Annotated in this window: 52 protein-coding genes, 1 tRNA gene and 1 pseudogene (2 of these 54 running past the window's edge); 31 read left to right on the top strand and 23 right to left on the bottom strand. The window is 60.2% G+C overall.

The window, feature by feature from the left end; all coding sequences use genetic code 11:
• The 8 genes from tolA to nadA all read left to right on the top strand — a co-directional run.
• On the top strand, nt 1–426 hold the final stretch of the coding sequence (tolA, locus tag BLV61_RS10085; protein ID WP_047532505.1) for a cell envelope integrity protein TolA. Its footprint begins 654 nt before the window's first position; the window shows 426 of its 1,080 coding nt (coding positions 655–1,080); its start codon lies beyond the left edge, outside the window; the stop codon is at nt 424–426.
• Nucleotides 427–443: 17 nt separating this feature from the next.
• Nucleotides 444–1,724, top strand: coding sequence for a Tol-Pal system beta propeller repeat protein TolB (gene tolB / locus BLV61_RS10080; RefSeq protein ID WP_167361835.1), 1,281 nt, complete (start codon nt 444–446; stop codon nt 1,722–1,724).
• A 52-nt stretch (nt 1,725–1,776) separates the two neighbouring features.
• Nucleotides 1,777–2,274: a peptidoglycan-associated lipoprotein Pal gene (gene pal / locus BLV61_RS10075; protein ID WP_003178634.1), complete on the top strand. Its 498-nt coding sequence runs from the start codon at nt 1,777–1,779 to the stop codon at nt 2,272–2,274.
• Between the two features lie 6 nt (nt 2,275–2,280).
• Nucleotides 2,281–3,120: a tol-pal system protein YbgF gene (gene ybgF, locus BLV61_RS10070; RefSeq protein WP_090464623.1), complete on the top strand. Its 840-nt coding sequence runs from the start codon at nt 2,281–2,283 to the stop codon at nt 3,118–3,120.
• Nucleotides 3,121–3,286: 166 nt separating this feature from the next.
• Complete coding sequence (gene queE, locus BLV61_RS10065) at nt 3,287–3,934, top strand: 7-carboxy-7-deazaguanine synthase QueE (RefSeq protein ID WP_047532495.1); 648 nt, start codon at nt 3,287–3,289, stop codon at nt 3,932–3,934.
• Between the two features lies 1 nt (nt 3,935).
• Complete coding sequence (gene queC / locus BLV61_RS10060) at nt 3,936–4,628, top strand: 7-cyano-7-deazaguanine synthase QueC (protein ID WP_047532493.1); 693 nt, start codon at nt 3,936–3,938, stop codon at nt 4,626–4,628.
• A 63-nt stretch (nt 4,629–4,691) separates the two neighbouring features.
• A tRNA-Lys gene (locus BLV61_RS10055) sits at nt 4,692–4,767 on the top strand.
• Nucleotides 4,768–5,041: 274 nt separating this feature from the next.
• A complete protein-coding gene (gene nadA / locus BLV61_RS10050) occupies nt 5,042–6,100 on the top strand; it encodes a quinolinate synthase NadA (protein WP_047532491.1) in 1,059 nt (352 codons plus the stop codon).
• A gap of 62 nt (nt 6,101–6,162) precedes the next feature.
• Here the strand turns inward: nadA and BLV61_RS10045 are convergent, their stop codons facing one another.
• The 17 genes and pseudogenes from BLV61_RS10045 to gap form a co-directional block, all read right to left on the bottom strand.
• Nucleotides 6,163–6,651: an RDD family protein gene (locus tag BLV61_RS10045; protein ID WP_047532490.1), complete on the bottom strand. Its 489-nt coding sequence runs from the start codon at nt 6,649–6,651 to the stop codon at nt 6,163–6,165.
• A gap of 95 nt (nt 6,652–6,746) precedes the next feature.
• On the bottom strand, nt 6,747–6,959 hold the full coding sequence (locus BLV61_RS10040) for a cold-shock protein (protein WP_010220199.1): 213 nt from the start codon (nt 6,957–6,959) through the stop codon (nt 6,747–6,749).
• A 404-nt stretch (nt 6,960–7,363) separates the two neighbouring features.
• The gene (gene gcvT, locus BLV61_RS10035; protein WP_047532487.1) at nt 7,364–8,488 is read right to left on the bottom strand and encodes a glycine cleavage system aminomethyltransferase GcvT; all 1,125 of its coding nucleotides are present in this window, start codon (nt 8,486–8,488) and stop codon (nt 7,364–7,366) included.
• A 36-nt stretch (nt 8,489–8,524) separates the two neighbouring features.
• Complete coding sequence (locus BLV61_RS10030) at nt 8,525–9,901, bottom strand: L-serine ammonia-lyase (RefSeq protein WP_047532485.1); 1,377 nt, start codon at nt 9,899–9,901, stop codon at nt 8,525–8,527.
• 130 nt (nt 9,902–10,031) lie between these two features.
• Complete coding sequence (gcvP, locus tag BLV61_RS10025; RefSeq protein ID WP_090464620.1) at nt 10,032–12,884, bottom strand: aminomethyl-transferring glycine dehydrogenase; 2,853 nt, start codon at nt 12,882–12,884, stop codon at nt 10,032–10,034.
• An 11-nt stretch (nt 12,885–12,895) separates the two neighbouring features.
• Entirely contained in the window at nt 12,896–13,279 is a 384-nt protein-coding gene (gcvH, locus tag BLV61_RS10020) for a glycine cleavage system protein GcvH (protein WP_047532481.1), read from the bottom strand.
• Nucleotides 13,280–13,657: 378 nt separating this feature from the next.
• Nucleotides 13,658–15,166, bottom strand: coding sequence for a sigma-54-dependent transcriptional regulator (locus BLV61_RS10015; RefSeq protein ID WP_090464617.1), 1,509 nt, complete (start codon nt 15,164–15,166; stop codon nt 13,658–13,660).
• 132 nt (nt 15,167–15,298) lie between these two features.
• Nucleotides 15,299–16,648 (bottom strand): CoA transferase, encoded by a 1,350-nt coding sequence (locus tag BLV61_RS10010; protein WP_090464615.1) that lies wholly within the window; start codon nt 16,646–16,648, stop codon nt 15,299–15,301.
• Between the two features lie 99 nt (nt 16,649–16,747).
• On the bottom strand, nt 16,748–17,503 hold the full coding sequence (locus BLV61_RS32025) for a methyl-accepting chemotaxis protein (RefSeq protein ID WP_371919943.1): 756 nt from the start codon (nt 17,501–17,503) through the stop codon (nt 16,748–16,750).
• 102 nt (nt 17,504–17,605) lie between these two features.
• Nucleotides 17,606–18,622 (bottom strand): annotated as a pseudogene (locus BLV61_RS32020) (methyl-accepting chemotaxis protein); the annotation flags it as partial.
• A 465-nt stretch (nt 18,623–19,087) separates the two neighbouring features.
• Nucleotides 19,088–19,477, bottom strand: a complete 390-nt coding sequence (locus tag BLV61_RS10000) for a YbaN family protein (RefSeq protein WP_090464609.1) — start codon at nt 19,475–19,477, stop codon at nt 19,088–19,090.
• Nucleotides 19,478–19,637: 160 nt separating this feature from the next.
• Nucleotides 19,638–20,240: a biliverdin-producing heme oxygenase gene (locus BLV61_RS09995; RefSeq protein ID WP_090464607.1), complete on the bottom strand. Its 603-nt coding sequence runs from the start codon at nt 20,238–20,240 to the stop codon at nt 19,638–19,640.
• Nucleotides 20,241–20,355: 115 nt separating this feature from the next.
• On the bottom strand, nt 20,356–22,944 hold the full coding sequence (locus BLV61_RS09990) for a TonB-dependent receptor (protein ID WP_090464604.1): 2,589 nt from the start codon (nt 22,942–22,944) through the stop codon (nt 20,356–20,358).
• A gap of 121 nt (nt 22,945–23,065) precedes the next feature.
• Nucleotides 23,066–24,031, bottom strand: coding sequence for a FecR family protein (locus tag BLV61_RS09985; RefSeq protein WP_090469844.1), 966 nt, complete (start codon nt 24,029–24,031; stop codon nt 23,066–23,068).
• Nucleotides 24,032–24,069: 38 nt separating this feature from the next.
• On the bottom strand, nt 24,070–24,588 hold the full coding sequence (locus BLV61_RS09980) for an RNA polymerase sigma factor (RefSeq protein ID WP_047532469.1): 519 nt from the start codon (nt 24,586–24,588) through the stop codon (nt 24,070–24,072).
• Nucleotides 24,589–24,665: 77 nt separating this feature from the next.
• The gene (locus BLV61_RS09975) at nt 24,666–25,130 is read right to left on the bottom strand and encodes a methylglyoxal synthase (RefSeq protein ID WP_047532468.1); all 465 of its coding nucleotides are present in this window, start codon (nt 25,128–25,130) and stop codon (nt 24,666–24,668) included.
• A gap of 497 nt (nt 25,131–25,627) precedes the next feature.
• On the bottom strand, nt 25,628–26,629 hold the full coding sequence (gene gap / locus BLV61_RS09965; RefSeq protein ID WP_090464598.1) for a type I glyceraldehyde-3-phosphate dehydrogenase: 1,002 nt from the start codon (nt 26,627–26,629) through the stop codon (nt 25,628–25,630).
• A 220-nt stretch (nt 26,630–26,849) separates the two neighbouring features.
• Between gap and edd the strand changes: the two genes are divergently transcribed.
• From edd to BLV61_RS09910, 11 genes are all read left to right on the top strand, one after another.
• Entirely contained in the window at nt 26,850–28,676 is a 1,827-nt protein-coding gene (edd, locus tag BLV61_RS09960) for a phosphogluconate dehydratase (protein ID WP_090464594.1), read from the top strand.
• Nucleotides 28,673–29,623, top strand: a complete 951-nt coding sequence (locus BLV61_RS09955) for a glucokinase (protein WP_090464591.1) — start codon at nt 28,673–28,675, stop codon at nt 29,621–29,623. Before edd ends, BLV61_RS09955 begins: the two co-directional genes overlap by 4 nt.
• Before the next feature lie 186 nt (nt 29,624–29,809).
• Nucleotides 29,810–30,541: a response regulator gene (locus BLV61_RS09950; protein WP_047532461.1), complete on the top strand. Its 732-nt coding sequence runs from the start codon at nt 29,810–29,812 to the stop codon at nt 30,539–30,541.
• Nucleotides 30,531–32,000, top strand: coding sequence for an ATP-binding protein (locus BLV61_RS09945; RefSeq protein WP_047532460.1), 1,470 nt, complete (start codon nt 30,531–30,533; stop codon nt 31,998–32,000). Before BLV61_RS09950 ends, BLV61_RS09945 begins: the two co-directional genes overlap by 11 nt.
• 233 nt (nt 32,001–32,233) lie before the next feature.
• Nucleotides 32,234–33,493: a D-mannose isomerase gene (locus tag BLV61_RS09940; protein WP_090464588.1), complete on the top strand. Its 1,260-nt coding sequence runs from the start codon at nt 32,234–32,236 to the stop codon at nt 33,491–33,493.
• A 117-nt stretch (nt 33,494–33,610) separates the two neighbouring features.
• Nucleotides 33,611–34,912 (top strand): ABC transporter substrate-binding protein, encoded by a 1,302-nt coding sequence (locus tag BLV61_RS09935; RefSeq protein ID WP_090464585.1) that lies wholly within the window; start codon nt 33,611–33,613, stop codon nt 34,910–34,912.
• 144 nt (nt 34,913–35,056) lie between these two features.
• Nucleotides 35,057–35,965, top strand: a complete 909-nt coding sequence (locus BLV61_RS09930; RefSeq protein ID WP_090464582.1) for a carbohydrate ABC transporter permease — start codon at nt 35,057–35,059, stop codon at nt 35,963–35,965.
• Nucleotides 35,958–36,803, top strand: coding sequence for a carbohydrate ABC transporter permease (locus BLV61_RS09925; RefSeq protein ID WP_047532453.1), 846 nt, complete (start codon nt 35,958–35,960; stop codon nt 36,801–36,803). Before BLV61_RS09930 ends, BLV61_RS09925 begins: the two co-directional genes overlap by 8 nt.
• 2 nt (nt 36,804–36,805) lie before the next feature.
• Entirely contained in the window at nt 36,806–37,966 is a 1,161-nt protein-coding gene (locus BLV61_RS09920; protein ID WP_047532452.1) for an ABC transporter ATP-binding protein, read from the top strand.
• A 206-nt stretch (nt 37,967–38,172) separates the two neighbouring features.
• Nucleotides 38,173–39,519 (top strand): carbohydrate porin, encoded by a 1,347-nt coding sequence (locus BLV61_RS09915; protein ID WP_090464579.1) that lies wholly within the window; start codon nt 38,173–38,175, stop codon nt 39,517–39,519.
• Nucleotides 39,520–39,706: 187 nt separating this feature from the next.
• On the top strand, nt 39,707–40,561 hold the full coding sequence (locus BLV61_RS09910; protein WP_047532450.1) for a D-hexose-6-phosphate mutarotase: 855 nt from the start codon (nt 39,707–39,709) through the stop codon (nt 40,559–40,561).
• 144 nt (nt 40,562–40,705) lie between these two features.
• Here BLV61_RS09910 and BLV61_RS09905 read toward each other — a convergent pair whose 3' ends face one another.
• Complete coding sequence (locus BLV61_RS09905; protein ID WP_170948639.1) at nt 40,706–41,566, bottom strand: MurR/RpiR family transcriptional regulator; 861 nt, start codon at nt 41,564–41,566, stop codon at nt 40,706–40,708.
• 228 nt (nt 41,567–41,794) lie between these two features.
• Here BLV61_RS09905 and zwf point away from each other — a divergent pair, with 228 nt between their 5' ends.
• The 4 genes from zwf to BLV61_RS09885 all read left to right on the top strand — a co-directional run bounded on the left by zwf (nt 41,795) and on the right by BLV61_RS09885 (nt 45,560).
• The gene (gene zwf, locus BLV61_RS09900; RefSeq protein ID WP_090464576.1) at nt 41,795–43,264 is read left to right on the top strand and encodes a glucose-6-phosphate dehydrogenase; all 1,470 of its coding nucleotides are present in this window, start codon (nt 41,795–41,797) and stop codon (nt 43,262–43,264) included.
• Nucleotides 43,251–43,964, top strand: coding sequence for a 6-phosphogluconolactonase (gene pgl / locus BLV61_RS09895; RefSeq protein WP_090464573.1), 714 nt, complete (start codon nt 43,251–43,253; stop codon nt 43,962–43,964). Before zwf ends, pgl begins: the two co-directional genes overlap by 14 nt.
• A gap of 17 nt (nt 43,965–43,981) precedes the next feature.
• Nucleotides 43,982–44,647, top strand: a complete 666-nt coding sequence (locus tag BLV61_RS09890; RefSeq protein ID WP_090464570.1) for a bifunctional 4-hydroxy-2-oxoglutarate aldolase/2-dehydro-3-deoxy-phosphogluconate aldolase — start codon at nt 43,982–43,984, stop codon at nt 44,645–44,647.
• A 196-nt stretch (nt 44,648–44,843) separates the two neighbouring features.
• Entirely contained in the window at nt 44,844–45,560 is a 717-nt protein-coding gene (locus tag BLV61_RS09885; protein WP_090464566.1) for an intradiol ring-cleavage dioxygenase, read from the top strand.
• 1 nt (nt 45,561) lies between these two features.
• Here the strand turns inward: BLV61_RS09885 and BLV61_RS09880 are convergent, their stop codons facing one another.
• Together BLV61_RS09880 and BLV61_RS09875 are read right to left on the bottom strand one after the other, a co-directional pair.
• Nucleotides 45,562–46,743 (bottom strand): aminotransferase class V-fold PLP-dependent enzyme, encoded by a 1,182-nt coding sequence (locus BLV61_RS09880; RefSeq protein WP_090464563.1) that lies wholly within the window; start codon nt 46,741–46,743, stop codon nt 45,562–45,564.
• A gap of 23 nt (nt 46,744–46,766) precedes the next feature.
• Entirely contained in the window at nt 46,767–47,003 is a 237-nt protein-coding gene (locus BLV61_RS09875; RefSeq protein WP_008056784.1) for a DUF3820 family protein, read from the bottom strand.
• Between the two features lie 204 nt (nt 47,004–47,207).
• On the opposite strand from BLV61_RS09875, the gene BLV61_RS09870 reads away from it, so the two are divergent.
• The 4 genes from BLV61_RS09870 (at nt 47,208) to BLV61_RS09855 (ending at nt 50,886) form a co-directional block, all read left to right on the top strand.
• The gene (locus BLV61_RS09870; protein ID WP_090464560.1) at nt 47,208–47,675 is read left to right on the top strand and encodes a ferritin-like domain-containing protein; all 468 of its coding nucleotides are present in this window, start codon (nt 47,208–47,210) and stop codon (nt 47,673–47,675) included.
• Between the two features lie 155 nt (nt 47,676–47,830).
• On the top strand, nt 47,831–49,819 hold the full coding sequence (locus BLV61_RS09865) for an FUSC family protein (protein WP_090464556.1): 1,989 nt from the start codon (nt 47,831–47,833) through the stop codon (nt 49,817–49,819).
• The gene (locus tag BLV61_RS09860; RefSeq protein ID WP_047532442.1) at nt 49,806–50,012 is read left to right on the top strand and encodes a DUF1656 domain-containing protein; all 207 of its coding nucleotides are present in this window, start codon (nt 49,806–49,808) and stop codon (nt 50,010–50,012) included. Before BLV61_RS09865 ends, BLV61_RS09860 begins: the two co-directional genes overlap by 14 nt.
• Nucleotides 50,013–50,022: 10 nt before the next feature.
• A complete protein-coding gene (locus BLV61_RS09855) occupies nt 50,023–50,886 on the top strand; it encodes an efflux RND transporter periplasmic adaptor subunit (RefSeq protein ID WP_047532441.1) in 864 nt (287 codons plus the stop codon).
• A gap of 51 nt (nt 50,887–50,937) precedes the next feature.
• On the opposite strand, the gene BLV61_RS09850 is transcribed toward BLV61_RS09855, so the two are convergent.
• A complete protein-coding gene (locus BLV61_RS09850) occupies nt 50,938–51,408 on the bottom strand; it encodes a MaoC family dehydratase (RefSeq protein ID WP_007974451.1) in 471 nt (156 codons plus the stop codon).
• A 41-nt stretch (nt 51,409–51,449) separates the two neighbouring features.
• A complete protein-coding gene (locus BLV61_RS09845; RefSeq protein ID WP_047532440.1) occupies nt 51,450–52,394 on the bottom strand; it encodes an alpha/beta hydrolase in 945 nt (314 codons plus the stop codon).
• A gap of 250 nt (nt 52,395–52,644) precedes the next feature.
• Between BLV61_RS09845 and fadD2 the strand changes: the two genes are divergently transcribed.
• On the top strand, nt 52,645–54,333 hold the full coding sequence (gene fadD2 / locus BLV61_RS09840) for a long-chain-fatty-acid--CoA ligase FadD2 (protein WP_047532439.1): 1,689 nt from the start codon (nt 52,645–52,647) through the stop codon (nt 54,331–54,333).
• A gap of 387 nt (nt 54,334–54,720) precedes the next feature.
• Nucleotides 54,721–56,418: a long-chain-fatty-acid--CoA ligase FadD1 gene (fadD1, locus tag BLV61_RS09835; RefSeq protein ID WP_047532438.1), complete on the top strand. Its 1,698-nt coding sequence runs from the start codon at nt 54,721–54,723 to the stop codon at nt 56,416–56,418.
• A gap of 52 nt (nt 56,419–56,470) precedes the next feature.
• On the opposite strand, the gene BLV61_RS09830 is transcribed toward fadD1, so the two are convergent.
• Entirely contained in the window at nt 56,471–56,848 is a 378-nt protein-coding gene (locus BLV61_RS09830; RefSeq protein WP_047532437.1) for a hypothetical protein, read from the bottom strand.
• 200 nt (nt 56,849–57,048) lie between these two features.
• Here BLV61_RS09830 and BLV61_RS09825 point away from each other — a divergent pair, with 200 nt between their 5' ends.
• The gene (locus BLV61_RS09825; RefSeq protein WP_047532436.1) at nt 57,049–57,240 is read left to right on the top strand and encodes a CsbD family protein; all 192 of its coding nucleotides are present in this window, start codon (nt 57,049–57,051) and stop codon (nt 57,238–57,240) included.
• Nucleotides 57,241–57,417: 177 nt separating this feature from the next.
• Nucleotides 57,418–57,671, top strand: partial view of a YihY/virulence factor BrkB family protein gene (locus BLV61_RS09820; protein WP_047532435.1) — the start only. Its footprint extends 703 nt past the window's final position; the window shows 254 of its 957 coding nt (coding positions 1–254); its start codon is at nt 57,418–57,420; its stop codon lies off the right edge, out of view.

The raw sequence follows: 57,671 nt of genomic DNA, 5'->3' as shown, positions 1-57,671 counted from the left end.
GATGCTGCGAAGAAGAAAGCGCAGGACGCGGCACGTAAATCCGCCGAGGATAAAAAGGCTCAGGCCCTGGCAGATTTGCTTTCCGACACGCCGCAGCGTCAGCAGGCCTTGGCCGATGAGCAGGGCGACGAAGTCGCCGGCAGTTTCGATGACCTGATTCGGGCTCGTGCAGCGGAAGGCTGGGCTCGTCCACCTTCGGCCCGCAAAGGCATGACGGTCGTGTTGCAAATCGGCATGTTGCCGGACGGTACGGTGACTTCGGTCAGCGTGGCCAAGTCCAGCGGTGACGGTCCATTTGACGCATCGGCTGTGGCGGCGGTGAAGAATATTGGACGTTTGACAGAAATGCAGGGAATGAAGCCGAGCGATTTCGCTCCGTATCGTTCATTCAAGATGACATTCACACCTGAGGATCTAGCCTTGTGAGAAACCTTCTTCGAGGAATGCTGGTCGTTATCTGCTGCATGGCAGGGATGGCGATGGCAGATGAGAAAAACATTCTGGTCACCAGCGGCAGCGATCGGGCTACTCCGATCGCCGTTGTGCCGTTCGGCAACCAGGGCGGCAGCGTGCTGCCGGACGACATGGCCGAAATCATCGGTAACGACCTGCGTAACTCGGGTTACTACTCGCCGATTCCCAAGCAGAACATGATCAGCCAGCCAAGCCAGGCCAGCGAAATCATCTACCGTGACTTCAAGGCGCTGGGCGCCCAGTACGTCATGGTCGGTAGCATCGTTCCTGCCGGCGGTCGCCTGCAGGTTCAATACGCACTGTTCAACGTCGCCACCGAGCAGCAAGTGCTGACCGGTAGCGTGTCGGGGGGTGTCGATCAACTGCGCGACATGGCGCACTTCATCTCCGACCAGTCGTTCGAAAAACTCACCGGTATCAAAGGTGCGTTCTCGACTCGTCTGCTGTACGTGACCGCCGAGCGTTTCTCCGAGAAGAACACTCGCTACACGCTGCAGCGTTCGGACTACGACGGTGCTCGCGCCGTGACGCTGCTGCAATCGCGTGAACCGATCCTGTCGCCGCGTTTCGCACCGGATGGCAAGCGCATCGCCTATGTATCGTTCGAGCAGAAGCGTCCACGGATCTTCATGCAGAACATCGACACCGGCCGCCGTGAGCAGATCACCAACTTCGAAGGCCTGAACGGTGCGCCAGCCTGGTCGCCAGATGGCAATCGCCTGGCATTCGTACTGTCGAAGGACGGTAACCCAGACATTTACGTGATGAACCTGGGTTCGCGTCAGATCACCCGTGTCACCAATGGTCCCGGCATCAACACCGAACCGTTCTGGGGCAAGGATGGTTCGACCATCTACTTCACTTCCGACCGGGGCGGCAAGCCGCAGATCTACAAAACCAGCGTAGGCGGTGGTGGTGCCGAGCGTGTGACCTTCATCGGTAACTACAACGCCAACCCTAAACTGTCGGCTGATGAAAAGACCCTGGTGATGATTCACCGCCAGGACGGTTTCACCAATTTCAAAGTGGCGGCTCAGGATTTGCAGCGCGGTAGCGTAAAAATCCTCACTGATAGCACTCTGGACGAGTCGCCCACTGTCGCGCCCAACGGCACCATGGTAATCTACGCCACCCGCCAGCAGGGCCGGGGAGTCTTGATGCTCGTGTCCATCAATGGACGCGTAAGGCTCCCGCTTCCTACCGCTCAAGGCGAAGTCAGAGAACCTTCCTGGTCCCCTTACCTGAACTGACGCGGCGCTATACGTTTTACTTAACACACTGGGGTTCATTAGGAGTTTCACGATGGAAATGCTGAAGTTTGGTAAATTTGCTGCGCTGGCTCTGGCCATGGCTGTAGCTGTAGGTTGCTCGTCCAAAGGCGGCGACAATGCCGGTGAAGGCGCTGTAGATCCAAACGCTGGTTACGGCGCAAACACTGGTGCAGTTGACGGCTCCCTGAGCGAAGAAGCTGCTCTGCGCGCAATCACCACTTTCTACTTCGAATACGACAGCTCGGACCTGAAGCCAGAAGCCATGCGCGCTCTGGACGTTCACGCCAAAGACCTGAAAGCAAACGGCGCTCGCGTTGTTCTGGAAGGCAACACCGACGAACGTGGTACTCGTGAGTACAACATGGCACTGGGCGAGCGTCGTGCGAAAGCCGTTCAGCGCTACCTGGTACTGCAAGGTGTTTCCCCAGCTCAGCTGGAACTGGTTTCCTACGGCGAAGAGCGTCCAGTTGCTACCGGCAACGACGAGCAGTCCTGGGCTCAAAACCGTCGCGTCGAACTGCGTAAGTAATTCGTCATGCGAACGTGCCGTCGTGCTGTAACTGTTCTGGCTCTCAGTCTCGCACCGCTTTCGGTGTGGGCTGCGGTTCCTGTGGTCGATAACAACTCCGGTTATAACAATAGCGGGAGCAGTTATCCGCCTGCAGGTTACGGTACGAACGGCGCCTATGCCGGGGGAGGGGTTTCGGCCCCTGTCTCGGCACAGGGCGAGCTGTTCAACCAACTGCAATCGATGCAGCAACAAATCGAGCGTCAGCAAGGCGCGATCGAGGTTCTGCAGAATGATGTAGCGCGCATGAAGCAGGAAAACCTGGAGCGATACCAGGACCTGGATCGGCGCATAGGAACCGGCGCTGCACCGGCCGCGACTCCTGAGAATTCTTCTACCGGTGGCAATTTGAATGCCCCCGTTGCTGCAGCTGGCGCAGGTGCGGGAGCGGCTGCCGCTCAAGCACCCGCCGCGGGTAGTGAACCGGCGGACCCGGCGAAGGAAAAGCTCTATTACGACGCAGCCTTCGACCTGATCAAGGCCAAGGATTTCGACAAGGCCAGTCAGGCTTTCGCCGCGTTCTTGCGCAAATACCCGAACAGCCAATACGCGGGTAATGCCCAGTACTGGTTGGGCGAAGTCAACCTGGCCAAAGGCGATCTGCAAGGCGCAGGTCAGGCGTTTGCCAAGGTTTCGCAGCTGTACCCGAAGCACGCCAAGGTGCCTGATTCGCTGTACAAGCTCGCTGACGTAGAGCGCCGTCTCGGTCACACCGACCGCGTCAAAGGCATTCTGCAGCAGGTGGTTTCCCAGTATCCGGGCACTTCCGCCGCTCAGCTGGCTCAACGCGATCTGCAGCGCATGTAAGCCTGCTTGACCCGTTTCGAAGAAACCCGCGCTTGTCGCGGGTTTTTTCGTTAGAATTCACCCCCTTTTTCTGAAACACGCTTTTTGGGATCTGCGCATTGCCGGGGTTCCTTGAAGTGCCTGACGGAGGCGGACAGCCTGTTTAGCTGTTACGCCCGTGGCGACTATGCAAGACACATTGAGAATTACCGAAGTTTTCTACTCGTTGCAGGGTGAAACTCGGACCGCCGGCCTGCCCACTGTTTTTGTGCGTCTGACCGGTTGCCCGTTGCGTTGCCAATACTGTGACAGTGCCTACGCCTTCACCGGCGGAACCATCCGCACGCTTGACGATATTCTTGAGCAAGTGGCTGGTTTCCGTCCGCGTTATGTTTGTGTCACTGGCGGCGAGCCTCTGGCACAACCCAATGCCATTCCATTGCTCAAGCGGTTGTGCGATGCCGGTTACGAAGTGTCACTGGAAACCAGTGGTTCTCTCGATATATCGGCGGTAGATTCCCGCGTCAGTCGCGTCGTCGACCTGAAAACGCCAGGTTCGAACGAGGCGCATCGCAACCGTTACGAGAACATTGAGCTGCTCACGCCCAACGATCAGGTGAAGTTCGTCATCTGCTCGCGGGAAGACTATGACTGGTCCGTGTCCAAATTGATCCAGTACGGTCTTGATCGGCGCGCCGGCGAAGTCCTGTTCTCGCCTAGTCACCATGACCTTAATGCTCGGGACCTGGCTGACTGGGTGGTGGCGGACAACCTGCCAGTGCGTCTGCAATTGCAGCTGCATAAATATCTTTGGAACGACGAACCGGGGCGCTGATATGACAGAACAACTGAACACTGCTGAAAAACGTGCGGTCATCCTGCTTTCCGGAGGTTTGGACTCGGCGACTGTCGTGGCCATGGCCCGCGCCGATGGCTACAGCTGCTACACCATGAGCTTCGACTATGGTCAGCGGCACCGTGCCGAATTGCACGCTGCCGAACGTGTTGCTCGTGATTTGGGTGTGGTCGAGCACAAGGTGATCGGACTGAACCTGAATGGCATTGGCGGATCGGCGCTGACCGACAGCAGCATCGACGTGCCGGAAGCGCCGAGCGAAGGCATTCCGGTGACTTACGTCCCGGCACGCAACACGGTGTTTCTCTCGCTGGCGCTGGGTTGGGCGGAAGTGCTGGGCGCGCGTGACATCTTTATCGGCGTGAACGCAGTCGACTACTCCGGTTACCCTGATTGCCGTCCCGAGTTCGTCGAAGCGTTCGAGCGCATGGCCAATCTGGCTACCAAGGCCGGCGTAGAAGGGCAGGGCTTCCGCATCCAGGCGCCACTGCAAAACCTGAGCAAGGCGCAGATCGTCCAGGCTGGCGTGAAGCTCGGTGTGGACTACAGCCTGACCGTTTCCTGCTATCAGGCCGACGATAATGGCCATGCCTGCGGTAAGTGCGACAGCTGCCGACTGCGTGCGGAAGGCTTTGCAGCGGCCGGAATCAGCGACCCGACACCTTATTTTTGAATTATTTTAAAAAAGGTGTTGAATAGTCCTTAAAAATCAGTATTATACGCGCCACCACACAGCGGGTCGTTAGCTCAGTTGGTAGAGCAGTTGGCTTTTAACCAATTGGTCGTAGGTTCGAATCCCACACGACCCACCATTTTCAAGCTGTTTTAAAAGTCTGGAAGGCCCACGAAAGTGAGGATTTCCGGATTTTTTTTTGCCCGCGATTTAGGTCCGTCCCATTCTTGGGCTGCACTGCGTGACGCAGGTCAGAATCATCTTTTGCATCCCCGGGATATTCTGTAGCCTTGCCCAGCTTCAAAACTGTCCGTGCCTGATGAATACCCACTTTCCCGGCGGTACCCCCTGAAGGGTCCGGAGCCGGGTGTATACTCGACTTTCGCGCGAATGCGCCTGCAGGTCTTGCGAACATGACGCAGATTTCCGAACGCCTTCTGGTTCAAGCCCACCTCGACGCCAAGCAGCCCAAGCCGCTGACCGCCGATGAGGAAGCCTATTACCGTGCCGCCATCGCTGCCGAGCTCAAGGCTCAGGATGCAGTGCTGGTGGCTCACTTCTATTGTGATCCGATCATTCAGGCCCTGGCTGAAGAAACCGGGGGCTGTGTCTCCGATTCGCTGGAGATGGCCCGGTTCGGCAATGCCCATCCGGCCAAGACCGTCGTGGTCGCCGGTGTGAAGTTCATGGGCGAAACCGCCAAAATCCTCAACCCGGAAAAGCGCATCCTGATGCCGACCCTGGAAGCGACTTGTTCGCTGGACCTGGGTTGCCCCGTCGACGAGTTTTCCGCGTTCTGCGATCAGCACCCCGAGCGTACGGTGGTGGTTTATGCCAACACGTCGGCAGCGGTCAAAGCCCGGGCGGATTGGGTGGTGACGTCCAGCTGCGCGCTGGAGATCGTCGAGAGCCTCATGGATAACGGCGAAACGATCATCTGGGGCCCGGACAAGCACCTGGGCACCTACATTCAGCGCCAGACCGGCGCCGACATGCTGCTTTGGGATGGTGCCTGCATCGTTCACGAGGAATTCAAATCCAAGCAGCTCGAAGACATGAAGGCGCTGTATCCCGATGCGGCGATTCTGGTGCACCCGGAATCGCCGACGTCGGTGATCGAGCTGGCGGATGCCGTTGGCTCCACCAGTCAGCTGATCGCGGCGGCGCAGAGCCTGCCGAACAAGACTCTGATTGTCGCCACTGACCGTGGCATCTTCTACAAGATGCAGCAGCTGTGTCCGGACAAGGTCTTTATCGAGGCGCCAACGGCCGGTAACGGCGCGGCGTGCCGCAGTTGTGCGCATTGCCCGTGGATGGCGATGAATACCCTTGAGCGCACGCTCAAGAGCTTGAAGGAGGGGGCGAATGAGATCTTTGTTGATCCTGCGCTGATTCCACAGGCGATCCGACCGCTGAAACGCATGCTCGATTTCACCCATGCGGCGCGAATGAAACTGGCGGGCAACGCCTGATTTTGCGACCTGGAGTCAAAAAAACGCCCCGATCCGATCGGGGCGTTTTTGCATCCGGTGGATTACTTGGTCTTCTTGGGAATCCGCACCAGCCGGGTATTGGAATACATGTCATGCCAACTGCGTTTCTGCTTGTCGAACAGCGACCAGAAAAAACCCAGGCCGACACATAGCAGCGATGCGATGGCCACCACGAAACGCAGCAAAGCCTGCCACAGGCTGATGGCTGAGCCATCGGCATTCTGCACGCGGATGCACCAGACCTGCATTCCCAGCGTCTGCCCAGACCAGGTCCAGAACTTGGCGAAAAAGCCGAACAGTACGAACAGGAGCACTGTCGACAGCAATGGATCGCCATCCAGTGCGCCGGATTCGGTGAGGGCGCGCATTTTGTCTTCGCCGATGATCGCCATTTGAATCATCTTGTAGATGCCGCTGGTGACGATCAGCAGCGCGGTACACAGCAGGAAGTCGTAGAACATCGCGGCCAGGCGACGACCCAGGCCAGCGACAGGGAAATCGCCCTGAGGAGTAAGCAGGTGTTTCGACATGGCAGGCTCTCGGCGAAAAAAGAAGCCATTTTACGGATTTGCGCGCACAAAAAAGCCCCTGATGTCAGCATCAGGGGCTTTTTCGTTACAGAAAATTAGGCTTCTGCGATGACTTCGTCAGCCTGCATGCCTTTCTGGCCTTGCACGGCGATGAAAGTCACTTTTTGGCCTTCTTTCAGGCTCTTGAAGCCGTTGCCCTGAATGGCGCGGAAATGTACGAACAGATCCGGACCGCTCTCTGGAGTGATAAAACCAAAACCTTTCTCGTCGTTAAACCACTTGACGGTACCGCTCTGACGTTGGGACATTTCTTATTTCCTTTGACGCTAAAATTGATGACAGCCTCCTTCTCATGAAAGAGTACTGGGGCTGGTTGCAGGAGAGTAAGAAGACGTCGAACGGGATGTAGCTAACTTGTAGGCTACTGCCCAGGTCACGATTCCAAGCGACCCATGCAAACACAGTGAACAAACTCTACGCCAACTACGGGAGAAAAAACAAGCCCCCGCAAAGCCCCCGGTTTTCCTCAGTTTGAGCAATTTTCCGGGCCGTTAGTGGCTGCGTTATTCGTTATGCTTGTTCAATTGTTTTCGATCGTTATAAGCAAAGTTCATAATCGAAGCTTAGATTCAAACAGTGCACTATTTTATGGCGGTTGCGTTACACATTAGTGCACTGTTAACGCAACCGCGTTACTTATAGGAACAGTCAATCAGCCGCGATAGTAGCGTTGTGGAACAAATGGCATTTTGCTTACAAGCAAAGGAACCTTTTTCCCACGAACAATCGCCCAGACCGGCGTATCGAGCGCGATATAAGCGCTGTCGAGGTAACCCATCGCCAAAGGACCGCCAAGGGTCGGCCCGAAACCGCCGCTGCAGACGCTGCCGATGATCTCGCCGGCTTCGTTGACGATCTCTGCGCCTTCGCGCACCGGGGTGCGTTCCTGCGGCAGCAGGCCGACACGTTTGCGGCCGACACCGGTCTGTTGTTGGGCGAATACCGTCTCGGCGCCGGGGAAGCCACCGGCCCGCGCGCCATCGGCACGGCGTGGCTTGGAGATGGCCCACAACAGGCTGGCTTCGATCGGAGTGGTGTCGGTGTTCATGTCGTGGCCGTACAGGCACAGGCCCGCTTCCAGGCGCAACGAGTCGCGCGCGCCAAGGCCGATGGCTTCGACTTCAGGTTCGGCCAGCAGGGCACGGGCCAGGGCTTCGGCGTTTTGTGCCGGCACGGAGATTTCGAAGCCGTCTTCACCGGTGTAGCCCGAGCGGCTGACAAAACACTCCACGCCCAAAAGCTTCACTCGAGTGAACTGCATGAATGTCATCTTCGCCACTTCCGGCGCCAGGCGTGCCAGGACCGTGACGGCCGCCGGGCCTTGCAGTGCGAGCAGCGCGCGTTCTTCGAACAGTGGCTCGATGGTGCATTGATCGCCGATGTGCTTGCGCAGGTGCGCCAGATCCTGATCTTTACAGGCGGCGTTGACCACCAGGAACAACTCGTCGTTACCCAGGTTGGCGACCATCAGGTCGTCGAGGATGCCACCGCTCTCATTGGTGAACATCGCGTAGCGCTGCATGCCCACCGGCAGGTCGATGATGTCCACTGGCACGAGGGTTTCCAGAGCCTTGGCGGCATTGGCGCCGGTCAGGCGGATCTGGCCCATGTGCGACACATCAAACAGGCCGGCCTGGTCGCGGGTGTGCTGGTGTTCTTTCATCACGCCCAGCGGGTATTGCACAGGCATGTCATAGCCCGCGAACGGAACCATGCGTGCGCCGAGCTCGATGTGCAGGGCGTGTAACGGGGTTTTCAACAGTTGTTCGGTGGACATATTCAGCTCCTGAAGAAGTGTGCAGGTGAGCGCACATCAGCACTCGATAATGTTGACCGCGAGACCGCCACGGGCGGTCTCCTTGTATTTGCTTTTCATGTCGGCGCCGGTCTGGCGCATGGTGCGAATGACCTTGTCGAGGGAGACGAAATGTTGGCCGTCACCACGCATGGCCATGCGCACGGCATTGATGGCCTTGACCGATCCCATGGCATTGCGCTCGATGCAAGGCACCTGCACCAGTCCGCCAATCGGGTCGCAAGTCAGGCCGAGGTTGTGTTCCATGCCGATTTCCGCGGCGTTTTCCACTTGCTGAACGCTGCCGCCGAGGACTTCGCAAAGCGCGCCGGCCGCCATGGAGCACGCCACGCCCACTTCACCCTGGCAACCGACTTCGGCGCCCGAGATCGAGGCGTTTTCCTTGTACAGGATGCCGATGGCCGCGGCGGTCAGCAGGAAACGCACGACCCCGTCATTGTTTGCGCCGGGAATGAAGCGCATGTAGTAATGCAGCACGGCCGGAATGATCCCGGCCGCACCGTTGGTGGGGGCCGTGACCACGCGTCCGCCGTTGGCGTTTTCTTCGTTGACGGCCAGGGCGTAGAGGTTGACCCAATCCAGCACGGAGAGTGGATCGCGCAAGGCGGACTCGGGGTTGCTGCACAATTGCCGATGCAGCGCTGCCGCACGACGTTTGACCTTCAAGCCGCCAGGCAGGATGCCTTCGTTGCGGCAACCGGCGGCGACACAGTCCTGCATCACTTGCCAGATTTTCAGCAGGCCGGCGCGGGTTTCCGCTTCCGGACGCCAGGCGCTTTCGTTGGTCAGCATCACCTCGCTGATCGACAAGCCATAGGTGGTGCAGTGGCCGAGCAGGTCCTTGGCACTTTTGAAGGGAAAGGTCAGGGGCGTGGCATCTTCAACGATGCGATCGGCACCTGCAGCGTCTTCATCGACGACAAACCCGCCGCCAACCGAGTAGTACTCGCGGCTGCGAATTTGCAGGCCTGCCGCATCGAACGCGCGGAAGATCATGCCGTTAGGGTGATAGGCCAACGGCTTGCGAATCATGGCCAGGTGTTCTTTCTCGTTGAACGCAATGCTGTGTTCGCCGAGCAGGTTCAAGCGTCCGTTGCCGCGAATCTCTTGCAGGCGGGCGGCGACGGTTTCGGTGTTTACAGTATCCGGGTGTTCGCCCTCCAGGCCGAGCAACACAGCCTTGTCGCTGCCGTGGCCCTTGCCGGTGGCACCCAGCGAACCGTAGAGCTCGACCTTGACACAGGTCGTTGTTGTCAGCAGTCCATCACGGCGCAAGCCTTCGGCGAAACGCGCGGCGGCACGCATCGGGCCAACGGTATGGGAGCTGGAAGGGCCGATGCCAATCTTGAACAGGTCGAACACGCTTAACGACATGGTTGTTCTCCGGTTTCTTGTTATAGGCGCGCGCCAGCGCGCGAGCGCTAAGCGGCAAGCAACAAGCTGCAAGTTAAAGCCGATCGGCTCTTTCTTGCAGCTTGAGGCTTGCCGCTAGAGGCTGCTTTTCTTAAGCGTAGCTTTCGATCGACGGGCAGGCGCAAACCAGGTTGCGGTCACCGAAGACGTTGTCGACCCGACCGACCGGTGGCCAGTATTTGCCTTCGATCAGCGACGCTACCGGATAAACCGCCTGCTCCCGGCTATACGGATGCGACCACTCGCCCACCAGCTCCGCCGCAGTGTGCGGGGCGTTTTTCAGCGGGTTGTCGTCCTTGTCCAGGGTGCCGTTTTCCACCGCGCGGATTTCTTCGCGGATGCGGATCATGGCGTCGCAGAAACGGTCCAGTTCTTCTTTGGATTCGCTTTCGGTCGGCTCGATCATCAACGTGCCGGCCACCGGGAACGACATGGTCGGGGCGTGGAAACCGAAGTCGATCAGGCGCTTGGCCACGTCGTCGACGCTGATGCCGCTGCTGTCTTTCAGCGGACGCAGGTCGAGGATGCACTCGTGGGCCACCAGGCCGTTGCTGCCGGTGTAGAGCACCGGGTAGTGCTCTTCGAGGCGACGGGAAATGTAGTTGGCGTTGAGGATCGCCAGTTGCGAGGCGCGCTTGAGGCCGGCGCCGCCCATCATGCGGATGTACATCCAGGTGATCGGCAGGATGCTCGCGCTGCCGAATGGCGCGGCGCACACCGCGCCTTGCTTGCGGTCCATCTGCGCGTGACCTGGCAGGAACGGCGCCAGGTGCGATTTCACACCGATCGGGCCGACGCCCGGGCCGCCACCGCCGTGGGGAATGCAGAAGGTCTTGTGCAGGTTCAGGTGCGAGACGTCGCCGCCGAACTTGCCCGGCGCGCAGAGGCCGACCATGGCGTTCATGTTGGCGCCGTCGATGTACACCTGGCCGCCGTTGTCATGAATGATGCCGCAGATTTCGCGGATGCCTTCCTCGAACACACCGTGGGTCGACGGGTAGGTGATCATCAGCGCGGCGAGGTGTTCGCGGTGCTCGATGGCCTTGGTGCGCAGGTCTTCGATGTCGACGTTGCCACGGGCATCGCAGGCGGTGACCACCACGCGCATGCCGGCCATGTTGGCGGTGGCCGGGTTGGTGCCGTGGGCCGACGACGGGATCAGGCAGATGTCGCGGCGGTCTTCGCCACGGCTCTGGTGGTAGGCACGAATGGCCAGCAGGCCGGCGTATTCACCCTGGGAACCGGCGTTCGGCTGCAGGGAGATCGCGTCGTAACCGGTGGCGGCGCAGAGCATCGCTTCCAGTTCGTCGGTCAGTTGCTGGTAGCCGGCGCTTTGCTCGGCCGGGGCGAACGGGTGCAGCGCGCCGAACTCGGCCCAGGTCACCGGGATCATTTCGCTGGCGGCGTTGAGTTTCATGGTGCACGAGCCCAGCGGGATCATGGTGCGATCGAGCGCCAGGTCCTTGTCCGCCAGTTTGCGCAGGTAGCGCATCAGCTCGGTTTCCGAGTGATAGCGGTTGAACACCGGGTGGCTGAGGATCGGCGACTGACGCACCAGCGCGGCCGGGAGGGTCGCTTGAGTCGAAGCGGCGAGGGCGGCGAAGTCCGGCAGGGTTTGGCCGTTGGACAGCAAGGCCCACAGGGTTTCGACGTCGGCCTGGGTGCTGGTTTCGTCGAGGGACAGGCCCAGACGCTCGGAGTCGACTACACGCAGGTTGATCTGCCGGGCACGCGCCTGATCGTGCAGCGCGGTGGTTTGCGCGCCGGTGGCCAGGGTCAGCGTGTCGAAGAAGTGTTCCTGCTCAACGTTCAGGCCCAAAGCGCTCAAGCCCTTGGCCAGAATCGCGGTCAGCTGATGCACGCGGTTGGCAATCTGCGTCAGGCCTTTCGGGCCGTGGTAGACGGCGTACATGCTGGCGATGTTGGCCAGCAGCACCTGCGCGGTGCAGATGTTGGACGTGGCCTTCTCGCGACGGATGTGTTGCTCGCGGGTTTGCATCGCCAGGCGCAAGGCCGGCTTGCCGAAACGGTCCACCGAGACACCGACCAGACGGCCCGGCATGTCGCGCTTGAACGCATCCTTGGTGGAGAAGTACGCCGCGTGCGGGCCACCGAAGCCCAGCGGCACGCCGAAGCGTTGGGCGCTGCCGATGGCCACGTCGGCGCCGAATTCGCCCGGCGGGGTCAGCAGGGTCAGGGCCAGCAGGTCGGCGGCCACGGCCACCAGGGCGTTGGCGGCGTGGAAACGTTCGGTCAATGCGCGGTAGTCGAACACATCACCGTTGCTCGCCGGGTACTGCAGCAGGGCGCCGAAGAACGGCGTCACGTCGCTCAGCTCGCGTTCGTCGCCGACCACCACCTCGATGCCCAGCGGCTCGGCACGGGTGCGCAGCACGTCGAGGGTCTGCGGGTGGCAATGCACGGAGGCGAAGAACTGGTGGCTGCCCTTGTTCTTGCTCAGGCGCTTGCAGAAAGTCATGGCTTCGGCGGCGGCGGTGGCTTCGTCGAGCAGCGAGGCGTTGGCGATCGGCAGGCCGGTGAGGTCGCTGATCAGGGTCTGGAAGTTCAGCAGCGCTTCGAGGCGACCCTGGGAAATTTCCGGCTGGTACGGGGTGTAGGCGGTGTACCAGGCCGGGTTTTCCAGCAGGTTGCGCAGGATCGGCGACGGCGTGTGCGTGCCGTAGTAACCCTGGCCAATGTAGGTCTTGAACAGCTGGTTCTTGGCCGCGATGCCTTTGATCAGCGCCAGGGCGTCGGCTTCGCTCAGGCCGTCTTCCAGGCCGAGCACGCTGGTGCCCTTGATGCTGTCGGGAATGACGCTGGCGCTCAGGGCTTCGAGGGAATCGAAGCCGAGGCTGTTGAGCATCGCTTGCTCGTCGCCGGCGCGCGGGCCGATGTGGCGGGCGATGAATTCGTTGGCGGTTGTCAGGCTTACTTGAGTCATGTCAGCGCTCCTCAGGCTTCGGCGTTGGCTTTGATCAGACGGTCATAGGCGTCCTGATCCAGCAGTTGGGCAACAGCCGAGGCGTCATTTGGCTTGAAGCGGAAGAACCAGCCTTCACCCAGCGGATCTTCGTTGACCAGCTCAGGGCTGCTGTCCAGCGCAGGGTTCACTTCCAGCACTTCACCGTCCAGTGGCATGTACACGCCGCTGGCGGCTTTGACCGATTCCACGGTGGCGGCTTCAGCGCCTTTGTCGTAGGACTGCAGCTCAGGCAGTTGTACGAAAACCACGTCGCCCAATGCGTCCTGCGCGAAAACGGTGATGCCGACAGTAACCGTGCCGTCAGCTTCGGTGCGCAGCCATTCGTGATCTTCAGTAAAACGCAACTCGCTCATGGAAACTCCTAAGGGGGCCAGACTCGTCTGGTGGACGCGATTGAATGCTTGGGCAATGCCCTGGTTTATGAAGGGTTACTAAGCAAAAACGCGGCCAATGTTAATTTCTTGTTATTAATCAATTATTTATGGGTATTTCGAGAGGCGCGGACAATGTGGTCTGTAGCGAAATCGCTACGGCGGGGCGCAAAGAAAAAAGCCTAAGGGGATCAAAGCCTTGCAGGGCGCTGGCTGGGGGTGTGTGTAGCGATATCGTTACGCTGTAGCGCTTTCAGTACAGATGAAGGTCGCTTTTAGAGTGATTTTTTGCTGGACACGAAACCCGTGGGAGCGAGCCCGCTCCCACGGGGATCTGCGGTGATTCAGGCGCTGGCGGCGTCAGGGCTTGTTGGGAATGCCGTATTTGCGCAAACGGTGGGCAATCGCGGTGTGGGAGGTTTGCAGGCGACTGGCCAATTGCCGGGTCGAGGGGTAACTGACGTAGAGTTTTTCCAGCAGGTCTTTTTCGAACGCCTCCATCGCCTGTTCCAGGCTGTCGACTTCATGGTCGCTTTGGCGCGCCACCGACGTGCCGGCGATGTCGAGATCGCCGATGTCCACCAGGCTGCTTTCGCATATGGCGGCGGCGCGGAAGATCACGTTTTGCAGTTGCCTGACGTTGCCAGGCCAGCGATTACCCAGCAGTGCCGGGTAAGTGCCCGGTGCCAGGCGACAGACCGGACGCTGGATCTGTGCGCATGCCTGCTGCATGAAATAGCGGGCCAGCAGCAGAATGTCCTGGCCGCGCTCGCGCAGGGGCGGGACTTCGACATTGAGCACATTGAGTCGATAGAACAGGTCTTCACGGAACAGGCCTTCGCTGACCATTTTTTCCAGGTCGCGGTGGGTCGCACTGAGGATCCGCACGTTGACCTTCACCTCCCTATCACCGCCGACCCGCCGGAAACTGCCGTCGTTGAGGAAGCGCAGCAACTTGGCTTGCAGGTACGGCGACATCTCACCGATTTCGTCAAGAAACACCGTGCCCTGGTTCGCCAGCTCCATCAAACCCGGTTTGCCGCCCCGTTGCGCCCCGGTAAACGCGCCGGGGGCATAGCCGAACAGTTCGCTTTCGGCGAGGTTCTCCGGCAATGCAGCACAGTTCAATGCCAGAAACGGAGCGTTGTGTCGCGCACTGATGGCGTGGCAAGCCCGGGCCACCAATTCCTTGCCGGTGCCGGTTTCGCCCTGGATCAGCAGCGGCGCATCGAGGACCGCCACCCGTTGTGCGCGAACCTTGAGCGTACGAATCGCCGGCGATTCGCCCAGCAGCGCATCGAAGCCCTCGGCATGATCGTGATGCAGTGCCGACAGGCGTTCGCCAATGCGGTTCGGTTGATACAGGGTCAGCAGCGCGCCAGCGTCAGTGATGGGCGTGGCGTCCAGCAGTAATGTCTGCCCGTTGACGGTAATTTCCCGCAGAGGCAACCGGAAACCGGATTCGAGCAATGTATCGAGCAGGGCCGGGTCGCCAAACAGGTCGGCGACGCTTTCACCGGCCGGCTCACGACCGTACAGGGCAATCAGGGCCGGGTTGGCCAGCAGCACCTTGCCGGCACTGTCCAGCGCCAGCACCGGATCGGTCATGGCCGCGAGCAGTGCGTCGAGCTGCAAGTGCCGACGCTGGCCGGGCAGGATGTCGACCACCGTCACCGCTTGCACCCCACGCACGCTGAACAGCGCATCACGCAGCTCTTCAAGGACTTGCGCGCTCAGGGTCGGGGCGTCGATGTAAACGTTGGGCGGCACCATTTCCACCGCATCCAGATTGAGATTGCGCCCACCGAGCAAGGCCAGGACTTCCTGGGTGATACCGACGCGGTCGATGAAGCTGACGTGGATACGCATGGGACGCTAATGAATTCTGGACGGCGAGGGGGGGCAAGTATGCCTTGGCGCGGGCCAATGGTGAAATCCCGCGCACAATTTATGGGTAATGACAAACCTGGTGCGAGCCTGCTCGTGAAGGCTATCTGACCGTCACCACCACTGCGCGCGGTGGGAACCCAATTCAGAGGCCGCGATCGTCCACTGCAGGGGTGTACCGGTGATCTTCAATGGAACCTGCAGCCGATGCGCCGGGCCCCAGGTGGTCTGCTCGAGCACAAGCCCCTGATCGCCTTCATCCTCTGCGCGCAATAACGCGTCGGTCCCGGGTCCATTGTCGATCAGCAACTTCGCCGTGCGCGCCAGTGACAGCCGCGCCGATCCACCATGGCCGTTGCTCAAGCGTTCAGCCAACAGCTTGATCACACCGGCCGCCATCAGGTAGCCGGTGGCGTGATCCAGCGCTTGCAGCGGTAAAGGTGTCGGCTTGTCCGCGCACTTCCAGCGCATGCCGGCCTCGGCAATGCCGCTGCTCATTTGCACCAGGCTGTCGAAGCCTCGACGGTTTTGCCACGGGCCGCTCCAGCCGTAGGCGTTCAGGCAGACATCGATCAGGCCGGGGGCGAATTTTTGCCGTTCGGCGATGCCATATCCCAGCCCTTCGAGCGCATCGGCGCGATAGCCGTGGAGCAGAATATCGGCATTCTTGAGCAGGTTTTCGAACACGCTGCGATCAGCCTTGTCGTGCAGATCGAGGCGCGCACAACGTTTGCCCAAGGTCACTTCCGGCACCACGCCGGGCTCGTTCCAGGTCGGCGGATCGATACGCAAGACGTCGGCGCCGAGGCCGGCCAGAAAACGGCTGGCAACAGGGCCGGCGAGCACACGGGTCAAGTCCAGCACTTTGATCCCGGCCAAGGGCTGTGCCACCGAACCTTGCCACGGTTTGCCCTCGTGATTGCCGTGACGGTCGAACTGGATCAGCGGTTCTGCATTGACTGCCATGCCTTGCGGGTGAGACTGCCACTGCGCCCACGTACGCATTTCGGCGGCGCAACCTCCGGCATCGACCACCGCTTGCTCCAGGTCGCCCTTGGCCCATTGCGCCACTTTGCTTGCCATCGCGGATCGATCGGCACAGGCGCCAAGCACGGTTTCGGCAGCGGCGCGGTGATGGGGAGCATTGGTGTGCAGGCGAATCCAGCCGTCCCGGGTGGCATAGTCACCGGCGATGGGGTCCCACAGCGGCGGCACACTCCAGCCCACCGGGCGGATCGAGGAGGAGAACCAGAACGAGGCTAAGCGGCGATCGACTTCAACTTCGGGCAAGCGGCCGGTTTGCTGATGCAGCAGCTCACTGATGGCTTGGCCGGCGGCGGCGATGCTGGCGCACGCCAGGTCCGTGACGGCAAAGGCCGAGGGCAGGGCGCCGCTGGCGGTGAATGAAACCTGGGTGCGGGGCAAGCCGAGTGCGGCTTGAATGGACGTGAGTAGATCAGTCATCGAAGGCCCTCCGGAGCGAGAACCCGAGCATAGAACAAACGGGGGGCTGGCCGGATGAAATCCTGTGGGAGCGAGCAAGCTCGCTCCCACAGGGGGCTCTTATACGCGGAACTGATCCATCAGTTTCATCTGGTGGGTGGTCAGGTTGTTCAGCTGGCTGCTGATCTGCGCCGATTCATTGGCCTGCCCGGTCAAGGTTTCGGTGACGGTGCGGATCGCCGAAACGTTGCGATTGACCTCTTCGGCCACAGCGCTTTGCTGTTCGGCGGCGCTGGCGATCTGCAGGTTCATGTCGCTGATCACGGTGACCGCGTCGCTGATCTTGCTCAGGGCCTGCACGGCTTGCTGGATCTGCCCGGCATTGCTGTGGGCCTGGGTCTGGCTCGAATGCATGGTGGCGACCACACCGCGGGTGCCGCTCTGGATACGCTCGATCACCAGGCGAATTTCCTCCACCGAATCCTGGGTGCGTTTGGCCAGGTTGCGCACCTCATCGGCGACGACGGCAAAACCGCGACCGCTTTCGCCGGCCCGGGCGGCTTCAATCGCGGCGTTGAGCGCCAGCAGGTTGGTTTGTTCGGCGATGCTGCGGATCACTTCCAGCACCGATCCGATTTGGTCGCTGTTCACCGCCAGGGCTTCCACTTCAGTCACGGCCTTGCTGACTTCGTCGGCCAGTTGATTGATGTCGCGGGTGCTGCGCTCGATGATCTGCATGCCTTCGCGGGCTGATTGGTCGGCGCCCTTGGCCGCATTCGCCGCGTTCGATGCGCTGTTGGCAACGTCGTGGGCCGTGGCGCTCATTTCGTTGGAGGCAGTGGCGACCTGGTCGACTTCGCGGAACTGCACCAGCATGCCTTCACTGGTCTGGCGGGCGATTTCCGCAGACTGGTCTGCAGTGCCGCGAGCATCGGTAATGCTCTGCTTGATCTGCGCGATGGTCGGTTGCAGCTTGTCGAGGAAGCGGTTGAACCAGCTGACCAGTTCGCCCAGTTCATCTTTCTTGCTGTAGTGCAGGCGTTGGGTCAGGTCGCCGTCGCCGCTGGCAATCGCCTTGAGCATCTCGGCCACGCTATTGATCGGCCGGGTGACACCCGAAGCCGTCAGCCAGATCAACAGCAAGCCAATCAGGCCGGCAATGATCGCCACGCCAACGGCTTTGATCGTGCCGCTTTGCTGGGCCTCATCGAGCACCGCTTGCAGCTTCACCGAGTCGGCCAGCAACACTTGTTTGGGCAAATCGATCACCACGCCCCAGGCCTTGGCGTCAGGGATCGGGCTGACCGGGTAAACCGCACGGATCAGGTCGCCTTGCTGGAGAATTTTCGGAGCGCCACCGCTGAGCAATTGCAGAATGTCCTTGCCGTCGGCGCCCAGGGTGTCGTCGATGCTTTTGCCGACTTTGGCGGCATCGGTGCTGTAGGCAGCCATCACGCCAGTACCGGAAACGATCAGCATGTGCCCGGCGCTGTTGAACAGATCGCGCTGGGAGTCGACAGCCGCTGCTTGCAGGGTGTTGAGGGCGATGTCGATGCCCACCACACCGATGGATTTGCCATCTACCAGCAGTGGTACGGAAACGGTGGTCATTAACACCTCTTTGCCACCAATGGTATCGGCGTACGGGTCGAGCAGGCAGGCGCGCTTGCTGTCCCGGGGGCAGGTGTACCAGATGTTATACGGCGTGCCGCTGAGGGTCAGGGTGGTCTTGTTCATGTCCGTTTCGAGCAAGACCGTGTTGAGCGATTCTCCCCCGGCACGGCTCCAGTAGGTGGCAAAACGTCCGGCTTCGTTGGACTGGTGAGCGGCGTCATTGGCGAACTCGCTGTCCTTGCCGTCCAGGCCGTTGGGTTCGAACGCGATCCAGATCCCCAGCACTTTGCTGTTGCGCTCGAACGCGGTTTTCAGGCTCTGGTTCAGTTCTTCACGCAGGGCGCCGGGCTCCAGGGAGCGCTTGGCGGCCAGGTTGCGCATGTCCTTGACCTGATCGGCCAGGGCGGTCACCACCGTCAGGGTCTCGCCAAATGCCTTCTGCACCCGCACCGCTTGCTCGGCAGCCTTGGCCTGCAGCAAATCCTGCACGCTGTTGGTGAGCATCTGGCTGCTGGAGGAGCTGACCAGCGCATTGTTCTGATCGGTCTGGTAGACGTTCATGCCCTCGATCAGCGCGACCACGCCTAGCAGGCACAGACCAGAGAGCAGGACAATTTTCAGGCGGATGGACAGTGAGTCGAACATAGGGCGAACTCGCGAATGGATGAGGTGTTGGCTATGAGTCCGGGCCGACTCGATTCGCCAAATCCATTCAGCGCATTCAATCCACATCGGCGAGGGGTGGTCATTGCATGAGGGCGATGCCGACGAACGGTAGCTGTTAAACGTTTGCGCGGGAAAATGTACCGAAATTCGAATAAAAAACAGGAAAAACAGCGGTTTGATTCAGGGGGATTTCGGCAGTGATTCGGGGCGCGACCAGATCCACACATTGCCCAGGCCCATGCCCGCCATCGCCAGGTAGATCGGCCAGCCATGCTCGAGCATCACCAGCATTAGCGTGGCACACAGCAGCATGCTGACGGTGGCGCTGACCTTGGCCCGGCGCGCGATGATTTTGCCGTTGCGCCAGTGACTGAGAATGGGGCCGAACAGCCGATGGTTTTCCAGCCAGGCGCTCAAGCGTGGCGAGCTTCTGGTCGCCGCCCAGGCGGCCAGCAGGATGAACTCGGTGGTTGGCAGGCCGGGTACGACAATGGCGATCAGGCCGATACCGAGGCTGACGTAGGCCAGCAGGCCGAAGAGCAGACGGGTGAGTTTTGATGAGGGCGGCATATTCTCAGAGGGTGCGCGTTCGAGGCCGATCGGGATCTTACAGACTTACTCAGTGCCCTGTGGGGGCTTGACCGCGATAGTGGTGCATCACTCGACATAAATATTGTCCGTGATGCCGTCATCGCGGGCGAGCCCGCTCCCACAAGGGATATGTGTCGGGTCAGACAGTTGCGGTGGCGTAAGCCTGTTCCAGCAACAGGGTGAAGCGGTTAAACGCGTCGATGGCGCCTTTATCCAGTTCGGCTTCTTCCTGGGCACTGAGCTCCAGTCCATCGAGGGTTTTGACGAAGCTTTTCCAGCCTTCAGCGCGGCCACCGGCCGGTTCGCCCAGGTGGCGGGCGCCGAACGTTTCGCTCAGGCCCAGGCCGACGGCGCGCTTGATCAGGAAGGCTGCGCCGAGCTTCGACCCCTCGGACACGAAGAGCCAGCCCAGCGCCTGGGCTTTACTCGGAAGGTGCAGGGCGCCAGCGACCGGTCCCGGCACTTCGGTGTCCAGGTCCGCCAGGTCGGCCATGGCTGCTTCGGCCCGACAACGAGCAGGCAGGTCCGGGACGATGGCGGTCAAATCGGCATCGTTGTACAGCGGCACCAGTTCGGACTGGAAAAGGTACTGCGCCACCACGAACCGGGCGAAGTTGGCCTGGGTTTCGAACGGTGCATGGGCTTTGACCAATGCATCGAGTCGGGTGTGAGGTTCGTGGGTGATCTGGTTCAGGCGTTGCGAGCGCAATACCGGGCGTTGAGCCGTTTCCTGAGTGGTCATGAGACATCCTTGAGAATAAGAAGAGCCTGGTAACGAGACGTATGAGCAGGCCCACGACAGTAAAAAATCCTCACGAAGCCGCTTTAAATGAAGCAGCGTCGTGAGAAGGGCGGGATCAGATATCCCAGATCAGATTGACCGCGAAGTTGCGACCCGGTTGAGTGAGGCGATCAAGGTTGGCCGGTTGCGTCACCGAGGCTTCGCCGACGCTGTCGTAACCGCGCACGTCATTCCACAACCAGTACTTCTTGTCGGTCAGGTTGTAGATGCCGGCGTTGACGGTCACATCGTCGGTGACTTTGTAGAAGCCACTCAGGTCCAGCACGCCGAAGCCCGGGGTCTTGAACTGACTGCTGACGCCGTCCGGTGACTTGAAGTTGCTGTCGTCGACCCGATTTTTCTTTTTCACCAGCGTCCAGCTCAACAACCCGCCGTAGTTGTCCTGGTCGTAGCCGAGCCCGAATACACCGGTCAGCGGATTGACACTGTTGAGCGGCTCGCCGGTGTCGTCGTTACGACCGTAGGCATAAGCCACGGAACCCTGGGTGTAGAGACCTTGCGGCGCACCGAAGGCATCGAGGTTCAGGCGACCTTTGACTTCCGCGCCTTTGATGGTGGCGTGCTTGATGTTGGCGCTCTGGAAGGTCGGCTCGTCATAACCCGGCGTGATGGCATCTTCGTTGATGAAATCGCGGTACTTGTTATAGAACACCGCCACGTCGAAGGAGCCTTGCTCAAAATTGCCGCGCAGGCCGGTCTCATAGCTTTTGCTCTTTTCCGGTTCCAGGTCCGGATTTGGCTCTACGCGGTAGCCGGCAACGGTGTTATCGAAGCGCCCGTAGAGCGCCTTCGCGGTCGGGGTGCGGAATCCCTCGGCGTATTGGCCGTACCAGGTGTACTCGTCGGTCAGGGCATAGGTCAGGCCGAACTTGGGCGACACCTTGTGCCAGGTCTTGTTCTCGTCGCTGACGGTGCCGCGACCGTCGGCCGCCACGGTGTTGAGGAATTCCCGAGTAATGTGCGGCTTGAGTTCGGTGTAGTCGTAGCGCAGGCCAGGCAGGAAGGTCCACTGGTTCCAGCTGATCTGGTCCTGGGCGAACAGGCTGTAGGTGTTGATGGTCGGGTCCGGGAAGTCGCTGGACTTTTTCAGCACGTCCGCGGCACTGGTGGCGCCGACAACCCGACAGCTGCCGAAGACGGCGAGGCAGGTGCCATTGCCGCTGCGTGATCCGGTGACTTTCTGTTGCTTGAGGGTGGTGCCGTAGGTCAGCAGGTGTTCGGTGTCGGCAATGCTGAATGTTTTATCCAGTTGTGCATCGAAGACCCACTGCTTTTCTTCGTAGACCGTGTCTCGGGTCCGCAGCACTTTGCGTGACATCGGGTAGTAGAACTCCTCGGTGCTCTGATCAGTCTTGGCGATCTGGTGATTCAGGCTCCACTTGACGTTGTCCACCAGCAGGCTGTCGAGGGCGAAGCTGTGTTCCAGGCCGAAGCGTTCGCGGGTGATGGTGTCGTTACCGGTGCGCCACTGGTACATGCCGCCCGGCAAGATGTTGGCCGCAATGGTCGGTTTCCCATCGAGGAACGGGCCGCCATAAGCGCTTTTCTGGTCGGTGTCGCGGTCGTCCTTGTACTTTTCGTAGACCAGGCCCAGGCGCGCGTCCTCTTTATAGTTCCAGCCGACTTTCGCCAGCACATTGCTGGCACGTACGTCTTCCGGATTGGCGGCGGTACGTGCCAGGCCCGTGCCGTTGTTGCTGCCGTAGGATTCGGTTTCGTGGCCATCGCGCTGGCTGTAATGCAACAGGCCATCGAACTGATCGGCACGGCCCGCCACGGTGGCGGATTTGAGCCAGCTGTCGTCGGCGGAGCTGTAACCGGTCTTCAGTCGCGCACCGACGTCCTGGCCAGGCTTGATGATGTCGTCGGGGTCCAGGGTGAAGTAGCTGACCGCGCCACCGATGGCGTTGCTGCCGTAGAGCACCGAAGCCGGACCGCGGAGGATTTCGACACGCTTGACGATTTCCGGGTCGACGTAGTTGCGCTGGGTCTTGGCGTAAGGGCCGTTGAAGAAGCCGTCCGGTACTTCGACGCCATCGACCTGGGTCAGGACCCGGTCACCGTCGATGCCACGGATGTTATAGCCGCTGATTCCGCCGCGGGTGCCGGTACCGCCCACGGCAACGCCCGGTTCGTAACGCACCAGTTCCTTGATGGTATTGACGTTGTTGCGATCGAGCTCTTCACGCGTGTGAACGGTGACGGTGCTGGGCACGCTGTTCACGTCCTGCGCCTGGCGGGTGGCGCTGATGGTCACCTGTTGCAGGTTGAGGGTGCCGCTGTTGCCGCGCTTTTCCAGCACGATGTTGTTATTGCCCAGTTTGCGATAGCTCAGGTCGGTCCCCACCAACAGGCGATCGAGGGCTTTCTCTGGCGGCAGTGAGCCGCGTACACCCGGCGACGCCACACCTTCGGCCAGCGCTGAGGGCAAGCCAACCTGCCAGCCTGTCACAGCGGTAAACGCATTGAGCGCCGGCACCAGCGACTGTGGCGCAATGGCGAACGAATAGTCGCCCATGTTGCGGCTCGGCTGTTCGGCCGTGGCGGCCATGAGCGGTGCACTGCCGGCCATCAGAATGGCGGCGGTCAGCAACGACAGCACGCGGGAAGGTGAAGAGGACTGGCGGGTAAGGCGAGAGGACATCGATAGCGCTCCGTGTCGCACGAATCTTTATAGGTGCTGATCGGCATCGAAGATGCGAATCAATTGCATTGGCTATAACGAGACGTACGAGGCTTGGCTATCGAGTAAAAATAATTCTCATTTAGTTCAGGATCACCAGCGCCGGGAACTCCTGGAGTTTGGCGGAGGTGATGTGGGCGAGGGCGCGGACGGCGTCCAGCGGCTGATCGAGGCGGTAATTCCCCGTCACCGCGACATTGGCCAACCGCTCGTTGTTGTTGATGATCCAGCCTGGATAGTAGCGACGCAGTTCCGCCAGGACCTGGCTCAACGGACAGTTTTCGAACACCAGTCGGCCCTGGACCCACGCCAGTTCGGTGGCGGCATCCAGTTTGGCCGGGCGGTCGAACCCGTTGGGGCCGATGCGAATGCTCTCTCCGGCGCTCAAGCGAACGCGTTCGTCGTCGCGAGTCGCCCGCAGATCGACGTCTCCGCGCTGCACTCGAACCTGTGTCACGCCATCCAGATAACGCACGGCAAATGCCGTATCCCGGACGCTCGCCGTGACCAGGCCAGCGTCGATTTCCAGCGGTTGTCCCGGTTGAGGCGACACCTCGAAATAGGCTTCGCCCTGATACAACCGTGCCACGCGTTGTTGGTCGTTGATGGTGCTGGAAAAGGCCGAGTTGGTGTTGAGCAGGACTTTCGAGCCGTCCTCCAGTTGCAGGCGCTGACGTTCACCGACCACGGTCAGGTGATCGGCCTGCAGGCGCATCGGCAAATTGCTGAAACTGAACAGGCCGAGAATCAGCACGGCGGCGGTGGCCAGGGGTTTGCAGTGGGGGCGCAGGCGCGAGAGTACGGTGATCTTCACCGGGCGCGCGGCCAGGCTTTGTGCGCACTGCGTGATTTGCGGGCCGTTCCAGATGGCCTGGGCCCTGGCGAACGCATCGGCGTGCGCCGGATCGGCCGCGAGCCATTGCTGGAACTGGCGGGTCTGTTCTTCGTTCGGGCTGTCCAGCACGATCAGCCAGTCGAGGGCCTGGTCCATCGCATCTGCAGTGTCCCGCGCCGGGGAGGGCGAAGGGAAGCGGTGGGTGTCCGTCACGGTATGTTCTCGGCAGGGGAGGAAATGCAGTTTCAAGCTTAAAGCTTCGAGCTGCGTCCTGCGACGCCCATACAGATTGTCATGATCAGTTTCAGCTCCTTTTGCACCGTGCTCAGCGATACACCGAGCTTTTCGGCGATCTCCAGATAGCTGTGACCGTGCAGGCGACTGAGGATGAAAATCTGCTGCTGGCGAGGGCTGAGTTGACTGAGGCGCACGTTCAAGCGCTCAAGCAATCGTTCGGCATGGACGGCATCCTCGGCATTGCCGGCCGGGGCGGCGACGCTTTGCACCACCTCCAGCGGGACGTCATCGACCATGGTTCGCGAGTGGATTCGCCGCGCACGCAGATGGTCCAGCGCCAGGTTGCGGGCAGTCTGGAATACGAAGGGTTCGAGGTGATCGATGGCCCGCTCGCTGAGCGCACGGGTCACGCGCAGGTAGGTTTCCTGCAGCAGGTCTTCGGCTGTGCTGTGGTTGTTGACCATCCGCTCCAGCGTGCGCAGCAGAGTGATTCGCTGGGTGATGAAGACGTCGTTGAAGCGCGATTGACTCACGGGAGAACCTGATCCATTTCAAGCGGATGATAATGCTTATCATCCGCTTTGGTGGTCAAGCACTGATTTGTTCCGGTTTATGCGCGATTCTGCAGATAGGTCGCGTAATCCGGAATCCGGTGCTCATGCGCCTGATCCATCAGCGGGCTGCTGAGCAGATAGTCGGCGCTGCATTCGTTGCACGCCACTGGAATGTTCCAGACCGCCGCGACGCGCAACAATGCCTTGATGTCCGGGTCGTGCGGCTGTGGCTCGAACGGGTCCCAGAAGAACACCAGCATGTCGACCCGTTGTTCGGCGATTCGTGCGCCGAGCTGCTGGTCACCGCCCAGTGGACCGCTGATCATGCTCTCCACCGGCAGGTCGAGGCGTTGTTGCAGCAACAAACCCGTGGTACCGGTGGCGACCAGTTCGTGTCGGGCGAGTTTATCTTTCTGCCGCTCGGCCCAATCCAGCAAGAACACCTTGCAATGGTCATGGGCGACCAAGGCGATACGCTTGCGCGCCGCCAGGGTCTTTTGCGTAAAGCTGATGCCAATCATCGGTTGTTGCTCCAGAAATGACATACACCTGACAGGAGCGAGCCTGCTCGCGATGAGCTTGAGAACACCGCGGGGCGTCAGGGGCCCCGCGTTATCGTTCACGACCATCGCGAGCAGGCTCGCTCCTACAGACAGGGGGTGCACCTGGTAGGAGCGAGCCTTGCTCGCGATGAGCTTGAGAACACCGCGGGGCATCAGGTTCCCCGCGTTATCGTTCACGACCATCGCGAGCAGGCTCGCTCCTACAGCTGGGGGTGCACCTGGTAGGAGCGAGCCTTGCTCGCGATGAGCTTGAGAACACCGCGGGGCACCAGGTACCCCGCGTTATCGTTCACGACCATCGCGAGCAGGCTCGCTCCTACAGACAGGGGGTGCACCTGGTAGGAGCGAGCCTTGCTCGCGATGAGCTTGAGAACACCGCGGGGCATCAGGTACCCCGCGTTATCGTTCACGACCATCGCGAGCAGGCTCGCTCCTACAGGCTGGGGGCGTGCTGCTTATTCAGCGTTGCACAGCGCCAGGCAGTTATCGAGCATGCGGTTGGAGAAACCCCATTCGTTGTCGTACCAGGCCAGCACCTTGAGCAGCTTGCCGCTGACTTTGGTGTGGTTGGCGTCGAAGATCGACGACAGCGGGTTGTGGTTGAAGTCGCTCGAGACCAGCGGCAGGGTGTTGTAGCCGAGGATTTTCGAGTGCTGACTGGCTTCCTTGAGCAGCGCGTTGACTTCATCGGCCGACGCTTCGCGCTTGAGCTGCACGGTCAGGTCGACCAGGGAAACGTTGATCACCGGTACGCGCACGGCCATGCCGGTCAGTTTGCCCGCCAGTTCCGGCAGCACCAGGCCCACCGCTTCAGCGGCGCCGGTCTTGCTCGGGATCATGTTATGGGTGGCCGAACGGGCGCGGTAGGGGTCGGTGTGGTAGACGTCGGTCAGGTTCTGGTCGTTGGTGTAGGCGTGAATCGTGGTCATCAGACCGCTTTCGATCCCCAGTTCGCGGTGCAGCACCTGGGCCACCGGGGCCAGGCAGTTGGTGGTGCACGAAGCGTTGGAAATAATCTGGTGCGACTGGCGCAGAATGTCGTGGTTGACCCCGTACACCACCGTGGCATCGGCCCCTTTGGCCGGTGCCGAGATAATCACTTTGCGCGCGCCGGCCGTAATATGCGCCGCAGCCTTGGCTCGGTCGGTGAACAGGCCGGTGCATTCAAACACCACATCAATCCTTTCCGCGGCCCATGGCAGGTCGGCCGGGTTGCGGATGGCGCTGACCGAAATGCGGTCGCCGTTGACGGTCAGGCTTTCCTGATCGTGTTGGACATCGGCATCGAACGTGCCGTGAACAGTGTCGTACTTGAGTAAGTGTGCGTTGATCGCGCTGTCGCCCAAGTCGTTGATCGCGACGATTTGCAAATCCTGACGATAGCCTTGGGTATAGAGTGCGCGCAGGACATTACGGCCGATACGGCCAAAACCATTGATCGCGATTCGAAGAGTCATTTGTCAGCGCCGCCGTCGTTTTGTTGTTGGAATTACAAGATTATTCGCAAAAAAATAGAAAACAAGCCTTTTTAGTGGCAATATTTTGTTCAATCTACAACGAGTGACCTGAATCAACTGGTCCGATTGATCAAGAAAACCGTCTGTCATCCCGTCAACAACGGCTCTTGTTCAGCATAGACAATCAGGTCGCCACATCCGTTAGCCTGGAGTTCTACACATGCATCCCCGCGTCCTTGAGGTCACCGAACGGCTTATCGCCCGCAGCCGCGCCACGCGTGAGGCTTACCTTGCACTGATTCGCGGTGCGGCCAGTGACGGTCCGATGCGCGGCAAGCTGCAATGCGCCAACTTCGCCCACGGCGTGGCCGGCTGCGGCAGCGACGACAAGAACAGTCTGCGGATGATGAACTCCGCCAACATTGCGATTGTTTCGTCATATAACGACATGCTCTCGGCGCATCAGCCGTACGAAGTCTTTCCGGAACTGATCAAAAAAGCCCTGCGCGAAATCGGCTCCGTCGGTCAGTTCGCCGGCGGCACTCCGGCCATGTGCGATGGCGTGACCCAGGGCGAACCCGGCATGGAACTGAGCCTGCCGAGTCGCGAAGTGATCGCGATGTCTGCCGCCGTGGCGTTATCCCACAACATGTTCGACGGCGCGCTGATGCTCGGCATCTGCGACAAGATCGTGCCGGGGCTGATGATGGGCGCGTTGCGTTTCGGGCATCTGCCGATGATTTTCGTCCCGGGCGGGCCGATGGTGTCGGGCATTTCCAACAAGCAGAAAGCCGATGTGCGCCAGCGCTACGCCGAAGGCAAGGCCAGCCGCGAAGAGTTGCTGGAATCGGAAATGAATTCCTACCACAGCCCCGGCACCTGCACCTTCTACGGCACCGCCAACACCAACCAGTTGCTGATGGAAGTCATGGGCCTGCACTTGCCGGGCGCTTCCTTCGTAAATCCGAACACGCCGTTGCGCGATGCCCTGACCCGCGAAGCGGCGCATCAGGTAACGCGCATTACCAAACAGAACGGCAACTACCTGCCGATCGGCGAAATCGTCGACGAGCGCTCACTGGTCAATTCCATCGTCGCCCTGCACGCCACTGGCGGCTCGACCAACCACACCTTGCACATGCCGGCCATCGCCATGGCGGCAGGCATTCAGTTGACCTGGCAGGACATGGCCGACCTCTCCGAGGTGGTGCCGACCCTGAGCCACGTCTACCCGAACGGTAAAGCCGACATCAACCACTTCCAGGCGGCGGGCGGCATGTCGTTCCTGATCCGTGAACTGCTGGAAGCCGGGTTGCTCCACGAAAACGTCAACACCGTACTGGGCCACGGCCTGAGCCGCTACACCCAGGAGCCGTTCCTCGACAACGGCGAACTGGTCTGGCGCGAAGGCATTACCGAAAGCCTCGACGAAAGCATCCTGCGGCCGGTGGCTCGTGCGTTCTCGCCAGAAGGCGGCCTGCGGGTGATGGAAGGCAACCTCGGTCGTGGCGTGATGAAAGTCTCGGCGGTCGCGCTGGAAAACCAGATCGTCGAAGCACCGGCCATGGTGTTCCAGGATCAGCAAGACCTGGCCGATGCGTTCAAGGCCGGTTTGCTGGAGAAGGATTTCGTCGCCGTGATGCGTTTCCAGGGCCCGCGCTCCAACGGCATGCCGGAACTGCACAAGATGACGCCGTTCCTTGGCGTGCTGCAGGATCGCGGTTTCAAAGTCGCACTGGTGACCGACGGGCGCATGTCCGGTGCGTCGGGGAAAATTCCGGCGGCCATTCACGTCAGCCCCGAAGCGTACGTGGGCGGCCCTTTGGCGCGCGTGCAAGAGGGCGATATCATCCGCGTCGATGGCGTCAAAGGCACCCTGGAGCTTAAAGTCGACGCCGAAGAATTCGCAGCGCGCACCCCGGCCAAGGGCCTGTTGGGCAACAACATCGGCACCGGTCGCGAACTGTTTGGTTTCATGCGCATGGCCTTCAGCTCGGCGGAGCAGGGCGCCAGCGCCTTTACTTCTGCCCTGGAGACGCTTAATTGAAACTGGCTTTGGTCGGTGACATCGGTGGGACCAACGCACGTTTCGCGTTGTGGAAAAACCAGCAACTGGAATCAGTCCAGGTGCTGGCGACGGCAGACCACGCCAGCCCCGAAGAGGCGATCAGCCTCTACCTGAGCGGGCTCGGTCTGGCGCCGGGGGCGATCGGTTCGGTGTGCCTGTCGGTGGCGGGCCCCGTGAGTGGCGACGAATTCAAGTTCACCAACAATCACTGGCGCCTGAGCCGCAAGGGGTTCTGTCAGACCTTGCAGGTGGATCAGCTGTTGCTGGTCAACGACTTCTCGGCCATGGCCCTGGGCATGACCCGTTTGCAGCCAGGCGAATTCCGTGTGGTCTGTGAAGGGACGCCGGAGCCCTTGCGGCCGGCCGTGGTGATTGGTCCTGGCACCGGTCTGGGCGTCGGTACGTTGCTGGATCTCGGTGAAGGCCGTTTCGCGGCATTGCCGGGAGAGGGCGGTCACGTCGATTTGCCCCTGAGCAGTCCGCGGGAAACCCAACTGTGGCAACACCTCTATAACGAGATTGGCCATGTCAGCGCCGAAACGGCGTTGAGCGGCGGTGGTTTGCCACGGGTGTATCGGGCGATTTGCGCGGTGGACGGTCATGAACCGGTACTCGACACCCCGGAGGCGATTACCGCTGCCGGGTTGGCGGGCGATCCGATTGCCCTGGAAGTGCTTGAGCAGTTCTGCTGCTGGCTCGGTCGCGTGGCCGGCAACAACGTACTGACCACGGGCGCGCGCGGTGGCGTGTACATCGTTGGCGGGGTGATCCCGCGCTTCGCCGATTTCTTCCTCGAAAGCGGTTTCGCCCGGTGCTTTGCCGACAAGGGCTGCATGAGCGATTACTTCAAGGGGATTCCGGTGTGGCTGGTGACGGCACCGTATTCCGGGTTGGTGGGGGCGGGAGTGGCGCTCGACCAGGCTTGAAATGCGATCAACTGTAGGAGCGAGCCTGCTCGCGATGGACGTCAACGATAACGCGTGCTTTCTGAATGCATGCGGTGCCTTCAAGTCCATCGCGAGCAGGCTCGCTCCTACAGTCGTTTTGAGGTGTTTGTAGATTCGGTGCTTAAGGCATAATCCGCCCCATTCAAACAACAAGGACGCCGCCCCGTGAGCTCAGTCAACAAGTCGATTTTGTTGGTCGATGACGATCAAGAGATACGCGAGTTGCTGGACACCTACCTGACCCGCGCCGGTTTCCAGGTCCGTACCACGCCCGACGGCGCCGGTTTTCGCCAGGCCTTGAACGATGAACCCAGCGATCTGGTGATCCTCGACGTGATGCTGCCCGACGAGGACGGTTTCAGTCTGTGCCGCTGGATCCGCCAGCACCCGCGACGGGCCCAGGTGCCGATCATCATGCTCACCGCCAGTTCCGACGAAGCCGACCGTGTCATTGGCCTGGAACTGGGGGCGGACGACTACCTTGGCAAACCCTTCAGCCCCCGTGAACTACAAGCGCGGATCAAGGCCTTGTTGCGTCGCGCGCAGTTCGGTCAGGAGCGTTCCGGCAGTGAAGTGCTGGCCTTCGATGACTGGCGCCTGGACATGGTCAGCCATCGGTTGTTTCACATCGATGGCGAAGAAGTGATTCTCTCGGGCGCCGATTTCGCCCTGTTGAAACTGTTCCTCGATCACCCGCAGGAAATCCTCGACCGCGACACCATTGGCAATGCCACCCGTGGCCGTGAGTTGATGCCCCTTGATCGCATCGTCGACATGGCAGTCAGTCGTCTGCGCCAGCGTTTGCGCGACACCGAAAAACCGCCGCGCCTGATCCGCACCGTGCGTGGCAGCGGCTACCAACTGGCAGCCACTGTGGTTGCCAGCAATGGTCACTGATTTTTTTCGCTCGCTCGTGGCGAAAGTGCCGGTGCCGCGCTCGCTGCTCGGGCGCATGTTGTTGCTGACCTTGCTCGCGGTGCTGTTCGCGCAGACGCTGTCCAGCGTGATCTGGGTCTCGCAACTGCGCGCCACCCAGCTGGAAGGCCTGGTCACCAGCGCCCGCAGCCTTGCCCATTCCATGACCGCCAGTGTCAGTTATTTCCGCTCCTTGCCGGTGGCGTTCCGGCCGCTGGTGCTCGACCAGCTGCGCAGCATGGGCGGCACCCGGTTCGTGGTAACGCTCAACGACAGACCGTTGGGTATGGAGGTGTTGCCGGTTACCCCGCGCAAGGCGGCAGTGATCAAAGCCGTGGACGAAGTGCTGCGTCAGTCCTTGGGCCAGGACACGGACATTTCGGTGACTTTCGTCAGCCCTGAAGACCTGCGGATTTTCAATGCCGGCCTCAAACTCGATGAACTGCCACGCTCCTGGGCCCATTACGCGCTGACCCTGGAACCGGTGAATCCGCCCGTGCTGGTCACCCAGATCCAGATGGCGCCAGGCGAATGGCTGTATATCGCCTCGCTTCTGCCCGAGCCCTACACCAGCCTTGAAGAGCAGGGCCTGCCAGCGCAACAGATGTGGTTCATCGCCCTCACCAGCGGCTTTCTGTTGCTGTTCATCGGCCTGTTGGTGCATTGGCAGAGCCGGCCGCTCAAGCGTCTGGCGCGGGCGGCACGGGATCTGTCACTGGGCGCTGACGTCGAGCCTGTGGCCGAGGGCGGCGGCAGCGAAGTGGTGGAGGTCGGTCGCGCCTTCAACACCATGCGCGAGCGCATCAGCCGCTACCTGACTGAACGCAGTCAGTTGTTCAGCGCGATATCCCATGACCTGCGCACACCGATTACCCGCTTGCGCCTGCGGGTCGAATTGCTTGAAGACGAAAAACTGCAAGCCAAGTTCGGCCGCGATCTGGATGAGCTGGAATTGCTGGTCAAGGGCGCGCTGCAATGCGTGAAGGACACCGACATCCACGAAAATATCGAGCAGGTCGACCTCAATCATGTGCTCGATTGTCTGGTGGAGCCCTACCTGGCGCCGAACGGCAATGGCCGCGTGACTCAGCAGGGGCGGGCACTGGCGGCGTATCCGGGTAAACCGCTGGCGCTCAAGCGCTGCATCGGCAACCTGATCGACAACGCTCTGAAATACGGACAGAAGGCCCATCTGCACATCGATGATGACGACAGTGCGTTCGTGCTGCATGTCGACGACGAAGGGCCGGGGGTTCCGGAGCAGCGGCTGGAACAGGTGTTCGAACCGCACTTCCGTCTGGCCGGACAGCAGCAGGGTTATGGGTTGGGGCTGGGCATTGCGCGCAACATTGCCCACAGCCATGGCGGAGAGGTCAGCCTCCAGAATCTGCGTGAAGGCGGGTTGCGGGTGACGTTGCAGTTACCTCGTAGCGTTGATTAGTCAGACCGCGTCGCCTTCATCGCGGGCAAGCCACGCTTCCACAGGATTGCCTACATTCTGAAATGTGCGCAAAACCTGTTGGAGCGGGCTTGCCCGCGATGGCGTCAGCCCAATCAACGCATTCCTCAAATCAAATGTCACAACCTGGTGACATAACTCGCCCCCTTCGTTACAAGCCCGCCGCCGCCCGTTGTTTAGACTGCCCGCAGTCAAAACAACAAAAAAGGCACCCCATGGACACCTTCCAACCGGCGTTCAGCAGTTGGCTCAACGCACCTGCCCATCAGCAATGGCTCGCTGCCGAAGGCTCGCGCCTGTTGGCGTTTGCCAAGGCTTCGAAGCTTCCCGAAGGGTTCGGTAACCTCGATGAAAAAGGCCACCTTGCGGCCAACGCGCAAGCCGAAACCATGAACACCGCGCGCATGACCCACAGCTTCGCCATGGCCCATATTCAGGGCTTGCCGGGTTTTGCCGAGTTGGTGGATCACGGCATCAACGCCCTGCGCGGGCCGTTGCGTGATGCCGTTCATGGAGGGTGGTTCGCCGTCGCGGAACACCGTGACGGCAACACCGGCAAAAACGCGTACCTGCATGCCTTCGTCGCACTGGCAGCCAGCTCTGCGACAGTAGCTCAACGTCCCGGCGCACAAGCCTTGCTCGATGAGGCCATCGACATCATCGACACGTATTTCTGGAGCGAGGACGAGGGCGCGATGCGCGAATCCTTCAACCGTGACTGGCGTGAGGAGGAGGCGTATCGCGGCGCCAACAGCAACATGCACGCCACCGAAGCCTTCCTCGCCCTGGCCGATGTCACCGACGACAACCGCTGGCTGTGCCGTGCCCAGCGCATCGTCGAGCGGGTGATCCATGGTCATGCGGCTGCCAACGATTACCGGGTGGTCGAGCATTTCGACCGCGACTGGCAGCCGTTGCGCGACTACAACCACGACAATCCGGCCGATGGATTTCGTCCCTTTGGCACTACGCCGGGCCACGGTTTCGAATGGGCGCGGTTGCTGTTGCACCTTGAAGCGGCGCGAGTACGGGCCGGGATGCTCACGCCGGGATGGCTGGCCACCGATGCGGAAAAACTCTTCGAGCACAACTGCCGCCACGGCTGGGACGTCGATGGCGCGCCCGGCATCGTCTACACCCTCGACTGGGACAATCGTGCGGTGGTGCGCCATCGCCTGCATTGGACCCATTGCGAGGCCAGCGCCGCTGCCAGTGCGCTGCTCAAGCGTACGGGCGATGAGCAATACGAGCACTGGTACCGACTATTCTGGGAATTCTGTGACGATCATTTCATCGACCGTTGCGATGGCAGTTGGCACCACGAGCTTGACCCGTTGAACCGCCCGAGTGCCGATATCTGGGCCGGCAAACCTGACCTTTACCACGCTTGGCAAGCCGTGCTGATTCCACGCCTGCCTCTGGCCCCGAGCATGGCCAGTGCGCTGGCAAAGCTGTCCCAGAGCGGTTCTGTGTAACCATGCGGTGACATTCGCGCGTCCCTTCGTTACCTGCGAAGGGGCATCCCCTGTTTAAAATCCTATGCAGCGCAAGCACCAGACTTGCATGCATAACAACAAGAAAGGTACTCCTAGATGAATGCGATTTCTCGCCTCGCTACTGTCATTTCTCTCGCCTCAATACTCCCTGTTGCTGCATTCCCCATCAGTGCCCTTGCCGCCGATTCCAAAGGGACTGTGGAAGTTGTTCACTGGTGGACGTCGGGTGGTGAAAAAGCAGCGGTCGATGTCCTCAAGGCACAAGTCGAAAAAGACGGCTTCACCTGGAAGGACGGCGCAGTCGCCGGTGGTGGCGGTGCCACGGCCATGACCGTACTGAAAAGTCGCGCAGTGGCCGGTAACCCGCCAGGCGTCGCTCAGATCAAGGGGCCGGACATCCAGGAGTGGGCCTCGACCGGCCTGCTGGACACCGACGTCCTCAAAGACGTTGCCAAAGAAGAGAAGTGGGACAGCCTGCTCGACAAGAAAGTCTCCGATACCGTGAAGTTCGACGGTGATTACGTGGCCGTGCCGGTGAACATCCACCGCGTGAACTGGCTGTGGATCAACCCGGAAGTCTTCAAGAAAGCCGGCATCACCAAGAATCCAACCACCCTCGAAGAATTCTACGCCGCCGGCGACAAGCTCAAGGCTGCCGGTTTCATTCCGCTGGCCCATGGCGGCCAGCCTTGGCAGGACAGCACCGTGTTCGAAGCCGTCGTGCTTTCGGTCATGGGTGTCGATGGCTACAAGAAAGCCCTGGTTGATCTCGACAACGCCGCGCTGACCGGTCCGGAAATGGTCAAGGCGCTGACCGAGCTGAAGAAAGTCGCGACCTACATGGACGCCGACGGCAAAGGCCAGGACTGGAACCTGGAAGCCGCCAAGGTCATCAACGGCAAGGCCGGCATGCAAATCATGGGTGACTGGGCCAAGTCCGAGTGGACCGCCGCCAAAAAAGTCGCCGGCAAGGACTACGAGTGCGTAGCGTTCCCGGGCACCGACAAGGCGTTCACCTACAACATCGACTCCCTGGCGGTGTTCAAGCAGAAAGACAAGGGCACTGCTGCCGGTCAGCAGGACATCGCCAAAGTCGTGCTGGGTGAGAACTTCCAGAAAGTCTTCAGCATCAACAAGGGCTCGATCCCGGTGCGCAACGACATGCTGGCCGATATGGGCAAGTTCGGTTTCGACTCGTGCGCCCAGACCGCGGCCAAGGACTTCCTGGCGGACGCCAAGTCCGGCGGCCTGCAGCCGAGCATGGCGCACAACATGGCGACCACGCTGGCGGTACAGGGCGCGTTCTTCGACGTAGTGACCAACTACATCAACGACCCGAAAGCCGACCCGGCCGACACGGCCAAGAAACTGGGCGCAGCGATCAAGTCGGCCAAGTAATGCTTGGCCCCTGTAGGCGCGAGCCTGCTCGCGATGGCGGACTGTCAGCCACCTGATGTGAGAACTGACACAACGCAATCGCCAGCAGGCTGGCTCCCACAGGGAACGCACTTGTAATCCTAATTCTCTATTCTGGATTTCCCCATGAGTTCTGTTGCTGTGTTCAGCAAGGCCTCGCCGTTCGATGCATTGCAACGCTGGCTCCCTAAGCTGGTGCTGGCGCCGAGCATGTTCATCGTTCTGGTGGGCTTTTATGGCTATATCCTGTGGACGTTCGTCCTGTCGTTCACCACGTCGACCTTCCTGCCGAACTACAAGTGGGCGGGCCTGGCGCAATACGCACGGTTGTTCGACAACGACCGCTGGTGGGTGGCGAGCAAGAACCTGGCGCTGTTCGGCGGCATGTTCATCGGCATCACGCTGGTGATTGGCGTGCTGCTGGCGGTGTTTCTCGACCAGCGCATCCGTCGCGAAGGCTTCATTCGCACCATTTACCTGTACCCGATGGCGCTCTCGATGATCGTCACCGGTACCGCATGGAAATGGCTGCTCAACCCGGGCATGGGCCTGGACAAACTGTTGCGTGACTGGGGCTGGGAAGGCTTCCGCCTGGACTGGTTGATCGACCCGGATCGCGTGGTCTATTGCCTGGTGATCGCCGCTGTATGGCAGGCCTCGGGTTTCATCATGGCGATGTTCCTGGCCGGCCTGCGGGGCGTTGATCAATCGATCATCCGTGCCGCGCAGATCGACGGCGCGAGCCTGCCGCGCATCTACTGGAAAGTGGTGCTGCCAAGCCTGCGTCCGGTGTTCTTCAGTGCGGTGATGATTCTGGCGCACATCGCGATCAAGAGTTTCGACCTGGTGGCGGCGATGACGGCCGGTGGCCCGGGTTACTCCTCGGACCTGCCCGCGATGTTCATGTATTCCTTCACCTTCAGTCGCGGCCAGATGGGCATGGGCTCGGCCAGTGCGATTCTGATGCTCGGTGCGATTCTCGCGATCATCGTGCCTTACCTGTACTCCGAGCTGAGGACCAAGCGTCATGACTAGTCTCGCTGCCAAACCTGCCATCAGCCTGAGTCGCATCGCGATCTATGCGGTGCTGATCCTCGCCGTGATGCTCTACCTGATTCCGCTGGTGGTCATGCTGTTGACCAGCTTCAAGACCCCGGAAGACATCAGCACCGGCAACCTGCTGAGCTGGCCGACCGTGGTCAGCGGTATCGGTTGGGTCAAGGCCTGGGCCACGGTTGACGGTTACTTCTGGAACTCGATCAAGATCACCGTTCCAGCGGTGCTTATCTCTACGGCCATCGGTGCCTTGAACGGCTACGTGTTGTCGATGTGGCGTTTCCGCGGTTCGCAGTTGTTCTTCGGTCTGCTGCTGTTCGGCTGCTTCCTGCCGTTCCAGACCGTCCTGCTGCCGGCCTCGTTCACCCTCGGCAAGATGGGCCTGGCGAGCACCACCACGGGCCTGGTGTTCGTGCACGTGGTCTACGGCCTGGCGTTCACCACGCTGTTCTTCCGTAACTACTACATCAGCATTCCCGATGCGCTGGTCAAAGCCGCGCGTCTGGACGGTGCGGGTTTCTTCACCATCTTCCGCCGGATCATCCTGCCGATGTCCACGCCGATCATCATGGTCTGCCTGATCTGGCAGTTCACTCAGATCTGGAACGACTTCCTGTTCGGGGTGGTGTTCTCCAGCGGTGATTCGCAACCGATCACGGTGGCGCTGAACAACTTGGTCAACACCAGTACCGGGGCCAAGGAATACAACGTTGATATGGCGGCGGCGATGATCGCCGGTTTGCCGACCCTGCTGGTCTATGTGGTCGCAGGCAAGTATTTCGTGCGCGGGCTGACGGCCGGCGCAGTCAAGGGGTAATCATGGCTACGCTCGAACTTCGCAACGTAAACAAGACCTACGGTGCCGGCCTGCCGGACACCCTGAAGAACATCGAACTGTCGATCAAGGACGGTGAGTTCCTGATCCTCGTCGGCCCGTCGGGCTGCGGCAAGTCGACCCTGATGAACTGCATCGCCGGCCTTGAAACGATCACCGGCGGCGCGATCATGATCGGTGACCAGGACGTCAGCGGCATGAGCCCCAAGGATCGCGACATTGCCATGGTGTTCCAGTCCTATGCGCTGTACCCGACCATGAGCGTGCGCGAGAACATCGAGTTCGGACTGAAAATCCGCAAGATGAGCCAGTCGGCCATCGATGAGGAAGTGGCTCGCGTCGCCAAACTGTTGCAGATCGAACACCTGCTCAACCGCAAGCCAGGCCAGCTCTCCGGTGGTCAGCAACAGCGCGTGGCGATGGGCCGGGCCCTGGCACGCCGGCCGAAGATCTATCTGTTCGACGAACCGCTGTCCAACCTCGACGCCAAGCTGCGGGTCGAGATGCGCACCGAAATGAAATTGATGCACCAGCGCCTGAAAACCACCACCGTCTACGTCACCCACGACCAGATCGAAGCGATGACCCTGGGCGACAAAGTGGCGGTGATGAAGGACGGGATCATCCAGCAGTTCGGCACGCCGAAAGACATCTACAACAACCCGGCCAACCTGTTCGTGGCGAGCTTCATCGGTTCGCCGCCGATGAACTTCATTCCCTTGCGTCTGCAACGCAAGGACGGTCGTTTGCTGGCGTTGCTCGACAGCGGCCAGGCGCGCTGCGAATTGCCGCTGGGGATGCAGGACGCCGGTCTCGAAGACCGTGAAGTGATTCTCGGCATGCGCCCGGAGCAGATCGTTCTGGCGAATGGCGAAACCACTGGTTTGCCGACCATTCGCGCCGAAGTCCAGGTCACTGAACCGACCGGTCCCGACACCCTGGTCTTCGTCAACCTCAACGACACCAAGGTTTGCTGCCGCCTGGCACCTGACGTCGCCCCGGCCGTTGGCGAGAGCCTGACCCTGCAATTCGATCCGGCGAAAGTGCTGCTGTTCGATGCCAAGACCGGGGAACGTTTGGGGGTGGCCGGTCTGCCGAAAGCCGAAGCGCACGCTGCCAACGTTGCGCAATTCAAAGGCCGCTGAACAACAAAACTGCAGGTGCGAGCCTGCTCGCGATGGACGTCAACGATGACACTGGAAACCTGACACCCCACGGGGTTCTCAGGTTTCTCGCGAGCAGGCTCGCTCCTGCTGGGGGGAATCCGTGATGCGCGGCCTGTCGTGCATCACAACCGCTGTAACCGCGTTAGAAAAAGAAAAGTTAATAACAATAAAACGAGGATGTAGGGATGAAGACGAGAAACACGGCCCGGTTGATCTGCCAGGTCTCAGCAGCGGCGGCACTGGTTCTGGCCGGTAATGCGATGGCCGATGAGGCGTTCAGCTCCGACTCCAAGTGGATGACGGGCGATTGGGGTGGCGAGCGTACCAAGCTGATCGAGCAAGGCATCGACATCAAGATGGACTATGTCGGTGAAGTGGGCGGGAACCTCCATGGCGGGTTCAACGATGACAAGACCGCGCGCTACAGTGACCAGTTCGGCCTGGGGGCGGCGCTGGACCTGCAAAAACTGCTCGGTTGGGATAACACCCAGGCCAAGATCCAGCTCACCAACCGTAACGGTGAGAACATCTCCAACGATCGCATCGGCGACCCGCGTGCCGGCACCCTGAGTTCCTCCCAGGAAGTCTACGGTCGTGGCCATATGGTCCGCCTGACCCAGTTGTGGATTCAGCATCAATTCTTCGACAACAAGCTGGACGTCAAGGCCGGTTATTTCGGTGAGGGCGAAGACTTCAACACCTTCCCGTGCGAATTCCAGAACCTGGCGTTCTGCGGCTCCCAGGTGGGTAACTGGGCGACCAACATCTGGTACAACTGGCCGGTCAGCCAGGCGGCGATCCGCGTGAAGTACAACATCAATGACGAGCTCTACGCCCAGATTGGCGCGTACAACCAGAACCCGTCGCAGCTGGAGCACGGTAACGGCTTCAAGCTCAGCGGCAGCGGTACGGCGGGCACCGTGTTGCCGGTCGAACTGGTCTGGTCGCCGAAGGTCAACAGCCTGCCTGGCGAATACCGTGTCGGTTACTACAAAAGTACCGCCCCGGCCGATGACGTGCTTGAGGACGCCAATGGCCAGAACGCCGCGACCACCGGCCAGCCTTATCGCGTCCACGATAGCAAGCACGGCTACTGGTTCGTCGCGCAACAGCAACTCACCCGCCACAATGGCGATGCTTCTCGCGGTCTGAACATCGCCGCCAACGCCACTTTCCACGACAAGGACACCAACTTCATCGACAACTACCAGTCGCTGATGTTTGTGTACAAGGGCCCGTTCGACGCGCGTCCGAAGGATGACGTGGGCATCGGTTTCGCCCGTATCCATGTCAACGATGACGTGAAGAAAAACGCTGAGTTGGTCAATGCTTCCAATGGCGTTTCGGACTACGACAATCCGGTGTTCTCGCCGATTCGTGAAACCGAATACAACTACGAGCTCAACTACGGTTTCCACGTGACCAACTGGCTGACCGTGCGTCCCAACCTGCAATACATCACTCACCCTGGCGGTGTGGATGAAGTCGACAACGCATTGGTCGCCGGCCTGAAAATTCAGTCGGTGTTCTAACGCGGTTGCGATAAGCTCCTCTCTATGTGCGCATTTTTGCGGGCAGCCATGGCTGTCCGCTTTTTTTTGTGCGGCCCTGTGGCGAGGGGCTTGCTGTGGCGAGGGGGCGAGCTCCCTCGCCACAAAAAAAGCGCAAACAAGCTATTTGAATAGATGAGTTCACCCATGTTTTTCAGGACCGTGGCCCATGCTTGAGCATCCGCTACAACGCTTCTTCAAATCCTTGCGCGAACGACCGGTGTTTGCATGGGAGCGCTATCAGAAGCGCGACGTGTTGGTGATCGATCACCCGTTGTGTCAGGCGGTGTTCAGTCGCCAGGGCGCGCAATTGCTGCACTTTCAGCCCAAGGGGCAGAAGCCGTGGCTTTGGTGTGCGGCGAAGTGGCCGCAAGTCGGTGCCATCCGTGGTGGCGTGCCAGTGTGCTGGCCGTGGTATGGCCGTCATCCCAGTGAAAATGCCTGGCCGTCCCATGGCTGGGCGCGGCTGATCGACTGGAAGTTGATCGACAGCAGCAGTGATGATGACGGTGTGCGTTTGCACTGGCAGCTGGAACTGTGTGACTGGAAAGTGGATCTGCATGCGCACTTGGGCGAATGCATGGATCTGCGCCTGAGTACCGAGCATCAGGACGACATGCCGTGCCAGTTGAGTCAGGCTTTGCACGCTTACTGGCGTATTGGTGATGTCGGTGAGGTAGCGCTGTCTGGGCTCGAAGGCGCGCAAGGTTACGACCAGTTGAACCGTCAGGTTTGCCAGCAGGAAGGCGAGTTGCGCGTCGATGGCGGTTGTCAGCGGGTATTCCAGCATGACGGCGAACTGCAGCTCAACGACCATGCCTGGCAACGAGCGTTGTGCATCGATACCGGCGACACGGCCGACACGGTTGTCTGGCATCCGGGCTCACGGCCGTTGCTGGGGGTGAGCTGGAACGAGATATCCGAGTTCGTTTGCGTAGAAGCCGCAAGCGGCGGCACTGACAGCCTGTGCCTGAAACCGGGGGAGCGCGCGCATTTGAGTCTGCAGGCGCGGGTGGGGGCTTAGATGTGTGCTGTTGCTGCTGGCCCCACCGCTGGCAAGCCAGCTCCCACAGGTTTCATTGGCGTTCGCGAGTTTTAGGTTCGGCGCGGACACTGTGGGAGCTGGCTTGCCAGCGATGGGGCCGGATCTGTCAGCGCAAATGCTGGATCAATTGAACTCGTCGCCCACCGGATACCGGCTGGCATTCAGGCTCTCTTTGATCTTGCGCAGATGCGGCTGGAAATCCACGCCACGGCGCAAGGTCATGCCGGTGGCGAGCACGTCCAGCACGGTGAGCTGAATGATCCGCGAAGTCATCGGCATGTAGATGTCGGTGTCTTCCGGCAGCGGAATATTCAGGCTCAAGGTACTGGCCTTGGCCAGCGGCGAGTTCTCGGCGGTCAAGCCCAGCACCGACGCGCCGTTTTCCCGGGCGATGCGCGCCACTTCCACCAGTTCGCGGGTGCGCCCCGTGTAGGAAATGATCACGAACAACTCGCCGGTGTGCGCCACCGAAGCAATCATGCGCTGCATCAGCACGTCGGCATGGGCGGTCACGGCCAGGTTGAAACGGAAGAATTTGTGCTGCGCATCCAGGGCCACGGGGGCCGAGGCGCCGAGGCCGAAGAAGTGGATCTGCCGGGCCTGGATCAGCAGGTCGACGGCGCGGCTGATCAGGTTCGGATCGAGGGCCTGGCAAGCGCTGTCGAGGGAGGCGATGGCGCTGCCGAAAATTTTCTGGGTATAGGCTTCCGGATTGTCGTCGGCCTCCACCGCTCGGCTGACGTACGCCGCGCCGCTGGCCAGGCTTTGGGCCAGTTGCAGCTTGAGCTCGGGGTAGCCGCTGACGCCGAATGAACGGCAGAAACGGTTGACCGTCGGTTCGCTGACCGAAGCGGCCTGGGCGAGGGCGGCGATGCTGAAGCGAGTGGCCTGCTGTGGGTTGAGCAGGATCACCTCGGCGACTTTGCGTTCGGCCTTGTTGAGCTCTTCAAGGCGATTCTGGATCTGTTCCAGTAAATTTCGCACGCGGTCCATATGAGTTTCCTTGATTCACCGACGCCGATAAGCGCGCGGCTAATGCAAAAAGGGCCTTTGGTGTGGCCCATAACGGTGGCCTATCCTACTGATGGCTCTGACCGACCACCACTCGGAATCTGTATTTTGCGAAAATGTTGTGGTTATTACTACATTTTCCCTTGAGTGATGCCTTGAAAAAAGGTATTTGTAGCTTAACTTGATAAAAGAACAAACATCATGCCTTCGATTACGGTTGAACCGTGCACCTTCGCCTTGTTCGGCGCCCTTGGCGACCTGGCCTTGCGCAAGCTGTTTCCTGCCCTTTATCAGCTCGACGGTGCGGGCCTCCTGCACGAGGACACGCGGATCATCGCGCTGGCCCGTGAGCCGGGCGATGAACAGCAGCATCTGGCGTTCATCAGCGCCGAACTGCGCCGCTACGTCGGTGCCAAAGAGCTGGACGAAGCCGTGGTCGAACGCTTCCTGGCGCGCCTGAGCTACCTGCACGTCGATTTCCTCAACGCCGACGACTATGTGGCCCTGGCTGAAATGGCCGGCAGCGCGCAGCGGGTCATTGCCTATTTCGCCACGCCGGCAGCGGTGTATGGCGCGATCTGCGAAAACCTGGCAAAGGTCGGCCTGGCGGAAAACACCCGCGTGGTGCTGGAAAAACCTATCGGTTCGGACCTGGAATCCTCGCGCAAGGTCAACGATGCCGTGGCGCAGTTCTTCCCGGAAAACCGCACGTATCGCATCGACCACTACCTGGGCAAGGAAACCGTCCAGAACCTGATCGCCCTGCGTTTCGCCAACAGCCTGTTCGAAACCCAGTGGAACCAGAACTACATCTCCCACGTGGAAATCACCGTGGCCGAGAAGGTCGGGATCGAAGGCCGCTGGGGTTACTTCGACAAGGCCGGTCAGCTGCGGGACATGATCCAGAATCACCTGCTGCAACTGCTCTGCCTGATCGCCATGGACCCGCCGGCCGACCTGTCCGCCGACAGCATCCGTGACGAGAAAGTCAAAGTCCTCAAGGCGCTGGCGCCGATCAGTCCGGAAGGCCTGACCACTCAAGTGGTGCGCGGCCAATACATCGCCGGCTACAGCGAAGGCAAACCGGTACCGGGTTACCTGGAAGAGCCAAATTCCAACACCCAGAGCGACACCGAAACCTTCGTCGCCTTGCGTGCTGATATCCGCAATTGGCGCTGGGCCGGCGTGCCGTTCTATCTGCGTACCGGCAAGCGCATGCCGCAGAAGCTCTCGCAGATTGTCATCCACTTCAAGGAACCGTCGCATTACATCTTCGCTCCCGAGCAGCGCCTGCAAATCAGCAACAAGCTGATTATCCGCCTGCAACCGGACGAAGGCATTTCCTTGCGTGTGATGACCAAAGAACAAGGCCTGGACAAGGGCATGCAGTTGCGCAGCGGTCCGTTGCAGCTGAATTTTTCCGACACCTGGCGCAGTGCACGGATTCCCGATGCCTACGAGCGGTTGTTGCTGGAAGTGATGCGCGGCAATCAGAACCTGTTTGTCCGTAAAGATGAAATCGAAGCCGCGTGGAAGTGGTGTGACCAGTTGATCGCCGGATGGAAAAAATCCGGTGATGCGCCCAAGCCGTACGCGGCCGGGTCCTGGGGGCCGATGAGCTCCATTGCTCTGATCACGCGGGACGGGAGGTCGTGGTATGGCGATATCTGATTTGAAACTGCCTCAGGGCGTCAGCGCCCGTGAGTTCAAGAACCCGGTGCAATTGGCCGAAGGCCTGGCGCTGGGCGTGGCCCAACAATTGCGCGAGGCGATCGACACCCAGGGCACCGCAACGCTGGTGGTGTCCGGTGGTCGCAGCCCGGTGGCATTTTTTCAGCACCTGGCCAAGCAGCCACTGGACTGGTCGAACGTGGTGGTCAGCCTGGCTGATGAGCGTTGGGTCCCGGTTGAGCACGCCGACAGCAATGCCGGCTTGCTGAAGAAGTATCTGCTGCAAGGCCCGGCGGCCAAGGCGCAGTTCCTGAGTCTGTACAGCGCCACCGCCAACTTGGAACAGGCGGCCGACCAAGCGGACCGTTTGCTGGCTGAATTGCCGGCAATCGACGTGCTGGTGCTGGGCATGGGCGACGACGGTCACACCGCATCCCTGTTCCCCAATAGCCCGAACCTCGCCGACGCCTTGAAAGCCGATGGCACGCGTCGTTGCTACCCGATGCTGGCGCCGACCGTGCCGCATCAGCGCCTGACCATGAGTCGTGCGCTGCTGGCTTCGGCCAAACATAAAGTGCTGTCGATTTCCGGTCAGTCCAAGCTGACCACCCTGAACACCGCTTTGGCCGGCGACGATGTCGCCGAATTGCCGATTCGCGCATTTTTGCAACCCACGTTAGAGATTTACTGGTGCCCATGAGCCAAGGAACAGCCGCTATGAAAAACCCATCCCCGACCGTTTCCATGGCGGACAAAGTTGCCCTGATCGACGACCTCTGCGCCAGGGCGCGGATTCTGCCGGTCATCACCATCGCTCGCGAGCAGGACGTCCTGCCGCTGGCCGATGCGCTCGCCGCTGGCGGTCTGACCGCGCTGGAAGTGACTTTGCGTTCGCAGTTCGGCCTCAAGGCCATTCAGATCCTGCGTGAGCAGCGTCCGGAACTGGTGACCGGTGCCGGCACCGTGCTCGACCGCCACATGCTGGCGGCTGCGGAAGCTGCCGGTTCGCAGTTCATCGTGACGCCGGGCATTACCCGTGACCTGCTGGAAGCCAGCGTCGCCAGCCCGATCCCGCTGTTGCCGGGTATCAGCAATGCGTCGGGCATCATGGAGGGCTACGGTCTGGGCTATCGCCGCTTCAAGCTGTTTCCGGCGGAAGTCAGCGGCGGCGTCGCGGCCATCAAGGCCCTGGGCGGCCCGTTCGGCGAAGTGAAATTCTGCCCGACCGGCGGTGTCGGCCCGGCCAACATCAAAAGCTACATGGCGCTGAAAAACGTCATGTGCGTGGGCGGTAGCTGGATGCTTGATCCGGAGTGGATCAAGAACGGCGACTGGGCCCGCATTCAGGAGTGCACCGCCGAAGCTTTGGCGCTGCTGGACTGATCCGCTTCACCTGACACCTCGTTGTGTGTTCTACGGCTTTTCGGTGCGCTTGGTCGGCGCACCTTTTTTTGCCCGCAAAAAAGCAGGCGGGAGCGAGCCCGTTCGCTCCCACAGGGACATCATGCGATACATAGTTACCGCGTGACGCGTTTTGGCCAGTGCTAGCCTGCGTTCTTCTTATGGAAGAGAGAACGTCATGGACGACAACACCTCAGCAACACCCGTTTACCTGCTTTCACCGGAACAGATAGCCGGTCCCTATTTCCGCAATCCGAAACTGATCAGACGCAATATCAGCGAAGGCGCCGACGGCATCCCGTTGGTGTTGCGGCTGGCCATAGTGGATGCCATGACCGGCCAGCCCGTTCCCGATGCGCTGGTGGATATCTGGCACTGCAATGCGCGCGGGGCATACTCCGGTTGGAGCAAGGTCAATCCGGATGTGGAAGTCGATGCCGGAGACATCGGCTCGGTCCCGCGAACCGACGACGACACTTATCTGCGCGGCGGGCAATTCACCGACAAGAAAGGCATCGCCCGGTTCACCACGATCTGTCCGGGGTTTTATGCCGGGCGTGCCTTGCACATCCACGTCGCCGTTCGCATCACCAGCGGTAACAACTATCTGCAGGAGCGACACGTCGCCTGGGTGGGTCAGTTGTACTTTCCCGAGGTCGCCGCGCGCTCGGTGCTCAATGCCCGGGAGTACAGCGGTCGCGCCATCCCTGCATTGAGTAACGATCAAGACTTTTTCTACCAGAGCATGGGCGGCGAAGCCTCGACCTTGAACGTTCACACCCTCGCTCGAGACTCGAATGAAGACGGCTTTTTCGGGCAGATGACCATCGGCATCGACACCTTTGCAGTGTCATCCCAGATCAAGCCCGAGGACTTCGACAAGTACACGGTGTGAGTCAACTCAGTTCGGTCAGCGCCGTGATCAGTTGTGCCATGTCGGCAGCGGTGGTGGTCAGTCCCGGCGTAATGCGAATGCAGGGACCGCAGGCCGCACCGCTGCGCACCACGGTGAACAGGTTGTAGTCGTTGAGCAGCCGCTCGACCATCGACTGCTGATCGTTGTGTGCGGTGAAACGCATCGAGGCGATGCCGCAACAGAGTCTTGGGTCATCCGGTGTCAGCACTTCAATGCCCGACAGCTCACGCGCCGCTCGAACCCACAGGTTGCGCAGGTAGTTGAGCCGTGCACCCTTGGCGGCGGCGCCGCCCATGGCCCCATGCTCCTCCAGCACCAGCGGCAAGGTCAGCAACGCCGGGATGTTCGGGGTGCTGTAGGGCGTACGGGCGCGAATGTCGGTTATCGGGAAATGCATCTCGCCCATGTCCGGGTCGATGTCGCTCAGGCGTTCAGGGGCAATGTAGAGGAAGCCCAGGGTCAGTGGCGCACCGATCCATTTGTGCAGGTTATAGGCCGCGAAGGCGATGCCCAGCTCCTCGAGATCGAACGCCAACTGGCCCAATGCATGGGCGCCGTCGAGGATTACGTCGACCCCGTGTTCCCTGGCTGCGGCGGCAATCGCCTTGACCGGCATCACCAGGCCGGTGCGATGGGTGACATGGGTCAGGGCCATCAGCTTGAGCCGTGGATAACTCACGAAAGCTTCGCGATAGGTGGTCAGCAAACTGTCGAAACTGGCGGGATGCCGGTGTTCGATCTCGATCACTTCGACGCCACGGTGACGGGCCAGCCAGCGCATGGCGCTCTTGACCGTGTCGTATTCCAGATCACATACCAGCACCTGGTCGCCCGGCTGCAAGCGGTTGTAGTTGCGGATCAGTGACTGCAAGCCGTCCGAGGCGTTGCGTGTAAGCGCCACCGCGTCGGCGGGCACATCAATCAGTCCGGCCACCCGCGCACGGATCTTCAGGCCGTCGCTCGCCTCGAAGCGCTGGCGTACATAGACCGAGTTACTGCGGTTGATCAGTTCGATGTTGCGCTGATACTCCTCGACCACCGTGCGCGACATGCGTCCGAAGTAACCGTTTTCCAGGTTGATCGGGCCGGGCTGGACATCGTAGCGGTCGGCAAACGTCCGCCAGAAGGATTCATCACGGGCGCGGCGGGTGTTATCGGGCATGGGCAACTCGATGAGTGGACATTTCAGTGGCGTGGCGCGGGTTTGCCGTGTTTGGCACGCAAGGGTTCGAGCAATTCAGACAAACCGTTGTGATCTATTTCCTGCATCAGGGCCAGCAGACCGCCCAGCTCGCCGTGGGGAAATCCTTCCCGGGCAAACCAGTTCAGGTAGGGGCCGGGCAGGTCGGCAATGATTCGGCCCTTGTATTTGCCGAAGGGCATCTGGCGAGTTATCAGCAGTTCGAGCTTTTCAGGGTTCATCAATCAATCGCCTGGATTCAATCAGTCTGGAAAATACAGGCATTCTGCATGCAGGCCAAATGACAGATCATGCAAAAGAAACGGATACAGATTTAACCGATATTCATAACTACTTGAAATACAAGGAGTAATTGGTCGATAGAAAGCTGGCATGCGAGGTGCAACACCTATTGCAACTTTCATCCACCCGCAAGGAATTGAAAAATGACTGACATGAATAAAGAAGCGATTTCTGTACTCAACGACCTGATTGAAACCAGCAAGGACGGTCAGGAAGGGTTCAAGACTTGCGCTGAAGACATCAAACACCCTGAACTCAAAACCCTGTTCGTGCAACGTTCCGCAGAGTGCGCCACGGCGGCTTCTGAACTGCAAAGTGCGGTTCGTTCCATGGGCGGCGATCCGGAAACCTCCACCAGTGTCAGTGGTGACTTGCACCGTCGCTGGGTTGATGTGAAGTCGATGTTCACCGGCAAGGACGAAGAAGCGGTGCTCAATGAAGCCGAGCGTGGCGAAGACCATGCGCTGAAGGCATACCGAGACGCCATGGAAAAAATCAACAAGCATAACCTGGTAGGCATTCGCGACCTCGTTGAGCGTCAGTACCACGGCGTGCAACGCAATCACGATCAAGTGAAAGTCCTGCGTAACCAGGCACGCGCACGCTCGTAAGCGTACGTTTGCTGTCAAAAACGCCAGCCAGTCTGGCGTTTTTTTGTGCCTGTGAATTAGCGCTGGACGGGACATCGATAGCTAGCTAATAATTTGTTTCTCAAGTTTTCACTGAAGCCGTCTATCGTTAAATCGTCTTTCCAAGAGTCCCTTTCGTGCCCATCACTTTCCAGGCTTTATTGGCGCCTGACCTGCGTGCCGTGCAATTCGCGATCAAGACCCTGATCGGCGGAGGCCTGGCACTGTGGCTGGCCCTGCGCTGGGGGCTGGAGCAACCGGCCTGGGCGCTGATGACGGCGTTCATCGTGGCGCAGCCATTGTCCGGCATGGTGCTACAAAAGGGCCTGGCGCGGCTGTTGGGCACATTGATCGGGACGATCATGTCGGTGGTGTTCATGGGCGCTTTCGCCCAGACGCCGTGGTTGTTCCTGTTGGCCCTGGCGCTGTGGCTCGGACTGTGTACGGCGAGTTCGACCCTGCTGCGCAGCGCCTGGTCTTATTCATTTGTGCTGGCCGGGTACACGGTGGCGATCATTGCTTTGCCGGCCATTGCCCATCCGCTGACAGTGTTCGATCAGGCCGTGGCGCGATGCACGGAAATTTGCCTGGGGATTGTCTGTGCCACGGCCAGCAGTGCCTTGCTCTGGCCGATGCGGGTCGAGCTGCAACTGGCCGATCAGGCCCGTGCGGCCTGGCGCAGCGGTATGAACGCCGCGCGGGCGACCCTGGCCGGCGATGGCCAGGCGCGCAAGGACTTGCTGGAAATCCTCGGCAGAATCGTCGCGGTAGACGCCCAGCGCGAACACGCCTGGTTCGAAGGCCGTCGCGGCCGGCAACGTGCGCGGGCCATCAGCGGTCTGAGCCAGAAGTTGTTGATGTTGCTGCGCATCGCCCGTTCGGTTCGTCGTCAGTGGAAGCAGTTGGAGCCACAGGAGTCGGCGCAATTATCGCCCTGGATGCACGAAGTCCAGGAAGCGCTCGGCAGCGGCGATCCCGCGCCGTTGCAAGCCTTGCGCCCACGCTTGCTGGAGGCGTCCCATGCGCGGCATATCAGCTCCGCGCAAAGTTACTGCCTGGTGCGGTTGACCTTGTTGATGGACACCGCGCTGGCGGCCGGTACCGCGTTGCAAGCGGTGGAGCAGGGGGGGGAGTCCCTCGACCCGCCAAGATCCCTGACCCCACACCGTGACCTGTCCCTGGCGCTGGTGTTCGGTGCCCGCAGCGCGCTGGCCTTTCTGGTGGTTTCGTGTTTCTGGCTCGCGACGGCATGGCCCGCCGCGGCCGGGGCGCTATTGCTGACGTGTGTGGTGTGCAGCCTGTTCGCCAGCCGCGAGAACGGCGCGCAGATCGGCATGAGTTTCATGCGCGGGATTTTTCTGGCCCTTCCGGTGGCGTTTATCGTCGGACAGATTCTGCTGCCGCAATGGAGCAGTTTCGCGATGCTCTGTCTGGGCTTGGGCGTGCCATTGTTTTTCGGAGCGCTGGGCATGGCCAAACCGCAGATTGGCGCCACGGCGACTTCGTTCTGCCTGCACTTCATTGTGCTGGTGGCGCCGTTGAATCAGATGAAGTTCGACGTCGCCGTGTTTTTCAACAGTGCACAAGCCATGGTGATAGGCGTCGGTGCGGCGGTGCTGGCGTTTCATTTACTGATCCTGCGCAACCCGACCTGGCATGCTCGACGCCTGTTGGCCGCGACCCTTGGCGACCTGGTACGCCTGACCCGGCGCAATCTTGCCGGCGCCGAGAGCTGGTTCGGCGGACGCATGGCCGACCGTTTGCTGCAATTGGCGCGGCTTTATCCGGAGCTGCCGGAGCCAGCACGCAGTCGCTGGGACGATGGCTTGCTCGGCCTGGATATCGGCGATGAATTGTTGCACCTGCGCTTGAGCCTGGCAGTGGCGCAGGTGCCGCTGACCGCACCGCAACGGCAATACCTGGAGCACCTGGAAAAAGTCCTGCAACAAGGTCCGGCTGGCAGTCGCGCCGAAGCGTTGGCCGAGCCGAGCCAAGCCTTGCTGCAATCCTTGTACGCCTTGCCCCCCGATGACGCGGTGAAGCTGGCCCAGGGCGCGGTGCTGCAATTGCAAAACAGCTGGCGTGCCTGGTGCCGCCAGCAGGAGGACGTCGATGGGCTTGCGTGAGTGGTCGGTGGGCGGGGTACTGCTCAGCCCGTTTCTGATTTATGTGGTGCTGGCGTTGCTGGTGACCGGCGCTTTGCGCCTGTTGTTGCGGTTGACCCCGGTGAGCCGCTGGATCTGGCATGAAGCATTGTTTGATTGCGCCTTGTACGTCTGTGTATTGACCGTGATTACCTTCGTCCTCGGTCCCTTATAAGGAGTTGAATATGCGTACCTCCGTACGTGTCGCGGTAACCCTGTGTCTGGTGGCGGTGGCGATTTTTGCCGGGTTCCATTTATGGCAGTACTACATGCTCACGCCCTGGACTCGCGACGCGCGAATTCGTGCCGATGTGGTGGTGATTTCCCCGGACGTGTCGGGTTGGGTGCGTGAACTCAAGGCGTATGACAACCAGCAGGTGAAGGCCGGCGACCTGTTGTTGAGTATCGACCGTGACCGTTTCGAAGCCGCGCTGGAAAAGGCCCTGGCGGTGGTGCAGACCCGTCAGCAACAACTCAATCTACGCGAGCGCGAAGCCAGCCGTCGCGCCAGCCTCGGGCCGCAAGCGATCAGCGCCGAACTGCGTGAAAACGCGCAAATCAACGCGGGCATTGCCCGTGGCGAACTGCGTGAAGCCCAGGCCGAAGCCAAGATGGCACAAATCAATCTGGACCGCAGCCAGGTCTACGCGCCGCGCAATGGCCATATCACCAACCTGCGCCTGGCCGAAGGCAATTATGTGAATGCCGGGCAATCGGTCATGGCGTTGATCGACGATTCGACCTTCTATGTGCAGGCATATTTCGAAGAAACCAAACTGCCGCGGATTCGCGTCGGCGATCCGGTGAAGGTCTGGTTGATGAGCGCCGGGGAGGCGTTGCAGGGACATGTGGAAAGCATCAGCCGCGGGATTACCGATCGCAATACGACGCCTGATGGTCAATTGCTGGCGGAAGTGGAGCCGACCTTCAACTGGGTCAGGCTGGCGCAACGGATTCCGGTGCGGATCAAACTGGACCACGTGCCCGAAGGGCTGAATCTGAGTGCGGGGATGACGGCGAGCGTGCAGGTGCAGGAGGGTGCGCGCTAGATTGTGCCCGTGGCGAGGGAGCAAGCTCCCTCGCCACGGGTCAGGGGTGGATCAACCGATGCTGATGGCCGGCAACTCGGTCAGGGTCACGCTCTGCTGTTTGCGCGGCGCCAGAATTTCCGCTTCGCCATCCACTACCAGTTCATCACGCTGGTTGAACACGCGGGTGGCAATGCGCACCCGAAACTTCGGCAGCTTTTCGAGAATCTCCAGACGCACGGTCAGGGTGTCGCCAATTTTCACCGGCTTCTGAAAGCTCATCTGTTGACCGATATAAATCGTGCCCGGCCCGGGCAACTCGCAAGCCACTGCCGCACTGATCAGCGCGCCGCTGAACATGCCGTGGGCGATACGTTCCTTGAACATGGTGCTGGCGGCGTATTCGGCGTCCAGGTGTACCGGATTGTGGTCGCCCGACATCGCGGCGAACAACTGGATGTCGCGCTCTTCGACGGTCTTGCTGAAGCTGGCGGTCTGGCCGACTTCAAGGGCTTCGTAAGGGGTGTTGGTAACCTGGGTCATCTGTCTCAATTCCTGTGACGAATAAAAAAATTCACAAAAAACTATTCGGCTCGGTGTGGACGACGATGGCTCAAGACCTGGGCGATCCAGGCCAGCACATCGGCGGTCACTTCATCGCGGTTGCTTTCATTGAACAGTTCATGCCGCGCCTGCGGGTAAATAGTCAGTTGCAGGCTCTGGCTGCCGGCCTTGCGCAAGGCATTGGCCAGATCTGTCAGACGTTTGCCTTCGCTCACCGGATCACATTCGCCGCCAATCACCAGCAACGGCAGGCCCGGATCGATCTGAGCGAGATTGGACGCTTTGCTGATTTGCTGCAACCCGCCGAGCAAATCGATCCACAGCTGATTGGTGCAACGGAAGCCGCAGAGCGGATCGTTGGCGTACAAGTCGACCTCCTTCGGATCGCGGCTGAGCCAGTCGAACCGGGTACGCGCCGGTTTGAACTTCTTGTTGAACGAGCCGAATGACAACCATTCGATCAGGGCGCTGCGGCCCTTGGGGCCTTGGCGCAGGCGTTCGAACCGGGCGATTTGCCGCGCCGCGCGATAAAGCGCAACGGGCTGGAAATTCGATCCACTGAGAATTGCCCCATGCAGGCTGGCACTGTGATGCAGCAAATAAGCCTGGGCAATGTAGCTGCCCATGCTGTGACCGAGCAGCACAATCGGCATGTCGGGATGCTGCTGGCCGATGTGCTGGTTGAGGCACGCCAGATCACCCACCACTTTGCTCCAGCCATCGCTATCGGCGAAATGACCGAGGGTCCCGTTTTCGGCAGTTTTGCCATGTCCGCGCAAATCCGGCGCATACACGCCGTAACCCTGTTCGCAGAGTTTTTCCGCCAGACGCGTATACCGCCCGCTGTGTTCCGCCATGCCATGAGCCAGCAAAATCAATGCCTTGAGACTGCCTGCCGGTAGCCACTGGTTGACGAAGAGACGGCTGTGATCGCTGGTGGTCAGCCAGAAAGTGTCGTGGATCATGGCGTTTCCTTTGCTGGGGCATGGTACTTGCGGCTTGCAACCCAAGTGTATAGCGCATCCTGCGTCGGGCGTCTGATCTGCTCACGCCATGGGACGAAGATTCACACGATCTATGACGATCGTGCGCGTATTTGCCTGATTCGACATAGCTGCTAGTGTCCGTGAAGCTCCGCTTTTCGCTTTCTGCTTTTAAGAAATGACAGAGACAGAAAAGTGGCCCGGATAGGTTCAGGTAAAGAGGACAAGAACAATGCAACCTGATTTCTGGAATGACAAACGCCCGACCGGTGTGCCCCTGGACATTGATACGGGCGCCTATAAGTCGGTGATCGAGGTGTTCGAACGTTCCTGCAAGAAGTTTGCGGATCGCCCGGCGTTCAGCAATATGGGTGTCACCCTGACCTACGCTGAGCTGGAACGCTACAGCGCCGCCTTCGCCGGTTACCTGCAAGCCCACACCGACCTGGTGCCGGGGGATCGCATCGCGGTGCAGATGCCCAACGTCCTGCATTACCCGATCGCCGTGTTCGGCGCATTGCGCGCCGGGTTGATCGTGGTCAACACCAACCCGCTGTACACCGCGCGGGAAATGCGTCATCAGTTCAAGGACTCCGGTGCCCGGGCGCTGGTGTACCTGAACATGTTCGGGCAGAAAGTCCAGGAAGTGCTGCCCGATACCGACCTGCAGTACCTGATCGAAGCGAAGATGGGCGACCTGATGCCCGCCGCCAAGGGCTGGCTGGTCAATACCATGGTAAGCAAGGTCAAGAAAATGGTCCCGGCCTATCACTTGCCCCAGGCGATTTCCTTCAAGAGTGCACTGCGCCTGGGCCAGGGCCTGGGGATCAAGCCGTTGAACGCCGGCCTCGATGACATCGCGGTGCTGCAATACACCGGTGGCACCACCGGCCTGGCCAAGGGCGCGATGCTGACCCACGGTAACCTGGTGGCCAATATGCAGCAGGCGCGGGCCTGTCTCAGTCAGACCGCTGTCGACGGCCACCCACTGCTGCGCGAAGGACAGGAAGTGATGATCGCGCCGCTGCCGCTTTACCACATCTATGCCTTCACGGCGAACTGCATGTGCATGATGGTGACCGGCAACCACAACGTGCTGATCACCAATCCACGGGACATCGGCGGCTTTATCAAGGAGCTGAAAAACTGGCGGTTCTCGGCATTGCTGGGGCTCAACACGCTGTTTGTCGCGTTGATGGATCACCCGGATTTCAAGACCCTGGATTTCTCCAGCCTCAAGCTCACCAACTCCGGCGGCACCGCACTGGTCAAGGCCACCGCCGAGCGCTGGGAGCAAATGACCGGTTGCCGCATCACTGAAGGCTACGGCCTGACGGAAACCTCGCCCGTGGCCTGCACCAACCCGTATGGCGACCAGTCGCGCATCGGCACGGTTGGCTTGCCGGTGCCGGGCACCACGCTGAAGGTCATCAACGATGAAGGCGTCGAGCAGCCGTTGGGCGAGCGCGGCGAGCTGTGCATCAAAGGCCCGCAGATCATGAAGGGCTACTGGCAGAAGCCCGAAGCCACCGAAGAAGTGCTGGATGCCGAGGGCTGGTTCAAGTCCGGCGACATTGCCGTGATCGACCCGGACGGGTTTGTGCGTATCGTCGATCGCAAGAAGGACATGATCATCGTCTCGGGTTTCAACGTGTACCCGAACGAGATTGAAGACGTGGTCATGGCCCACCCGAAAGTCGCCAACTGCGCGGTCATCGGGGTGCCGGACGAGCGCTCGGGCGAAGCGGTGAAGTTGTTTGTGGTGGCCCGTGAAGCGGGAGTCAGCCTTGAAGAGCTGAAGGCGTACTGCAAGGAAAACTTCACGGCGTACAAAGTGCCCAAGCACATCGTGTTGCGTGAGTCGTTGCCAATGACGCCGGTGGGCAAGATCTTGCGACGGGAGTTGCGTGATATCGCTTGATCGATGAATGGCCGCGCTTTGCGTGGATCGGTGTAGGAGCGAGCTTGCTCGCGATTGTCTTGAACGATGACGCGTAGAACCAGATGCCCCGCGGCGGTCTCCAGTTTTTCGCGAGTAGGCTCGCTCCTACATTGATTTAAGCCCCGGTTTTCGGGGCTTTCAGCGCTTTATAGAATCTTTACTCTAAAATGACCGCTTGTCATTCTTGAGTCACAAAAGTGACCGTAGAGGCCGCTTTTGGCTCTAGTCGACCCTTGGCAAAGCTGCTACTCTCGGCGCGCTTTGTGACTTCTCGGCCTTGTAAAAAGCCAGACTCACCAATAATCACACCAATAATAATCGCATCAAATGCGGTGCTGAATTCGCGTTGCTGAGGAGTGGGCTTCCATGAACGAAGACTTTTGGAAGGATAAGTACCCAGCTGGAGTTGCTGCCGACATCAATCCAGACGAGTACCCGAATATTCAGGCAGTGTTGAAGCAATCCTGCCATCGCTTCGCCAACAAGCCGGCGTTCAGCAACCTGGGCAAGACAATCACGTACGGTGAACTGTACGAATTGTCCGGTGCCTTTGCGGCTTACCTGCAACAGCATACCGATTTGCAGCCCGGCGATCGAATCGCCGTGCAACTGCCCAACGTGCTGCAATACCCGATTGCCGTCTTTGGTGCCATCCGCGCGGGCTTGATCGTGGTCAATACCAACCCGCTGTACACCGCGCGGGAAATGGAACACCAGTTCAACGATTCCGGTGCCAAGGCCTTGGTGTGCCTGGCCAATATGGCGCACCTGGCCGAGACCGTCGTGCCGAAAACCGGCGTCAAGCACGTGATCGTCACCGAAGTGGCCGACCTGCTGCCACCGCTCAAGCGCCTGCTGATCAATAGCGTCATCAAATACGTGAAGAAGATGGTCCCGGCGTACCACCTGCCAAAAGCCGTCAAGTTCAATGACGTATTGAGCAAGGGGCATGGTCAGCCAGTGGCGGAAGCCAGCCCGGCCAGCAGTGACGTGGCGGTGCTGCAATACACCGGCGGCACCACCGGCGTGGCCAAGGGCGCCATGCTGACCCACCGCAACCTGGTGGCGAACATGCTGCAGTGCAAGGCACTCATGGGCTCCAACCTCAATGAAGGTTGCGAGATCCTGATCACGCCGCTGCCGCTGTACCACATCTATGCCTTCACCTTTCACTGCATGGCGATGATGCTGATCGGCAACCACAACATCCTGATCAGCAACCCGCGCGACTTGCCGGCGATGGTCAAGGAGCTGTCGAAGTGGAAGTTCAGCGGTTTCGTCGGCCTCAACACTCTGTTCGTGGCCCTGTGCAATAACGAAGGCTTCCGCAAGCTGGACTTCTCGGCGCTGAAAGTGACCTTGTCCGGCGGCATGGCCCTGCAACTGGCGGCGGCCGAGCGCTGGAAAGCCGTCACCGGTTGCGCCATCTGCGAAGGTTACGGCATGACCGAAACCAGCCCGGTGGCGACGGTCAACCCGATCCAGAACATTCAGATCGGCACCATCGGCATTCCGGTGCCATCGACCCTGTGCAAAGTCATCGACGATGCCGGTGTTGAACAGCCAATGGGCGAAATCGGCGAACTGTGCGTGAAAGGTCCGCAGGTCATGAAGGGCTACTGGCAGCGTCAGGACGCCACCGATGAAATCCTCGACAGCGAAGGCTGGTTGAAGACCGGGGACATCGCGCTGATCCAGCCGGATGGCTACATGCGCATTGTCGATCGCAAGAAAGACATGATCCTGGTGTCCGGTTTCAACGTTTACCCGAATGAACTCGAAGATGTACTGGCAACCTTGCCGGGCGTGTTGCAATGCGCGGCCATCGGCATTCCGGACGAGAAATCGGGGGAGGCGATCAAGATCTTCATCGTCGCCAAGCCAGGCGTGACGCTGACCAAGGAGCAGGTAATGGAGCACATGCGCGCCAACGTCACCGGCTACAAGGTGCCGCGCTCCGTGGAGTTTCGCGATGCATTGCCGACCACCAACGTTGGCAAGATCCTGCGTCGCGAGTTGCGTGATGAAGAGTTGAAGAAGATCAAGGCGAAGAACGCCGCCTAATCAAAAAGCCCCGCAGACGCGGGGCTTTTTGTTGGTGCTCTTGTGGCGAGGGTTATTGCCGGAACGGCGCGAAATTGACGTTGGTGCCCGCCGGGCGCATGTCCTGCAGGTACGAGTCCTTGTCGGCGCTCAGTTCCAGGCTCAATGCGGCCTTGCGCTTGCCCTGGTTGCGCACCACCAGACCTTCGAGCTTCTCGCGCAGGAATACCGTCGGCACTTTCAGGTGCAACAGTTCGTCGGTTTCCGGGGCGTGCATCAGCAGGTGAATCCACTCGTACTGACCAATGGCCAGACGCGCGACCGGAATATCGAACCACCAGATGTTGCGGTTGCGGTTCAATTCGGTGAAGTGGCAGTTGTTGACGCCAAGCACTGCACCGCCGAGTTCCTGGTTTCTGCGGGCAATGGCCTGCTTTTTATCGAGTTTCATAACATTCCTACGGGATTGGATCTTCAGCGCCATGGCCTGAATACGTTGCGGCATTCTCGGGGGTTGCCGGGCAAACATAAAGCCCAACCTGCGCTGAACGATGAAATGTCGGGACGAAAATAAATGAAACTCCGTGCAAACGCTTCCGGTCAACCTTGTGTAACGACCTTTTTCATCGAGATGTTCACAGGAGAAACACCATGAGCAGCACTGGCGATAAAGTAAAAGGCATGGCCAACGAAGCAACCGGTAACGTCAAGCAAGGCGTGGGTAAAGTCACCGGTAACGACAAAATGCGCGCCGAAGGCGTGATGCAGGAAAAGAAAGGCGAAGCCCAGCAAGCCGTTGGCAAAGCCAAGGATGCCCTGAAGAAAGGCATCGACAAGGCATAACCCAGCCTTTAATAAAGGTAAGAAACGGCCATCCGCGGATGGCCGTTTTTGTGTCAGCCTGAACTTGAGGGCTGAAATTGTTTCAAAGGCGCCAGCTAGAGTATTTTGATGTAGACAACGGCCCTTGAGTCGCCACGACTTAACCCACCATTTTGTTTGCGGCGAAAGGAGACGCTAATGATTTTTCCGGACATGAAAGGTCTGCCCTTGCACCGTGTGATGGTGCGCACGGTCACCGAGTTCATCGACGACGAGATGTCGACCTATGCCTCGGCGCTCGCCTATCAAATGCTGTTTTCGCTGTTTCCGTTCATTCTGTTCCTGATCGCCCTGATCGGCTTCCTGCACCTGCCGGACTTCTTCTCCTGGTTGCGCCTGCAATCGGAACTGGTACTGCCGCCCCAGGCCCTGGAGCAGGTGAACCCGGTGAT

Source organism: Pseudomonas mohnii (genome assembly GCF_900105115.1).
GTDB lineage: Bacteria > Pseudomonadota > Gammaproteobacteria > Pseudomonadales > Pseudomonadaceae > Aquipseudomonas > Aquipseudomonas mohnii.
This window is presented reverse-complemented; position numbering and strand designations above follow the sequence as displayed.

Bases quoted from the DNA above. Each gene is read 5' to 3' on its own strand.
- tolB (WP_167361835.1), top strand. From the start codon at position 444: ATGCTGGTCGTTATCTGCTGCATGGCAGGGATGGCGATGGCAGATGAG.
- pal (WP_003178634.1), top strand. From the start codon at position 1,777: ATGGAAATGCTGAAGTTTGGTAAATTTGCTGCGCTGGCTCTGGCCATG.
- ybgF (WP_090464623.1), top strand. From the start codon at position 2,281: ATGCGAACGTGCCGTCGTGCTGTAACTGTTCTGGCTCTCAGTCTCGCA.
- queE (WP_047532495.1), top strand. From the start codon at position 3,287: ATGCAAGACACATTGAGAATTACCGAAGTTTTCTACTCGTTGCAGGGT.
- queC (WP_047532493.1), top strand. From the start codon at position 3,936: ATGACAGAACAACTGAACACTGCTGAAAAACGTGCGGTCATCCTGCTT.
- nadA (WP_047532491.1), top strand. From the start codon at position 5,042: ATGACGCAGATTTCCGAACGCCTTCTGGTTCAAGCCCACCTCGACGCC.
- BLV61_RS10045 (WP_047532490.1), bottom strand. From the start codon at position 6,651: ATGTCGAAACACCTGCTTACTCCTCAGGGCGATTTCCCTGTCGCTGGC.
- BLV61_RS10040 (WP_010220199.1), bottom strand. From the start codon at position 6,959: ATGTCCCAACGTCAGAGCGGTACCGTCAAGTGGTTTAACGACGAGAAA.
- gcvT (WP_047532487.1), bottom strand. From the start codon at position 8,488: ATGTCCACCGAACAACTGTTGAAAACCCCGTTACACGCCCTGCACATC.
- BLV61_RS10030 (WP_047532485.1), bottom strand. From the start codon at position 9,901: ATGTCGTTAAGCGTGTTCGACCTGTTCAAGATTGGCATCGGCCCTTCC.
- gcvP (WP_090464620.1), bottom strand. From the start codon at position 12,884: ATGACTCAAGTAAGCCTGACAACCGCCAACGAATTCATCGCCCGCCAC.
- gcvH (WP_047532481.1), bottom strand. From the start codon at position 13,279: ATGAGCGAGTTGCGTTTTACTGAAGATCACGAATGGCTGCGCACCGAA.
- BLV61_RS10015 (WP_090464617.1), bottom strand. From the start codon at position 15,166: ATGCGTATCCACGTCAGCTTCATCGACCGCGTCGGTATCACCCAGGAA.
- BLV61_RS10010 (WP_090464615.1), bottom strand. From the start codon at position 16,648: ATGACTGATCTACTCACGTCCATTCAAGCCGCACTCGGCTTGCCCCGC.
- BLV61_RS32025 (WP_371919943.1), bottom strand. From the start codon at position 17,503: ATGCTGGTGCAGTTCCGCGAAGTCGACCAGGTCGCCACTGCCTCCAAC.
- BLV61_RS10000 (WP_090464609.1), bottom strand. From the start codon at position 19,477: ATGCCGCCCTCATCAAAACTCACCCGTCTGCTCTTCGGCCTGCTGGCC.
- BLV61_RS09995 (WP_090464607.1), bottom strand. From the start codon at position 20,240: ATGACCACTCAGGAAACGGCTCAACGCCCGGTATTGCGCTCGCAACGC.
- BLV61_RS09990 (WP_090464604.1), bottom strand. From the start codon at position 22,944: ATGTCCTCTCGCCTTACCCGCCAGTCCTCTTCACCTTCCCGCGTGCTG.
- BLV61_RS09975 (WP_047532468.1), bottom strand. From the start codon at position 25,130: ATGATTGGCATCAGCTTTACGCAAAAGACCCTGGCGGCGCGCAAGCGT.
- gap (WP_090464598.1), bottom strand. From the start codon at position 26,629: ATGACTCTTCGAATCGCGATCAATGGTTTTGGCCGTATCGGCCGTAAT.
- edd (WP_090464594.1), top strand. From the start codon at position 26,850: ATGCATCCCCGCGTCCTTGAGGTCACCGAACGGCTTATCGCCCGCAGC.
- BLV61_RS09945 (WP_047532460.1), top strand. From the start codon at position 30,531: ATGGTCACTGATTTTTTTCGCTCGCTCGTGGCGAAAGTGCCGGTGCCG.
- BLV61_RS09940 (WP_090464588.1), top strand. From the start codon at position 32,234: ATGGACACCTTCCAACCGGCGTTCAGCAGTTGGCTCAACGCACCTGCC.
- BLV61_RS09935 (WP_090464585.1), top strand. From the start codon at position 33,611: ATGAATGCGATTTCTCGCCTCGCTACTGTCATTTCTCTCGCCTCAATA.
- BLV61_RS09930 (WP_090464582.1), top strand. From the start codon at position 35,057: ATGAGTTCTGTTGCTGTGTTCAGCAAGGCCTCGCCGTTCGATGCATTG.
- BLV61_RS09925 (WP_047532453.1), top strand. From the start codon at position 35,958: ATGACTAGTCTCGCTGCCAAACCTGCCATCAGCCTGAGTCGCATCGCG.
- BLV61_RS09920 (WP_047532452.1), top strand. From the start codon at position 36,806: ATGGCTACGCTCGAACTTCGCAACGTAAACAAGACCTACGGTGCCGGC.
- BLV61_RS09915 (WP_090464579.1), top strand. From the start codon at position 38,173: ATGAAGACGAGAAACACGGCCCGGTTGATCTGCCAGGTCTCAGCAGCG.
- BLV61_RS09910 (WP_047532450.1), top strand. From the start codon at position 39,707: ATGCTTGAGCATCCGCTACAACGCTTCTTCAAATCCTTGCGCGAACGA.
- zwf (WP_090464576.1), top strand. From the start codon at position 41,795: ATGCCTTCGATTACGGTTGAACCGTGCACCTTCGCCTTGTTCGGCGCC.
- pgl (WP_090464573.1), top strand. From the start codon at position 43,251: ATGGCGATATCTGATTTGAAACTGCCTCAGGGCGTCAGCGCCCGTGAG.
- BLV61_RS09890 (WP_090464570.1), top strand. From the start codon at position 43,982: ATGAAAAACCCATCCCCGACCGTTTCCATGGCGGACAAAGTTGCCCTG.
- BLV61_RS09885 (WP_090464566.1), top strand. From the start codon at position 44,844: ATGGACGACAACACCTCAGCAACACCCGTTTACCTGCTTTCACCGGAA.
- BLV61_RS09880 (WP_090464563.1), bottom strand. From the start codon at position 46,743: ATGCCCGATAACACCCGCCGCGCCCGTGATGAATCCTTCTGGCGGACG.
- BLV61_RS09875 (WP_008056784.1), bottom strand. From the start codon at position 47,003: ATGAACCCTGAAAAGCTCGAACTGCTGATAACTCGCCAGATGCCCTTC.
- BLV61_RS09870 (WP_090464560.1), top strand. From the start codon at position 47,208: ATGACTGACATGAATAAAGAAGCGATTTCTGTACTCAACGACCTGATT.
- BLV61_RS09860 (WP_047532442.1), top strand. From the start codon at position 49,806: ATGGGCTTGCGTGAGTGGTCGGTGGGCGGGGTACTGCTCAGCCCGTTT.
- BLV61_RS09855 (WP_047532441.1), top strand. From the start codon at position 50,023: ATGCGTACCTCCGTACGTGTCGCGGTAACCCTGTGTCTGGTGGCGGTG.
- BLV61_RS09850 (WP_007974451.1), bottom strand. From the start codon at position 51,408: ATGACCCAGGTTACCAACACCCCTTACGAAGCCCTTGAAGTCGGCCAG.
- BLV61_RS09845 (WP_047532440.1), bottom strand. From the start codon at position 52,394: ATGATCCACGACACTTTCTGGCTGACCACCAGCGATCACAGCCGTCTC.
- fadD2 (WP_047532439.1), top strand. From the start codon at position 52,645: ATGCAACCTGATTTCTGGAATGACAAACGCCCGACCGGTGTGCCCCTG.
- fadD1 (WP_047532438.1), top strand. From the start codon at position 54,721: ATGAACGAAGACTTTTGGAAGGATAAGTACCCAGCTGGAGTTGCTGCC.
- BLV61_RS09830 (WP_047532437.1), bottom strand. From the start codon at position 56,848: ATGAAACTCGATAAAAAGCAGGCCATTGCCCGCAGAAACCAGGAACTC.
- BLV61_RS09825 (WP_047532436.1), top strand. From the start codon at position 57,049: ATGAGCAGCACTGGCGATAAAGTAAAAGGCATGGCCAACGAAGCAACC.